At 74.4% G+C, this 51,583-nt stretch carries 42 protein-coding genes and 1 pseudogene; 14 read left to right on the top strand and 29 right to left on the bottom strand.

The annotated features are described in order from the left end of the window. Together PKA89_RS11695 and PKA89_RS11690 are read right to left on the bottom strand one after the other, a co-directional pair. The coding region (locus PKA89_RS11695; RefSeq protein ID WP_324419595.1) for an Rne/Rng family ribonuclease at positions 1–2,647 on the bottom strand (2,647 nt) is incomplete at its 3' end. Positions 2,648–2,801: 154 nt separating this feature from the next. Continuing rightward, positions 2,802–3,560, bottom strand: a complete 759-nt coding sequence (locus tag PKA89_RS11690) for a TIGR03936 family radical SAM-associated protein (protein ID WP_324419593.1) — start codon at positions 3,558–3,560, stop codon at positions 2,802–2,804. Between the two features lie 214 nt (positions 3,561–3,774). On the opposite strand from PKA89_RS11690, the gene PKA89_RS11685 reads away from it, so the two are divergent. After that, positions 3,775–5,142, top strand: a complete 1,368-nt coding sequence (locus PKA89_RS11685; RefSeq protein WP_324419592.1) for a transaminase — start codon at positions 3,775–3,777, stop codon at positions 5,140–5,142. Positions 5,143–5,196: 54 nt separating this feature from the next. On the opposite strand, the gene PKA89_RS11680 is transcribed toward PKA89_RS11685, so the two are convergent. The 11 genes from PKA89_RS11680 to PKA89_RS11630 all read right to left on the bottom strand — a co-directional run bounded on the left by PKA89_RS11680 (position 5,197) and on the right by PKA89_RS11630 (position 17,362). Further along, complete coding sequence (locus PKA89_RS11680; RefSeq protein WP_324419590.1) at positions 5,197–7,167, bottom strand: S53 family peptidase; 1,971 nt, start codon at positions 7,165–7,167, stop codon at positions 5,197–5,199. Between the two features lie 104 nt (positions 7,168–7,271). Beyond that, positions 7,272–8,234 carry a permease prefix domain 1-containing protein gene (locus tag PKA89_RS11675; RefSeq protein WP_324419588.1) on the bottom strand — a complete coding sequence of 321 codons (963 nt, stop codon included), beginning with the start codon at positions 8,232–8,234 and terminating at the stop codon, positions 7,272–7,274. Between the two features lie 21 nt (positions 8,235–8,255). Continuing rightward, the gene (locus tag PKA89_RS11670) at positions 8,256–8,588 is read right to left on the bottom strand and encodes a PadR family transcriptional regulator (RefSeq protein ID WP_324419586.1); all 333 of its coding nucleotides are present in this window, start codon (positions 8,586–8,588) and stop codon (positions 8,256–8,258) included. 78 nt (positions 8,589–8,666) lie between these two features. Next, positions 8,667–9,611, bottom strand: a complete 945-nt coding sequence (locus PKA89_RS11665) for a hotdog domain-containing protein (RefSeq protein ID WP_324419584.1) — start codon at positions 9,609–9,611, stop codon at positions 8,667–8,669. Positions 9,612–9,664: 53 nt separating this feature from the next. Continuing rightward, on the bottom strand, positions 9,665–10,129 hold the full coding sequence (locus PKA89_RS11660; protein WP_324419582.1) for a GNAT family N-acetyltransferase: 465 nt from the start codon (positions 10,127–10,129) through the stop codon (positions 9,665–9,667). A 9-nt stretch (positions 10,130–10,138) separates the two neighbouring features. After that, positions 10,139–11,227, bottom strand: a complete 1,089-nt coding sequence (locus PKA89_RS11655; protein ID WP_324419580.1) for an NAD-binding protein — start codon at positions 11,225–11,227, stop codon at positions 10,139–10,141. A 75-nt stretch (positions 11,228–11,302) separates the two neighbouring features. Next, on the bottom strand, positions 11,303–12,700 hold the full coding sequence (locus PKA89_RS11650; protein WP_324419579.1) for an ABC transporter permease: 1,398 nt from the start codon (positions 12,698–12,700) through the stop codon (positions 11,303–11,305). Further along, entirely contained in the window at positions 12,697–13,500 is an 804-nt protein-coding gene (locus PKA89_RS11645; RefSeq protein ID WP_324419577.1) for an ABC transporter ATP-binding protein, read from the bottom strand. Before PKA89_RS11645 ends, PKA89_RS11650 begins: the two co-directional genes overlap by 4 nt. A 90-nt stretch (positions 13,501–13,590) precedes the next feature. Further along, positions 13,591–14,238, bottom strand: a complete 648-nt coding sequence (locus tag PKA89_RS11640; RefSeq protein ID WP_324419575.1) for a response regulator transcription factor — start codon at positions 14,236–14,238, stop codon at positions 13,591–13,593. Then, a complete protein-coding gene (locus PKA89_RS11635; RefSeq protein ID WP_324419573.1) occupies positions 14,235–15,401 on the bottom strand; it encodes a histidine kinase in 1,167 nt (388 codons plus the stop codon). The genes PKA89_RS11640 and PKA89_RS11635 overlap by 4 nt, the downstream gene beginning before the upstream one ends. Continuing rightward, positions 15,398–17,362 (bottom strand): TIGR03960 family B12-binding radical SAM protein, encoded by a 1,965-nt coding sequence (locus PKA89_RS11630; protein WP_324419572.1) that lies wholly within the window; start codon positions 17,360–17,362, stop codon positions 15,398–15,400. Before PKA89_RS11630 ends, PKA89_RS11635 begins: the two co-directional genes overlap by 4 nt. A gap of 89 nt (positions 17,363–17,451) precedes the next feature. On the opposite strand from PKA89_RS11630, the gene PKA89_RS11625 reads away from it, so the two are divergent. Together PKA89_RS11625 and PKA89_RS11620 are read left to right on the top strand one after the other, a co-directional pair. After that, positions 17,452–18,828, top strand: a complete 1,377-nt coding sequence (locus PKA89_RS11625) for an NAD(P)/FAD-dependent oxidoreductase (protein WP_324419570.1) — start codon at positions 17,452–17,454, stop codon at positions 18,826–18,828. Between the two features lie 15 nt (positions 18,829–18,843). After that, positions 18,844–19,422, top strand: coding sequence for a protein-L-isoaspartate O-methyltransferase (locus PKA89_RS11620; RefSeq protein ID WP_324419568.1), 579 nt, complete (start codon positions 18,844–18,846; stop codon positions 19,420–19,422). 24 nt (positions 19,423–19,446) lie between these two features. Here the strand turns inward: PKA89_RS11620 and PKA89_RS11615 are convergent, their stop codons facing one another. The 5 genes from PKA89_RS11615 to rbfA all read right to left on the bottom strand — a co-directional run bounded on the left by PKA89_RS11615 (position 19,447) and on the right by rbfA (position 24,898). Next, positions 19,447–21,321, bottom strand: coding sequence for a long-chain fatty acid--CoA ligase (locus PKA89_RS11615; RefSeq protein WP_324419566.1), 1,875 nt, complete (start codon positions 21,319–21,321; stop codon positions 19,447–19,449). 87 nt (positions 21,322–21,408) lie between these two features. Continuing rightward, entirely contained in the window at positions 21,409–22,590 is a 1,182-nt protein-coding gene (locus PKA89_RS11610) for an FtsW/RodA/SpoVE family cell cycle protein (protein WP_324419564.1), read from the bottom strand. Beyond that, on the bottom strand, positions 22,554–23,516 hold the full coding sequence (locus tag PKA89_RS11605) for a bifunctional riboflavin kinase/FAD synthetase (RefSeq protein WP_324419562.1): 963 nt from the start codon (positions 23,514–23,516) through the stop codon (positions 22,554–22,556). The genes PKA89_RS11610 and PKA89_RS11605 overlap by 37 nt, the downstream gene beginning before the upstream one ends. A 10-nt stretch (positions 23,517–23,526) precedes the next feature. After that, positions 23,527–24,453: a tRNA pseudouridine(55) synthase TruB gene (gene truB, locus PKA89_RS11600; RefSeq protein ID WP_324419560.1), complete on the bottom strand. Its 927-nt coding sequence runs from the start codon at positions 24,451–24,453 to the stop codon at positions 23,527–23,529. Further along, complete coding sequence (rbfA, locus tag PKA89_RS11595) at positions 24,437–24,898, bottom strand: 30S ribosome-binding factor RbfA (protein WP_324419558.1); 462 nt, start codon at positions 24,896–24,898, stop codon at positions 24,437–24,439. Before rbfA ends, truB begins: the two co-directional genes overlap by 17 nt. Before the next feature lie 109 nt (positions 24,899–25,007). Between rbfA and PKA89_RS11590 the strand changes: the two genes are divergently transcribed. The 3 genes from PKA89_RS11590 to PKA89_RS11580 all read left to right on the top strand — a co-directional run bounded on the left by PKA89_RS11590 (position 25,008) and on the right by PKA89_RS11580 (position 27,550). Then, positions 25,008–25,595: a hypothetical protein gene (locus tag PKA89_RS11590; protein ID WP_324419556.1), complete on the top strand. Its 588-nt coding sequence runs from the start codon at positions 25,008–25,010 to the stop codon at positions 25,593–25,595. Positions 25,596–25,739: 144 nt separating this feature from the next. Next, entirely contained in the window at positions 25,740–26,318 is a 579-nt protein-coding gene (locus PKA89_RS11585; RefSeq protein ID WP_324419554.1) for a copper chaperone PCu(A)C, read from the top strand. Then, positions 26,315–27,550: a Dyp-type peroxidase gene (locus tag PKA89_RS11580; protein ID WP_324419552.1), complete on the top strand. Its 1,236-nt coding sequence runs from the start codon at positions 26,315–26,317 to the stop codon at positions 27,548–27,550. The genes PKA89_RS11585 and PKA89_RS11580 overlap by 4 nt, the downstream gene beginning before the upstream one ends. 98 nt (positions 27,551–27,648) lie before the next feature. Here PKA89_RS11580 and infB read toward each other — a convergent pair whose 3' ends face one another. From infB to rimP, 4 genes are all read right to left on the bottom strand, one after another. Next, positions 27,649–30,483, bottom strand: a complete 2,835-nt coding sequence (gene infB / locus PKA89_RS11575; protein ID WP_324419550.1) for a translation initiation factor IF-2 — start codon at positions 30,481–30,483, stop codon at positions 27,649–27,651. 93 nt (positions 30,484–30,576) lie between these two features. After that, positions 30,577–30,909, bottom strand: a complete 333-nt coding sequence (locus tag PKA89_RS11570; protein ID WP_324419548.1) for a YlxR family protein — start codon at positions 30,907–30,909, stop codon at positions 30,577–30,579. An 11-nt stretch (positions 30,910–30,920) separates the two neighbouring features. Beyond that, a complete protein-coding gene (gene nusA, locus PKA89_RS11565) occupies positions 30,921–31,985 on the bottom strand; it encodes a transcription termination factor NusA (protein ID WP_324419546.1) in 1,065 nt (354 codons plus the stop codon). Between the two features lie 3 nt (positions 31,986–31,988). After that, positions 31,989–32,507 (bottom strand): ribosome maturation factor RimP, encoded by a 519-nt coding sequence (gene rimP, locus PKA89_RS11560; protein ID WP_324419544.1) that lies wholly within the window; start codon positions 32,505–32,507, stop codon positions 31,989–31,991. Between the two features lie 102 nt (positions 32,508–32,609). On the opposite strand from rimP, the gene PKA89_RS11555 reads away from it, so the two are divergent. Genes PKA89_RS11555 through PKA89_RS11545 form a run of 3 tightly spaced genes read left to right on the top strand, consistent with a single transcriptional unit; the run spans position 32,610 to position 36,453 of the window. Continuing rightward, positions 32,610–33,539, top strand: a complete 930-nt coding sequence (locus PKA89_RS11555) for a hypothetical protein (RefSeq protein ID WP_324419542.1) — start codon at positions 32,610–32,612, stop codon at positions 33,537–33,539. Further along, positions 33,536–34,435 carry an aminoglycoside phosphotransferase family protein gene (locus PKA89_RS11550; protein ID WP_324419540.1) on the top strand — a complete coding sequence of 300 codons (900 nt, stop codon included), beginning with the start codon at positions 33,536–33,538 and terminating at the stop codon, positions 34,433–34,435. Before PKA89_RS11555 ends, PKA89_RS11550 begins: the two co-directional genes overlap by 4 nt. Before the next feature lie 26 nt (positions 34,436–34,461). Continuing rightward, positions 34,462–36,453: a thioredoxin domain-containing protein gene (locus tag PKA89_RS11545; protein ID WP_324419538.1), complete on the top strand. Its 1,992-nt coding sequence runs from the start codon at positions 34,462–34,464 to the stop codon at positions 36,451–36,453. A 518-nt stretch (positions 36,454–36,971) separates the two neighbouring features. On the opposite strand, the gene PKA89_RS11540 is transcribed toward PKA89_RS11545, so the two are convergent. The 3 genes from PKA89_RS11540 to PKA89_RS11530 are packed head-to-tail and all read right to left on the bottom strand — an operon-like array spanning position 36,972 to position 39,804. Continuing rightward, complete coding sequence (locus PKA89_RS11540; RefSeq protein ID WP_324419536.1) at positions 36,972–37,751, bottom strand: FAD:protein FMN transferase; 780 nt, start codon at positions 37,749–37,751, stop codon at positions 36,972–36,974. Further along, entirely contained in the window at positions 37,748–38,344 is a 597-nt protein-coding gene (locus PKA89_RS11535) for an FMN-binding protein (RefSeq protein ID WP_324419534.1), read from the bottom strand. Before PKA89_RS11535 ends, PKA89_RS11540 begins: the two co-directional genes overlap by 4 nt. A 29-nt stretch (positions 38,345–38,373) precedes the next feature. Continuing rightward, positions 38,374–39,804, bottom strand: a complete 1,431-nt coding sequence (locus PKA89_RS11530) for a ferredoxin reductase family protein (protein ID WP_324419532.1) — start codon at positions 39,802–39,804, stop codon at positions 38,374–38,376. Positions 39,805–39,921: 117 nt separating this feature from the next. Between PKA89_RS11530 and PKA89_RS11525 the strand changes: the two genes are divergently transcribed. Further along, positions 39,922–41,850 carry an alpha-amylase family protein gene (locus PKA89_RS11525; protein ID WP_324419530.1) on the top strand — a complete coding sequence of 643 codons (1,929 nt, stop codon included), beginning with the start codon at positions 39,922–39,924 and terminating at the stop codon, positions 41,848–41,850. Between the two features lie 42 nt (positions 41,851–41,892). Here the strand turns inward: PKA89_RS11525 and PKA89_RS11520 are convergent, their stop codons facing one another. Genes PKA89_RS11520 through PKA89_RS11510 form a run of 3 tightly spaced genes read right to left on the bottom strand, consistent with a single transcriptional unit; the run spans position 41,893 to position 45,197 of the window. Next, positions 41,893–42,672 (bottom strand): TSUP family transporter, encoded by a 780-nt coding sequence (locus PKA89_RS11520; protein ID WP_324419528.1) that lies wholly within the window; start codon positions 42,670–42,672, stop codon positions 41,893–41,895. A gap of 3 nt (positions 42,673–42,675) precedes the next feature. Further along, positions 42,676–43,431, bottom strand: a complete 756-nt coding sequence (locus PKA89_RS11515; RefSeq protein WP_324419526.1) for an HAD family hydrolase — start codon at positions 43,429–43,431, stop codon at positions 42,676–42,678. Next, complete coding sequence (locus PKA89_RS11510; protein WP_324419524.1) at positions 43,428–45,197, bottom strand: proline--tRNA ligase; 1,770 nt, start codon at positions 45,195–45,197, stop codon at positions 43,428–43,430. The genes PKA89_RS11515 and PKA89_RS11510 overlap by 4 nt, the downstream gene beginning before the upstream one ends. A gap of 212 nt (positions 45,198–45,409) precedes the next feature. On the opposite strand from PKA89_RS11510, the gene PKA89_RS11505 reads away from it, so the two are divergent. The 4 genes from PKA89_RS11505 (at position 45,410) to PKA89_RS11490 (ending at position 50,949) form a co-directional block, all read left to right on the top strand. Beyond that, positions 45,410–46,681, top strand: coding sequence for an ROK family protein (locus tag PKA89_RS11505; RefSeq protein WP_324419522.1), 1,272 nt, complete (start codon positions 45,410–45,412; stop codon positions 46,679–46,681). A 152-nt stretch (positions 46,682–46,833) separates the two neighbouring features. After that, positions 46,834–48,435: a multiple monosaccharide ABC transporter ATP-binding protein gene (gene mmsA / locus PKA89_RS11500; RefSeq protein ID WP_324419520.1), complete on the top strand. Its 1,602-nt coding sequence runs from the start codon at positions 46,834–46,836 to the stop codon at positions 48,433–48,435. A gap of 23 nt (positions 48,436–48,458) precedes the next feature. Next, positions 48,459–49,760, top strand: coding sequence for a multiple monosaccharide ABC transporter permease (gene mmsB, locus PKA89_RS11495; protein WP_324419518.1), 1,302 nt, complete (start codon positions 48,459–48,461; stop codon positions 49,758–49,760). 85 nt (positions 49,761–49,845) lie between these two features. Further along, positions 49,846–50,949 (top strand): sugar-binding protein, encoded by a 1,104-nt coding sequence (locus PKA89_RS11490; protein WP_324419516.1) that lies wholly within the window; start codon positions 49,846–49,848, stop codon positions 50,947–50,949. A gap of 90 nt (positions 50,950–51,039) precedes the next feature. Here the strand turns inward: PKA89_RS11490 and PKA89_RS11485 are convergent. Further along, positions 51,040–51,519, bottom strand: a pseudogene (locus PKA89_RS11485) (sulfite exporter TauE/SafE family protein); the annotation flags it as partial. Positions 51,520–51,583: the final 64 nt, after the last annotated feature.

Below are 51,583 nucleotides of genomic sequence, written 5' to 3'. Positions count from 1 at the left end.
GACCGGCCGGCGCGACGACCCGGCCCCGCTTGCGGCGGGGACGACGGGCCGGCTCGGGCGCCGGCGCCTCGGGCTCGGGCTCGACCACGTCGGCGGCCGGCGCGGCGACGGCGGGCTCGGCGACGACCGGCTCGGCGACGCCGTCGGCGACGACCTCGGCCCCGGCTGCGGCGGCGACCTCGGCGGCCACCTCGTCGGCGACGTCGGCCTGGTCGGTGTGCTTGAGGGCGGCGGCGTGCGCGGCGGCGGCGATCTGCGCCGCCGTCGGGCCACCGGCGGACCTCGCCGGCTCCGGCGCGGGGGCGGTCTCCTTCGGGGTGGTGGCGGAGCCGCCGCCACCACCGCCACGCCGGCCACGACCGGAGCGGCCGGAGTCGCTCCCGGAACCGCCGCCGTTGCCGCGCTCGACCGGCTCGGAGTGCACGACGATGCCGCGACCGCCGCAGTGCTCGCACGGCTCGGAGAAGACCTCGATGAGCCCGGAGCCGACGCGCTTGCGGGTCATCTGGACCAGGCCGAGCGAGGTGACCTCGGCGACCTGGTGCTTGGTCCGGTCGCGCCCGAGGCACTCGAGCAGCCGCCGCACGACGAGGTCGCGGTTGGACTCCAGGACCATGTCGATGAAGTCGATGACGATGATGCCGCCGATGTCGCGCAGCCGGAGCTGGCGGACGATCTCCTCGGCCGCCTCGAGGTTGTTCTTGGTGACCGTCTCCTCGAGGTTGCCGCCGGAGCCGACGAACTTGCCCGTGTTGACGTCGACGACCGTCATCGCCTCGGTGCGGTCGATGACGAGCGACCCGCCGGAGGGCAGCCAGACCTTGCGGTCCATCGCCTTCGCGATCTGCTCGTCGATGCGGTGCGCGGCGAAGACGTCCTCCTCGGCGGTCCACCGGCTGACCCGCTGGGCGAGGTCCGGCGCGACGTCCTCGACGTACTCGCTCACCTCGTCCCAGGCCTTGTCGCCGGAGACGACGAGCGAGGCGAAGTCCTCGGTGAAGACGTCCCGGATGACCCGGATGGTGAGGTCGGGCTCGCCGTGCAGGAGCGCGGGCGCCCCACCGCTGCCCGACTTCTTGGCCGAGGCGGAGGCGGCCTTCTTCTCGATCCGCTCCCACTGCTTCATGAGCCGCTCGACGTCGGCCTTGAGGTCGGCCTCGGAGGCACCCTCAGCCGCCGTGCGGACGATGACGCCGGCGCCGTCCGGGACGACCTCCTTGAGGATGCCCTTGAGCCGGGCGCGCTCGGTGTCGGGGAGCTTGCGGGAGATGCCGGTCATCGAGCCCTCGGGCACGTAGACGACGTAGCGGCCCGGCAGGCTGATCTGCGAGGTGAGTCGGGCGCCCTTGTGCCCGATGGGGTCCTTGGTCACCTGGACGAGGACGGTGTCCCCGCTGGTCAGCGCGTTCTCGATGCGCTTGGCCTGGTTGACCTCGAGGCCGGCAGCGTCCCAGTTGACCTCGCCGGCGTAGAGGACCGCGTTGCGGCCCTTGCCGATGTCGACGAACGCCGCCTCCATCGAGGGCAGGACGTTCTGGACCCGGCCGAGGTAGACGTTGCCGGCCATCGAGGCGGTCGTCTCGCGGGAGACGTAGTGCTCGACGAGCACGCCGTCCTCGAGGACGCCGATCTGGGTGCGGCCGTCGCGGCCCCGGACCACCATCGTCCGCTCGACGCTCTCGCGACGGGCGAGGAACTCGGCCTCGGTGATGATCGTGCGGCGGCGCCCGGCCTCGCGGCCCTCGCGGCGGCGCTGCTTCTTGGCCTCGAGGCGGGTCGAGCCCTTGACGGCGGTCGGCTCGTCGCGGTCCGCGCGGGGCTCGCGCACCTTGGTCACGGTGCCGGGCGGGTCGTCGCCCTCGCCGCCGGACCCGCTGCGCCGACGGCGACGCCGACGCCGGCTCGAGCCGGACTCCCCGTCACCGCCCTCGGTGCGGTCCTCGGGCTTCTCCTCGGCCTCGGCGCCGCCCTCGGCCTGGTCGGACGACTCCCCGCCCTGCTCGTCCTCGCCCTTGCCGCGGCCACGGCGGCCGCGACCGCCCCGTCGGCGGCGGCTGCGGGAGCCGCCCTCGCCCTCGGCCGCCTCGCCGTCCTCGGTGGCGGGGTCGGTGGGCGTGTCGTCGGAGGTCTCGGTGGCGACCTGCTCGGCCTCGCCGGCGGGGGCCTCGGCCGGCTTCTGGGCGGGCGACGTGGCCCGGCGGCGGCGCGGGACGACGGTGGGCTCGGGGGCCTGGAAGAGGACGCCGAACGCGGGACCTGCGGCCTCCGACGTCGTTTCGTCCTCGTCCTCGTCGGCCGGGGTCCCGGTGGCGGGCTCGGGCGCGACCGGCTCGGCCACCGCCGACTTCTTCTTCTTCGTCGTCTTCGCCGCGGCCCTCTTGCGGGCCGGCTTCTTCGGCGCCTCCTCGGCCCCGGTCTCCGCGGGAGCCTCGCTGTCGGCGGCGGGGTCGGTGGCCGGCTCTGCAGCCGGCTCTGCAGCCGGCTCGGCGGCGGGCGTGGCCTTCTTGCGGGTGGCGCGCTTGCGGGCCGGCTTCGTCGCGGCCGCGGTGGCGCTGGACGTGTCGTCCCCGCTGCCCGGCGCCGGCTCGACGGGGAGGGTGGCCGGTTCGGCGGCCTCGGGGGTGGTCGGGTCGTTCTCGGTGGCCATGTCGGCCCCTTTCGTCGCCCGCCGGCCGGTGCCCACACCGGGGACGCCCGGGGGCGCCTCCCGCACCGACCGCGCGGTGCGGTCGCAATCGTGTGGACCGGAGGGCCCGCACGGAAGTCGGCAGCTGCCCCGAACGGCTCGCGCGGGCGGCGCGTCACCCCTCGGGGCCGACGGCCTCCCGGTCGGCGGCCAGTGGATCGGCCACCCCGGCACGGTCCTCGCGCAGGGGGCCCTGCGCCAGTCGGGTCACCAGGGGTGGAACCGGTGGCACGAACCCCGTGACTGCGTGGAGTGCGGTCAGGATGTCGTCGGGGCGCACGGACGGTGTGGTGTGCCGTACGACCATCCGCAGTATCGCACACCCGGCCTCGTCGACCCCCGCGACCCGCAGGTCGGTCACCGCCTCGCGCGTGTCGAAGGTGCGGGGCCCGGACTTGAAGGTGCGGGTCGCCTCGGCCCGCGAGGCGGCGAGGTACCCGGCGACGACGGGGGCCAGGTCCTCGGGGGTGCTCCCCCGCAGCCGGAGCTCCCACTCGCTGGCCTCGAGCCGGTCGGCGAGGGCGCCCGGGCCGGCCTCGACGACCTCGACGACGTCGAGCCCCCGGGGCAGGGCCTCGTCGAGGGCCTCGCGCACCGCCTCGGGGTCGACCCGTTCGGTGACCCGGATCTCGAAGTACTCGGCCTCGCTCGCCGTGCCGGTCGGGGCGGCGTTCGCGTAGGAGATGAGCGGGTGCGGGTGGAAGCCGGCCGAGAAGGCCATCGGCACCCCGGCCCGGCGCAGGGCGCGCTCGAGGGCCCGGGAGAAGTCACGGGTCGAGGAGAACCGCAGCCGGCCGCGCTTGGCGTAGCGGATGCGGAGCTTCTGCACCGCCGGGGGCGGCGGGGGGCCGTCGGGGGTGCGCTGGCGGGCCATGGCGCACCAGCCTATGAGCGCGCGGACCGGGCGCCGAATCGCGGGTGGCCCACCCCGGTCCGGCCCCCGTGAGGCACGGCGTCGGGGCGATCGTCCCAGGACGCACCGACCCGGACCCGACCCACCGATCTCGCGGCTCGCGCGGTCGATGCGGGACGGATCGCGTCGCGAACGGACCCTTCCGACACTCCATCCGCAGCACTAGGGTGCGAGCATGCCGAGCACCGACCGCGACCGTCTGGCCCGCCTCCTCGCCGCCGAGCAGGAGCGCTACACCGCCGAGCACCCGCGCAGCCGGGCCTTCTTCGAGGCCGGGAGCAACCTCTTCGGCCGAGTGCCGATGACGTGGATGAACAAGTGGAGCGGCGGCTTCCCCCTCTACCTCGACCGCGCCCGCGGCAACCGGGTCACCGACGTCGACGGCCACACCTACGTCGACTTCGCCCTCGGCGACACCGGCGCGATGGCCGGCCACTCGCCGGCACCGACGACGGCCGCCGTCTCCCGGCGGATGGGCGAGCTGGGCGGCATCACGACGATGCTGCCCAGCGAGGACGCCCAGTGGGTGGGCGAGGAGCTGACCCGGCGGTTCGGGATGCCGCTGTGGAGCTTCACCCTGTCGGCGACCGACGCGAACCGGTGGGCCGTGCGGCTGGCCCGGCTGGCGACCGGCCGCTCGAAGATCCTCGTCTTCGGCTACTGCTACCACGGCTCGGTCGACGAGACCTTCGCCGTCCCCGGGCCGGACGGGACGACGCTCTCGCGCCCCGGCAACGTCGCTCCCCCGGTCCCGCTCGACCTCACCACCCGGGCGGCGACGTGGAACGACCTCGCCTCGGTCGAGCGCCAGCTGGCGCACGGCGACGTCGCCGCCATCCTCACCGAGCCGGCACTGACCAACATCGGCATCGTCCTGCCCGAGCCCGGGTTCCTCGAGGGGCTGCGCGAGCTGGCCACGCGGTACGGCGCGCTGCTGATGATCGACGAGACGCACACCTTCTCGGCCGGCTGGGGTGGCGCGACCCGCGCGTGGGGCCTGGAGCCCGACCTCTTCGTCATCGGCAAGTCGATCGGCGGCGGCATCCCGTGCGGGGCGTACGGCATCACCGCGGAGGTGGCGGCAGCCGTGACCCGGCACACCGAGACGGGCGAGGCGGACATCATCGACGTCGGCGGGGTCGGCGGGACGCTCGCCGGCAACGCGCTCTCGACGGCGGCGATGCGGGCCACCCTCGGCGAGGTGCTCACCGAGGACGCGTTCGCGCGCATGAGCTCGCTGGCCGAGGCCTTCACAGAGGGAGTGCAGGGCGTCCTCGACGAGTACGACGTGCCGTGGTCGGTCAGCCGGCTCGGCGCCCGCTCGGAGTACCGGTTCGCCCGGCCGGCGCCCCGCAGCGGCGAGGAGTCGGCCGCGGCCCACGACGACGACCTCGACGCCTACCTGCACCTGGCGATGGTGAACCGCGGCATCCTCATGACGCCGTTCCACAACATGGCGCTCATGTGCCCCGACACCACCCGCGAGGACGTCGACCGGCACACCGAGGCCTTCCGCGAGGTCGTCGGCGCGCTGTACGCCTGACGCGACGGGGCCCGGCCGCCGTGGCGGCCGGGCCCCGCGCGTGGGTGGCTCCGGTCAGAGCCGGGAGGCCGCCCACAGGTAGGCCGCCGTGGGCGTGCCGACCCCGGTGACGTCGTCCCAGCCGCGACCGGTGGTCAGGCTCGAGTCCTCGTCGAAGGTGCGGACCGTCGAGCGCAGCCCGTCGTCGGCGTTGAGGCCGTTGACGTAGTCGACGCGGATGTTGCCCGGGTCGCCCTCGGGCCGGACGTCGTGGAAGACACCGAACGCACCGAGGAGGTAGATCAGCGGGTCGGCGAAGCCGATCCGCCGCCGACCCTGCTGCGCGTCGGCCTGGACGCCGGCGAACAGCGGCGCCGCGAGGCTCGTGCCGCCGATGCGGTACTCGCCGTAGCGGGTCCCCTGGCCGAACTTCGTCGGCAGGTCGAACACCTGCGTCTCACCGACGAGCATGCCGGTCGTCGGGTCGGCGTCCATCGCGACGTCGGGCACGGCCCGCTTGTCGCACCCGGTGCGGGCGAGCCGCTGGTAGGCCGGCTTGGCGAAGATGTCGCTGCAGCCACCGCCGGCCCCGTAGAGGAAGCCGTCCGAGGTCCACGCGCCGTTCGTCAGCGAGTAGCGCTCGGTGCCCCAGCCGGTCTCGAACTGGCGCCGGCCGTGCTTGTCGACCGCGAGCGCGGTGCCACCGACGGCGGTGACCCAGGGGTCGGCCGCCGGCCAGTCGGGCGAGACCACACCGGTGTTCGCGCCCTCGTCGCCGTCGTCGCCCGAGGAGTAGTAGAACCCGATGCCCTGCACCGCGCCCTGGAGGAAGACCGACTCGTAGGCGTCGACGAGCGTCTGGTCGATCGTCGGGTAGACCGTGCCGTCGACCGTCACGTAGGTCGGCTCGCCCCAGGAGTTGGAGATCGCCGACGCGCGGTTGTCCGAGACGGCCCGCGCGAGCGAGGCGAGCAGGTCGTCGTCGTAGCAGCTGGCCGCGCCGTAGTACGCGACGCCCGCGTCGGGCGCCATCCCGTGGACGGCCTCGACGTCGAGGGACTCCTCGCCGAACCAGCCGTTGCCACCGCACTCGTCGACCTTGGCCGGGTCGTAGTTCGTGTCGTTGGACTGGGTCAGCTGGCCGCGGCGGAAGGGCCGGTCACCGTGCCCGACGGCGTAGGTGTTCGCGTCCTTCTCGATGGTCGGCGCCGCGAAGGCGTCGGTGATGGCGACCGTCTGGCCCCGCCCCGTGCGCCGCGAGGTGCTGACGCCGTAGGTGGAGCGCAGCTGCGAGGGCACGTAGCCGCAGACCGCGTACGGGAGGTGCTTCCCCTCGAACGCGGGGTCGGTCTTGTCGACCTTCTGCCCGTAGTACGAGGAGCAGGGCGTCGCGTTGACGAAGCCCGGGGGCGGGCCGAGGTCGCTCGGCGAGGTGCCGGCGTCGGCGGACGGGGTTCCCTTGTCCTTCTGGAGGTTCGGCGCGGTCCAGTGCGTCACGGTGTCGAGCCCGGTGACCGCGAGGACCTGCCCGGCGAGGCTGTCGGGCACGGTGACCGCGGTGGTCGGCGCCGTGCCGGTGTGCCCGTCGACGCTGAAGGTCTGCAGCCCGGCGGTGAACGCCTGCGACACCGCGGACGCGCTGCCGGAGACCGAGACGAAGTGGTTGTCCGCACCGACGGCGTCGATCCGCAGGCCGGCGCCCTTCGCCCACGAGCGGACCGCCGCGACGCTCGCGGCGGTCGGGGCGAAGCGGGAGCGGTACTGGGCGTCGCTGAGGTAGTGGCCGTACGACGACGAGTGCGGCGTCGAGACGGCGGTGGCGAGGGCGGTGAGCCCGGCGGTGTCGCGCGGGGTGAGCCAGATCTTGGCGTGCGCGGCGGCCGGGGCGGCCGTCCGGGCGGCGCGGGCGTGCGAGACCCATGCGGGCGCCTTGCTCACCTGGTGCCGGCCGGAGCCGTGGGGTGCTGCCACGGCCGCGGTGGCCGAGGTCGCGGCGAGCACGACGGCGCCGACCAGCGCCACCGTGCCTCGAGACGTTCCTGTCACGGAGAACCTCCTGGGGGAAACGGTCGCGGAGCGGTGGCTCCGCGAGGGAAGCCTCACCCCGGCCCGGCCCCCCGGGCCCTGACGGATGTCACGGTTTGCGCTGGTCAGCGGGCCCGCATCCGCCGGACCGTCTCCACCTGGTCCCACGCCGTGACGACCACGACGCCCAGGACGAGGGCGAGGCGCAGGTCGCGCGCGGCGGTCTCCCAGCCGCCGCCGACGAGCGCGGCGACGAACCCGGGGTCGAAGAAGCGCTCGGTCTGGAGCAGCCAGACGAGCACGCCCGCGACGGCGACGTCGAGCACCGCGCCGAGCGCGACCGTCGGCCAGGTCCAGCGGCGGGCCCGGTAGGCCACGACGACGAGGACCGCGTGCGCCGCGAGGAGGGCGAGGAGCAGGGGGATCCAGCCCGACCACAGGGCGGGGTCGAGGACGGGCACCGCCTCGCCGTCGAGCCGCACCGGCGAGCTCACCTGCTGCCAGACGAGCGCCAGCGCGAGGACGACGAGCGCGACGAGGGCCATGACCGTCTCGCCGCGGGAGACCCACCGACGGCCGTCCGGCGACTCGGGCAGCTGGTCGGGCGTCCACCCGAGGACGCCCCTCCCGGGCTGCGTGCGCTCGAGGATCGCGTACACCAGCGTGGTCCAGAAGAGGACGTGCAGTGCCGTCGTGAGGCCGGCGACCGCGGCGCCGCCGAAGGCCGGGCCCACGCCGTCGCGCGCGACGTCGTCGGTGAACAGGCGCACGACGAGCGTGCCCACCGCGGCGATGGGCGACACGATCGTCACGAGCAGGGTCACGAGGCGCCGCCACTCGGGGTAGAGGGCCGGTCCGATGAGGTGCAGGGGGCGGCCGGAGTACCCGGCGGCGAGGCGGATCGGGTCGCCGAGCTCGACGAGCACCTCGCGCTCGGCGTCCTCGCGGCTGCCGGCCGAGCCCTCGCCGAGGCGCGCCTCGACCATGTCCTCGATGGTGCCGCGCAGCTCGCGGTCGACGTCGTCGCGCTGGTCCTCCGCGAGCTCGCGGACGGTGGCGGCGACGTAGCGGTCGGTCAGGGTGGTCATGGTGGTCGTCCTCTCGGTCGGTCAGGCGAGGTCGGTGATGGCGGCGTCGAGGGAGCGCCAGTCGGTGCGCAGGGCGGCGAGCACGTCCTCCCCGGCCGTGCTGGTCCGGTAGAACTTGCGGGGCCGCGACTCGTCGGTGTTCCACTCGGCGGTGAGCAGGCCCTGCTTCTCGAGGCGCCGCAGGAGCGGGTAGAGCGTGTTGGCGTCGACCTCGAACCCCGCCCGCCCGAGGGACTCGAGCAGGGCGTAGCCGTAGCCGGGGGTCCGCAGGCTGGCCAGGGCCGCGACGACGACGGTGCCGCGGCGCAGCTCCTGGAGGTGCCCGGCGAGGACGGACTCATCGGCTGGGGTCATGCCGACACGATAGTGTGTGACACACACTATCGTCAACGGCACGACGCCGTGCGACTCACGAGAGGCTGCTGCCCCGGGTCAGTCGCCGAAGCGCTCGCGGATGGCGACGAGCTCGAGGGCGTGGGCGTCGAGGGCCCGGTCCTCCTCGCTGACCGGTGTCCACGTCGGGGTCGGGACCGCCCGTCGCGCCTCGTCGAGCCCGACGAAGACGGTGCGGCAGTATGTCGTCAGGGCGAGCTCGCCCTCCCCCGCGGCCGGGTCGCCGGAGCGCACGTGGACCCCGACGTGCATCGAGGTGCGCCCGGTGTGCAGGAGGCGGGCCTCGACCTCGACGAGGTGGCCGATCCGCAGCGGCCGGTAGAACCGCACCCCGCCGGTGAAGATGGCGACGTTGTCCGCGCTGCCGGTCCACCGGGTGGCCAGGACGTGCGCCGCCTCATCGATCCAGCGCATGACGACGCCGCCGTGCACCTTCCCGCCCCAGTTGACGTCGGTCGGCGCGGCGAGGAAGCGCATCGTCATCCGCGGGGCGGTCCCGGCGTCCGAGTACACCTGGCCGGCCATCGCCGCCTCCACCTCGGCCCGCAGCTCGGCCCGGCGCACCGCCCACCGCTGCTGGAGCTCCTCCCCCAATGTCGCCGGCACGAGCTCGGGGACGGGTGTCGAGCGTCCCTCGGCGTCGACGGCGACGAAGACGATGAGGCACCGGGTCGCGGGCTCGAGCGAGCGGGTGCGCGGCGCCCCGGACGCGACGTCGACGGTGATGTGCATCGAGGTGCGGCCGGTGTGCACGACGGTGGCCGTCACCTCGACGAGGTCGCCGACCTCGACCGGCCGGGTGAAGCGGACGTTGCCGACGTACGCGGTGACGCAGTAGGTGCCGCTCCAGCCGGCGGCGGCCGCGTACCCCGCCTTGTCGATCCACTCGAGCACCCGGCCCGCGGAGACCGAGCCGGAGTGCCCGGCGTCGGTGGGGGCGGCGAGGAAGCGGAGGGTGATCTGCGTCGGCGGGCGCGGGTCCACGGACGACATCCTCCCAGCCGCGCGGCTGCGCGGCAGCCACCGGGAGGAACGGGTCAGAGGTCGAGGCGCATCAGGTCGTCCGCCGGCCGGAAGCCGACCGACCGGTAGAGCGGGAGGGAGACCTCGCTGGGGTTGAGGACGACCCGGACCAGCCCCTGCTCGCGGCACCAGGCGAGGAGCTCGGTCATGAGCAGCCGGCCGACCCCGCGCCGACGGTGGGCCGGCGCGGTCCAGACGTTGGCGACGTACGCCCAGCGGCGGTCGGGGCGGCCCGGGCGCGGCATCCGGTCGAACACCTGGCAGTTGGCCATGCCGACCGCGCCGCCACCGGCGTCCCGCACGACCCACGCGTGCCGGACCCCGCCCTGCGCCTCCCACCAGGCACCGAGCCGGGCGGCGAACCCCTCCTCGGTGGCGTCGGACTGCTCGCCCGCCCAGGCGGCGCGCATCCCGGCGAGGTCGGCGAGGTCCCGGGAGCGTCGCGGGTCGAGGCGCTCGACGCGGTACGGCGGGGTCATCCCCGCACCCTAGGAGGCCGGGGGCCGGCGCGGTGCCGGCACCGCCCGCCCGGTGGCCACGAGCGTGCGCAGCCGGCCCACCTGCTCGGGCGTGCCGAACACGATGAGGGTGGCGCCGGCCTCGAGCACCCGGTCGGCCGGGGGCGACGGCGTGAACGGGCCCTTGCGCGGAGCGCGGACGGCGAGGAGCTGGCACCCGCAGCTGCCGGGCACGTCGGCCTCCCCGAGGGTGCGCCCGACGACGGCGTCCGACTCCGCGAGGCGCACCTGCTCGATCCGCACGTCGAGGTCGTCGTCGTGCATCACCTCGTCGAGGAACTCGGCGACGTCGGCGTGCAGGGCGAAGGAGGCCATCCGCCGGCCGCCGATGAGCTGCGGGTTGACCGCCCGCGTGGCACCGGCGAGCACGAGCTTCTCCTTGGAGCCCAGCGTGCGTGCGCGGCTGATGATCACGAGGTCGGGGCGCAGCGCGCGGGCCGAGAGGGTCGCGTACGTCGTGTCGGCGTCGGTGTCGAGCGCGCAGACGAGGGCCCGGGCCCGCTCGATCCCGGCCGCCCGCAGGACGTCGTCGTTGGCGGCGTCGCCGTGGACGAACGGCTCGGTGAGCCCGGCGAGCCGGGTCTCGTCGGTGTCGACGACGACGACCCTGTGCCCGCGGTCGTGGAGGTACCGGGTCGCCGAGCGCCCGACCCGGCCGAAGCCGCAGACGATGACGTGGTCGCGCAGCCGGTCGATGTCGTGTTCCATCCGGCGCCTCCGCAGGTGTGCTCGCAGGTGACCCTCGGTGACGGCCTCGAGGAGGACTCCGAGGTTGTAAAGGACCGTCCCCACGCCGAGGACGATGAGGACGATGGTGAAGGACTGGCCGGCCGGACCGAGGGGGCGCACCTCGCGGAAGCCGACCGTGGCCACCGTGGTGACGGTCTGGTAGAGCGCGTCGAGGACGGGGAACCCGAGGGCCGTGTAGCCGACCGTCCCGACGACCGTGACCGCGGCGAGCGCGGTGAGCGCCACCGCGATCCGGCGCAGTGCGTCGCGTCCGGAGTCCGTTCCGGCGAGCAGGGTCCGGCGGCGGCTGCTCGTGCTCGGCCTGCCCACGGGACCATCGTGGCACCGTGCCGGCGGCCCGCGCGGGAGGACGCGACCGACGCCACCTCCCGCGCGGGAGCCCCCTCAGCGCTCGACCCGCAGCGCCTCGACCGGTGCGACCGAGACGGCCCGCCGCGACGGCGGCAGCGCGGCGACGAGGACGAGACCGAGGGCGGCGGCGGCGACCGCGCCGAGCACCGGCCAGGGCAGCCCCCAGACGAAGCCGTCGGTCTGCCCGCCGACGAGCGACTGCGCGCCGAGCGACCCGAACAGCACCCCGAGGACGAGCCCGAACGCGACCGCCGTGCCGGCCAGCGCAGCCGACTCCCGCGCGACCATCGAGCGGACCTGGCGGGCGGTGAAGCCGAGCGCCCGGAGCAGGCCGATCTCGCGGCGCCGCTGGATGACGGTGAGCGACATCGTGCTGACGAAGCCGACGGCCGAGATGACCGAGGAGATGACGACGATGGCGACGAGGATGACCGTCGTCGTCGTGAGCACCGCCTCCGCCTGGGCGCGCTGCCCGGCGCCGAGGTCGCTCCACGAGTGGACCGCCGTCTGCAGCGCCCGCATCCCGGAGGCGAAGGTGGTCACGAGGGTGACGCCGATGACCAGCCCCATCGTCGAGCGGGTGGTGCGCAGCCGGTCGGCGACCGCGGTGCGGCGGGCGATGCGGCTGGGCGGCGAGCCGCCGAGGACGCGGCCGGCGGCGACCACGAGGGCGGGGATGACGAAGCGCGCGCCCACGAGCAACCCGGTACCGCCCGAGGCCGACCCGGCGAAGGCGAGCAGGAAGCCCGCCGCGCTGCCCCCCTCGGCGACGGCCGCGGAGAGCACGAGGAGGAGGGCGCCGCCCGCCCCGAGGAGCGCGGCCACGAGCAGCCGCCACCGGCCGCTCACGGTGGTGGGCGGCGCGGCCGCCTCCGCGCTCGCCATGGCCTGGGCCGGCGAGACCCGCAGCACCCCGCGCGACCCGACCCAGCCGGCCAGGAGGGCCGTCACCCCGACGACCGCGACCGGCGCGAGGACCCACACGCTGGTCACCGGGTAGGCCGCCCGCGGCAGCGTGCCGCGGGCGACGAGGACGACGCGGAACGCGTCCGTCGCGGCCACCCCGACGACCGCGCCGAGGGCCGCCCCCACGGTCCCGACGACCCCGGACGCCCGCATCACCGACCCCCTCAGGGCCCGGCCGCGAGCGCCGAGCAGGCGCAGCAGCGCGACCTGCCGCAGCCGGCCGGCGACGACGGTGTCGACCGTGTTGACGATGACGACCGCCGAGACGTAGACGGCGACGAGGACGAACACCGTCGCGACGACGGCGAGGAGCACCCCGGCCGCGCCTCCCCCGCTCGCGTCGGCGAGCGCCTGGAGGAGGCTGCTCGCCGTCACGAGGACCGCCGCGTAGGCGCCGCAGAGGCCGGCGACGAGGCCGACCGTGCCGAGGTCGCGCCAGCCGCCGAGGACGAGGTCGCGCCTCACGCCGCACCGACCTCGAGCGTGACGAGCAGGTCGGCGATCTCGGCCGGCCCGAGCCGGGCGTGGTCGGCGACGACCCGCCCGTCGGCGAGGACGAGGATGCGGTCGGCGTGCGAGGCCGCGACCGGGTCGTGGGTGACCATGAGGATGGTCTGGCCGTAGTCGTCGACGGCGGCGCGCAGCAGGGCGAGCACCTCGCGCGAGGACCGCGTGTCGAGGTTGCCGGTCGGCTCGTCGGCGATGACGACCTGCGGTTCGCTCGCGAGGGCCCGCGCGATGGCCACCCGCTGCTGCTGGCCCCCGGACAGCGCCGAGGGCAGGTGCTCCGCACGGTCGAGCAGCCCGAGGCTCGTCAGCAGCCCCTCGACCCGCTCGCGGACCTCGGGGGTCACCCGCCGGCCGGCGAGCTCGAACGGCAGCAGGACGTTCTCGCGCGCCGTGAGGGTGGGCACGAGGTTGAAGGCCTGGAAGACGAACCCGACCTGGTCGCGGCGCACGAGGGTGCGCCCGTCGTCGTCGAGGGCGTGCAGCGGCCGGCCGGCGAGCCACACCTGCCCGCCGGTCGGGTCGTCCAGCCCGGCCGCCACGTTCATGAAGGTGGACTTGCCCGAGCCGGACGGGCCCATGACGGCGGTGAACCGGCCGGGCTCGACGTCGACGGTCACGGCGTCGAGAGCGCGGACGAGCCCGGTCCCCTCCCCGTAGTCGCGGGTCACGCCCCGGAAGGCGATGACGGCGTCGGGGCGGGCGGCGAGAGGACGGTCGGGGGCGGGTGACGGGTGCTGGTGCGGCGTGGTGGGCATGCCCTCGACGCTACGGAGGACACCCGCCCCGGCGCGTCTGCCGCAGGTCGTGACCCGGGTACCTCTCGAGGGGTACGCCGGCTCCCCCGCTCAGACCAGGTCGTGCTCGTAGGCGTAGACGACGAGCTGCACGCGGTCGCGCAGGCCCAGCTTGCCGAGCACCCGGGAGACGTGCGTCTTCACGGTGCCCTCGGCGAGGTGCTCGGCCGCCGCGATCTCGGCGTTGGACAGTCCCTGCGCGGCCCGCCGCAGGATCTCCCGCTCCCGCGGCGTGAGCGACTCGTACTCCGGCCCGGGAGAGCGACGACCGCGAGACCGGAAGCGTTCGACGAGGGCCCGGGTGGCCCCGGCCGCGACGACCTGGGTGCCGGCCGCGACGGCTCGCAGCGACGCGAGGAGCAGCTCGGGGTCGGCGGACTTGAGGACGAACCCGGAGGCCCCCGCCTCGATGGCCGACAGGGCCGCCTCGTCGAGGTCGAACGTCGTGAGCACGAGGACCCGTGGTGCGTCCTCCCCGAGCGCGTCGCGGAGGGCGGCCGTCGCGGCGACGCCGTCGACCCGCGGCATCCTCACGTCCATGACGACGACGTCGGGCGAGGTGCGCTCGACGAGGTCCAGCACCTCGTCCCCGTCCTCGGCCTCGCCGACCACCTCGAGGTCGGGCTGGGACCCGATGACCATGGCGATGCCGGCGCGGAACAGGTGCTGGTCGTCGACGAGGGCGACGCGGGTGCTCATCGGGTCTCCTCCGGCTCGGGCAGCTCGACGCGGACCACCCAGGTGCGCCCGTCGTCCTCGGGTCCGGCGACCACCCGGCCGCCGGCGGCCTCGACGCGCTCGCGCAGCCCGCGCAGCCCGTGCCCGCTGCCGGGTGGCCCGGGCCGCGAGACCGCGTTGGCGACGAGCAGCCGGTAGCCCGCGCCCCGGTCCTCCGCGACGCGCACCGGCGCCGCGAGGTCACCGTGCTTCAGGGCGTTCGTCAGGGCCTCGGCGAGCGCCGCCGTCGCGACGTCCGGGCGCGGCCCGGGGTCGCCGGTGCGCTCCAGGTCGAGGGTCATCCCCGACGCGCGCATCCGCTCGAGCAGCGCCTCGGGCCGGTGCAGGTCGAGCTCGGGCGGCTCCACGACCTCGGGGGCCCGCAGGCGGGTCAGCAGGCCGCGGACGTCGTCCATCGCGGAGCGGGCGGTCTCGCCGATCACCGCGAGCGCGTCCTCCGCGCGGTCCGGGTCGCCGCGCAGGGTGTAGCGGGCGCCGTCGGCCTGGGCCGCGACGACGGCCCACGAGTGGGCGACGACGTCGTGCATGTCGGTCGCGATGCGCACCCGCTCCTGCTCGAGGGCGACGAGGTCGCGCAGCCGGCGCTCCTCGGCGGCGCGCAGGCTCGCCTCGACCCGGGCGCGCAGGCCCTCACGACGCTGCCACCGGACGTACCCGCCGAGCCAGCCCCCGAGGAGGACGACCGCGGCGGCGGTGGCCATCGCGGCCCCCGAGAGCGCGGGCGAGCCGGTGCCCGAGGTGCGGGCGGTGTGCGTCGCCGCCCAGGCCCCCGCCCCGACGACGCCGAGGACAGCGCCGGCGAGCCCGAGGCGCCGGACCTCCCGCGCCGGGTGCGTGCCGAGGACGAAGGCCACCGGGGCGTAGGCGAGGTCAGCGAGGACGTTGACGTCGCCGACGACCACCTGGACCAGCGCCGCGACCGCGGACAGCGCGACGGCGGCCCACCACCACAGCCGGCGCACGACGAGCGCGGCCCCGAGGAGGACGGCGGCCGCCATCGACCAGCCGGACTGGGCCGAGCCGATGAGGACTGCGAGCACACCGAGGACCGACCCGATGGCCAGGTCGGCGAGCACGCCGCCACGCCCGGGGACGTCCTCGACCCAGACGTCCCCCGCGCTCACGGTGTCGCCGTCATCCGCTCCCGGCCGGCGCCGAGGACGGTCAGCGGCAGGAGCGTCTTGCCCGTCGGGCCGATCTCGATCTCGGTGCCCATCTGCGGGCAGACGCCGCAGTCGAAGCACGGGGTCCAGCGGCAGTCCTCGACCTCGGTCTCGTCGAGCGCGTCGAGCCAGTCCTGCCAGAGCCACTCCTTGTCGAGGCCGGAGTCGAGGTGGTCCCAGGGCAGGACCTCCGACTCCTCGCGCTCGCGGGTCGTGTACCAGGCGAGGCCGACGCCCTGGGCGCCGAGCTCGGCCGCGGCGGCGGCCATCCAGCGCTCATACGAGAAGTGCTCGGACCAGCCGTCGAACCGGCCGCCGTCGCGCCACACGGCCTCGATGACCCGGCCGACCCGGCGGTCGCCGCGCGAGAGCAGGCCCTCGACGATGCCGGGCTTGCCGTCGTGGTAGCGGAACCCGATCGAGCGGCCGTAGCGCTTGTCCGAGCGGATGGCCTCGCGCAGCTTGTCGAGCCGGGCGTCGGTCTCGTCGGCGCCGAGCTGCGCGGCCCACTGGAACGGGGTGTGCGGCTTGGGTACGAACCCGCCGATCGAGACGGTGCAGCGGATGTCCCGGCGCCCGCTGACCTCCCGACCGGTCTCGATGACCCGCTTGGCGAGCTCGGCGATCTGGAGGACGTCCTCGTCGGTCTCGGTCGGGAGCCCGCACATGAAGTAGAGCTTCACCTGCCGCCAGCCCGCGGAGTACGCCGCGGCGACGGTGCGGATGAGGTCGTCCTCGCTGACCATCTTGTTGATGACCTTGCGGATGCGCTCGGAGCCGCCCTCGGGGGCGAAGGTCAGGCCGGACCGGCGGCCGTTGCGGGTCAGCTCGTTCGCGAGGTCGATGTTGAAGGCGTCGACGCGCGTCGAGGGCAGCGAGAGACCGGTGTTCGTGCCCTCGTAGCGGTCGGCGAGGCCCTTGGTGACGTCGGCGATCTCGGAGTGGTCGGCACTGCTCAGCGACAGCAGGCCGACCTCCTCGAAACCGGTCGCGGCGAGCCCGCGCTCGACCATCTCGCCGATGCCGGTGATCGAGCGCTCGCGGACCGGGCGGGTGATCATCCCGGCCTGGCAGAAGCGGCAGCCGCGGGTGCAGCCGCGGAAGATCTCGACCGACATCCGCTCGTGGACCGACTCGGCGAGCGGCACGAGCGGCTGCTTCGGGTACGGCCAGGCGTCGAGGTCCATGACGGTGTGCTTGCTGACCCGCCACGGCACGCCCGGCCGGTTCGGCGCGACCCGCTGGATGCGGCCGTCGGGCAGGTAGGTGACGTCGTAGAACGCCGGGACGTAGACGCCGCCGGTGCGCGCGAGCCGCAGCAGCAGCTCCTCGCGGCCGCCGGGGCGGCCCTCCCGCTTCCAGGCGCCGACGATGTCGGTGACCACGAGCACGGCCTCCTCGCCGTCGCCGATGATCGCGGCGTCGACGAAGTCGGCGACCGGCTCGGGGTTGAACGCGGCGTGGCCGCCCGCGACGACGACCGGGTGGCTGTCGTCGCGGTCGGCCGCGTGCAGCGGGATGCCGGCGAGGTCGAGGGCGGTGAGCATGTTCGTGTAGCCCAGCTCGGTCGAGAACGACAGCCCGAAGAGGTCGAAGTCACCGACCGCGCGGTGGGCGTCGACGGTGAACTGCGGGACGCCGTGCTCGCGCATCAGCGCCTCGAGGTCGGGCCACACGGCGTACGTGCGCTCGGCGAGGGCGTCGGGGCGCTCGTTGAGCACTTCGTAGAGGATCATGACGCCCTGGTTGGGCACCCCCACCTCGTAGGCGTCGGGGTACATCAGGGCCCACCGGACGGTGCCGTCGCCGCCGACCTCCCACGGCTTGACCGTCGAGTTCAGCTCGCCGCCGACGTACTGGATCGGCTTGCTCACCTGCTCGAGCAGCGGCTCGAGGGCAGGGAAGAGGGACTCACCGGACATCCCCCAAGGGTAGGTCGCGGTTCTCACGAGCCCAAAACGTCCGGGGCCGCGGGCTGTCGGTGCGGGCCGGTGGATGACAGGCTCGGCGCATGAGCGAAGAGCAGCACGTCGACCTCGTCGTCCTCGGCCTCGGGCCCGGGGGCGAGTCCGTCGCCACCGAGGCCGCCAAGGCCGGCCTCACCGTCGTCGGCGTCGACGAGCGCCTCGTCGGCGGTGAGTGCCCGTACTACGGGTGCATCCCGAGCAAGATGGTCATCCGGGCCGCCGACGCGCTCGCCGAGGCCCGGCGGGTCGCTGACCTCGCCGGCAGCGCGACGGTCGCACCCGACTTCTCCCCCGTCGCCACCCGCATCCGCGACGAGGCGACGGACGACTGGGACGACGCCGTCGCCGTCGAGCGGCTGGAGAAGGCCGGGGTCACCTTCGTCCGCGGGCACGGGCGGCTGGCCGGCGAGGGCGTCGTCGAGGTCGCCGGGACGCGCTACGTCGCACGCGTGGGGGTCGTCCTCAACACCGGTACCGCCCCGGCCGCTCCCCCGGTCGAGGGGCTCGCCGACACGCCGTTCTGGACCAACCGCGACGTGCTGCGCGCCACCGAGGCGCCCTCGTCGCTCGTCGTCGTCGGCGGCGGGGCCATCGGCGCCGAGCTCGCGCAGGCCTTCGCCCGCTTCGGCAGCCGGGTCAGCGTGCTCGAGGCGGCGCCGCGCATCCTCGCCCTCGAGGAGCCCGAGGCCTCCGAGGTCGTCGCGGCCTCGTTCGCCCGCGACGGCGTGCAGGTGCTCGCCGGCGCCTCGATCCGCTCGGTCACGTACGCCGACGGCCGGTTCACCGTCGCGTTCACCGACGCCGACAGCACCGACCTCGACCTCGACGCCGACCGGCTGCTCGTCGCCGCGGGCCGGCGCCCCAACCTGCACGACATCGGCCTCGAGACGGTCGGCCTCGACCCGTCCGCCCGCTCCCTCGAGACCGACGAGCGGATGCGCGCCGGGGAGCGGCTGTGGGCCATCGGGGACATCACGGGCAAGGGGGCCTTCACCCACATGTCGATGTACCAGGCGGGCATCGCCGTGCGCGACCTCACCGGCACCGACGGCCCGTGGGCGAGCTACCACGCCGTCCCGCGGGTCACCTTCACCGACCCCGAGGTCGGGTCGGTCGGGATGACCGAGCAGCAGGCCCGCGACGCCCGGCTCACCGTGCGGGTCGGCACGGCAGCGCTCGCCGAGAGCACCCGCGGGTGGATCCACGGCCCGGGCGGCGACGGCGTCGTCAAGGTCGTCGAGGACGCCGACGCCGGGTACCTCGTCGGCGCCACGTCGGTCGGCCCGACCGGCGGCGAGGTGCTCTCGATGCTGGCGACGGCCGTCCACGCCCGGGTCCCCACCGCGGTCCTGCGCGAGCAGGTGCTCGCCTACCCGACCTTCCACCGCGCCGTCTCCAGCGCGCTCGCCGCCCTGGCCTGACCCGGGTCCCGCGTCGTGACCCCCGAGGCGGCCCTCGACGCGGCGTTCGCCGCGCAGCCGCGCGAGCGCTTCCTCCCGCCCGGGCTGCGCTCGGCCGCCGCCACCGACGGCCCGCTCGACATCGGGCACGGCCAGACCAACAGCCAGCCGCGCACGGTCCGGGCCATGCTGAGGCTGCTCGACGTCCGGGAGGGTCAGCGCGTCCTCGACGTCGGCTCGGGGTCGGGGTGGACCACGTCCCTGCTCGCCGAGCTCGTCGGCCCGGGAGGGACCGTGCTCGGGCTGGAGCGCGTCCCCGAGCTGGTCGCGCTCGGGACGGCCCACCTGGCGACGGCCGGCGTGCCCTGGGCGGCCATCCGCGCGGCCGACCCCGAGCGGCTCGGGGCGCCCGGTGACGGCCCGTTCGACCGGGTCCTCGTCTCCGCGATGGCGACGAGGCTCCCACGGGCGCTCGTCGGGCAGCTGGCGCCCGGTGGGGTGCTCGTCGTGCCGGTCGCCGGGCTGATGACCCGGGTCGCGCGCGGCGCCGGCCCCGGCGACGTCACGGTCACCGAGCACGGCCGCTACCGGTTCGTCCCCCTCGTCGGCGGCTGAGCGCCCGGCGGGCGTCCCGACGGGTCAGGACCCGGTGTAGTGGGCGTCGAGGACGTCCTTGTACCGGTCGGCCACGACCTTCCGCTTCAGCTTGAGGCTCGGGGTCAGCTCGCCGTCCTCGACCGTCAGGTCGCTCTCGAGGATGGTGAACTTCTTGATCGTCTCCCACCGGTTGAGGCCGGCGTTCAGCTCGTCGACGTAGCCCTGCACCATCTCGCGGCAGGCGTCCGAGGTGACGACGTCGCGGTACGAGGCGCCGGCCATCCCGTGCTGCGCGGCCCAGCCGGCGATGGCGTCGGGGTCGAGGGTGATGAGCGCGGAGACGAAGTTTCGGTCGGCGCCGTGGACGACGAGCTGGCTCGCGTACGGGCACAGGCCCTTGAAGGTCGACTCGATGACCGCCGGCGCGACGTACTTGCCACCGCTGGTCTTGAAGAGGTCCTTCTTGCGGTCGGTGATCCGCAGGAAACCGCGGTCGTCGAGCTCACCGATGTCGCCGGTGTGCAGCCACCCCTCGCCGTCGATGGTCTCGGCCGTCGCGTCGGGGTTGTTGTGGTAGCCCTGCATGTTGCCGGGGCCGCGGAGCAGGACCTCACCGTCCTCGGCGATCCGCACCTCGATGCCGGGCAGCGGCCAGCCGACCGTGCCGTACCGGTAGGCCTTCGTGCGGTTGACGAACGAGGCCGCGCTGGTCTCGGTCATCCCGTAGCCCTCGGCGATGAGCATCCCCATCGCGTCGAACCACCGCGCGACGTCCTGGTTGAGCGCCGCGGAGCCGGAGATGAAGAAGCGGATGTTCCCGCCGAACCGCTCACGGATCTTGCTCGCGACGAGCTTGTCCAGGACGGCGTGCTTGCGGGCGAGCATCCCGCCCGGCGCCTTGCCCTGCTCGCGCAGGATGCTCACCTCCCGGCCGGTCTCCGACGCCGCCCTGAAGAGCTTGAGCTTGAGGCCGCCCTCGGCCGCCATCATCATCTGGATCCGCGCGTAGGCCTTCTCGAAGATGCGCGGGGCGGCGCCCATGAAGGTCGGCTTCACGACGGCGAGGTTGTCGACGATCTTGTCGATCCGCCCGTCGATGGCCGTCGCGAACCCGATCTGCAGCGGCAGGGTGAGCAGGTTCTTGCCGAAGACGTGGGCGAGCGGCAGCCAGAGGTACTGGACGTCGTCCTCGGAGAGGATGTTGATGGCGTCGGTGGCCGCGCCCTCGTAGGTCCACGCGCTGTGCAGCAGGCGCACACCCTTGGGGCGGCCGGTCGTGCCCGAGGTGTAGATGATCGTCGCGAGCCGGTCGGGACGGATCGCGTCGACCCGGACGTCGACGGCCTGCGGGTCGCCGCCGAGGTACTCGCGGCCGAGCTGGCGCAGCTGGTCGAAGGTGAGGGTCCAGTCGTCGGCGTCGGGGACGCCCTCCATGAGGACGACCCGGCCGACGGCGGGGATCCGCTCGCGGATCGCGCGCAGCTTCTCGAGCTGCTCGGTGTTCTCGGCGAAGACCACGCGCGTCCCCGAGTCGGCGAGGATGAACGCGACGTCGTCGGCGATGGTCGTCGGGTAGATGGTCGTCGTCGCGGCGCCGGCCAGCATGTTCGCGAGGTCGGCGAGCGCCCACTCGTAGCGGGTTCCGGAGGCGATGGCGACGCGGTCCTCGGGCTCGACCCCGAGCGCGATGAGGCCGGCGGCGAGCTCGCGGACGACGACGTCGAGCTCGCGCCAGGTGACGGTGACCCACTGGTCGCCCGCGTCGGAGACGACGGCGTGGAGGAACGCCGGGCGGTCGCCCGAGGCCGCGACGCGGTCGCGGAAGAGGTGCGCGACGCTCTGCGCCGGGTGGTCGAGGACGGCGTGGTCGACGGGCTCGTCGGCGGGGGTGTGGATCTGCGGGGTGACCCGGAGCATCGTGCATCGTCCTCGGCGTCGGCGGCGTGGTCGGGGAATCCTGTCACACGGGGATGCCCGGAGGGAACGGTTGCGGTGAGCCGCCGGTCACGGGCGCGTCGGCGGCCTCCGCCGCGATCCCTGGGCGGCGTCGACGAGACCGACGGCGAGCCACGAGACGAGCATCGAGGACCCGCCGTAGGACACGAACGGCAGCGGGAGACCGGTGACCGGCAGCAGGCCGAGGTTCATCCCGACGTTCTGCACGACCTGCACGGCGAGCCACGTCGCCACGCCGACCCCGACCAGACGACCGAGGGCGTCCTCCGCGCGGGCCGCGACGACGAGGATCCGCAGGACGAGCACGCCGAGGAGCACGACGAGCCCGGCCGCCCCGACGAAGCCCAGCTCCTCCCCCGCGACCGAGAAGACGAAGTCGTTGAGCTGGAAGGGGACGAAGCCGCCCTGGGTGCGTGGACCGGCCATGAACCCCTGCCCCCACAGGCCACCACCCTCGATGGCCAGCCGCACCTGCCGCACCTGGTAGCCGGCGCCCTGCGGGTCGGCCGCGGGGTCGAGGAACGTGGTGAGCCGGGCCCGCTGGTAGGCGCTGAGCAGCGGCGTCGTCCAGGCGGCGACGGCGAGGCCCGCCGCGGCCGCCGTGAGCAGCGCGACCCAGCGCAGCGGCAACCCGCCGACGACGAGGACGACCGCACCGGCCGCCGCGAGCACGAGGGCGCTGCCGAGGTCCGGCTGGAGGACCACGAGCGCCGTCGGCACCCCGACCACGACGAGCCCGAGCAGCACCTCGCGGCGGCCGGGACCGGCGCCCCGGTCGAGCCGACCCGCGAGCAGGGCGGCGAGGGCGAGGACCACCCCGGCCTTGGCGACCTCGGCGGGCTGGAGGGTGAACCCGGCACCGAGCGGCAGCCAGGAGCGCGCCCCGTTGACCGTCGTCCCCAGCGGGGTCGGCACGAGGAGCAGGAGGACGACGGCGAGCCCCCAGACCCAGGGCGCCGCCGCCCGCACCCGGTCGCGGCCGGCCCGGGCCACGAGGAGGGCGAGCGCCAGCCCGACCGCCGCCGTCACGAGGTGCCGGACGAGGTAGGCCGACCCGGCCGTGCGCACCGTCGCCGACCACACGAGGAGGGCGCCGACGACCGAGGCCCCGCCGGCTGCGACGAACAGCCCGACGTCGTGCCGGGCCAGGCCGCCGAGAGCCCCGGAGCCGGGCCGGCGGACCGGGCCCCCGCTCAGGCGGGAACGATCTTGGCGAGCAGCTCGCGGCACCGCTCGACGTCCCCGGCCATCGCGTCCTTGAGCTCCTCGACGCTCTCGAAGCGCAGCGTCGGTCGGATGTGCTCGACGAACTCGACCATGACGGTCTCGTCGTAGAGGTCGAGGTCGTCGCGGTCGAGGACGTAGGCCTCGACGGCGAGCCGGTCGTGCGTGTCGAAGGTCGGGTTGGTGCCGACGCTGATCGCGGCCGGCATCGTGCGGTCGGGCTCGCCGTCGGCGACGCCGAGGCGGGTCAGCCAGCCGGCGTAGACCCCCTCGGCCGGCACGAGGCCGAGCGACTCGGCGGCCAGGTTGGCCGTCGGGTACCCGAGGCCGCGGCCGCGGTGGTTGCCGTGGACGACGGTGCCGACGACGCGGTGCGGACGGCCGAGGATGCGGGCCGCCTCGGCCACCTCGCCGGCGCGCAGCTCGCGGCGGATCACGGTGGACGAGTAGCGCTCGCCGTCCCCGACGTCGTCGAGGGCGATCACCTCGAAGCCGAACTGCTCGCCGAGGTCGACGAGGGTGCCGACGTCGCCGGAGTTGCGGTAGCCGAAGCGGGTGTCCATCCCGACGACGACGCAGCGCGCGTCGAGGCCGCGGACGAAGACCGAGCGGACGAAGTCCTCCGGGGTCTGCTGGGCGAACTCGGCCGTGAAGTCGAGGACGAGGAGGCCGTCGATGCCGGTCTCGGCGACGAGCTCGTCACGGACCCGGCCGGGGGTGATCAGCTCGGGGGCGCGCTCGGGGTGGAGCACCGCGACCGGGTGCGGGTCGAAGGTGATGGCGACCGCCGGGAGGCCGAGCCGCGCCCCCGCCTCGACGAGGGCACCGAGGACGGCCTTGTGCCCCCGGTGCACGCCGTCGAAGTTGCCGAGCGTGAGGACGCAGGGGCGCAGGGCCTCGGGCGTCGCGGCGGGGTCGGTCCATCGGTGCACGGGTGACACTCTACGAACTCGCGGGGGCGAAGGTGACGAGGGACCGCGCGGTGTCCTGCTCCTCGTCGAGCAGCGCGACGAGCGTGCCGTCCGGGGCGAAGGCCGCGACCGGCCCCGGACGCCCCGGGCGGGCCGACGCGATGCGCTGCCCGTACCCGAGGGAACGGGCCTCGGCGACGTCGAGGGAACGCGCCGGGAAGGCCGCCCGGGCGGCGTCGGCGAGCCGGACGACCGGCATCGGTTCGCCCTGGCGCGCCTCGAGCTCGGCGAGCGGGTGGGCGACGTCGAGCCCGAACCCCCCGACCCGGGTGCGGCGCAGGGCGGTGAGGTGGCCGGCGCTGCCGAGGGCGGTGCCGAGGTCGCGGGCCAGCGCGCGCACGTAGGTGCCGGAGGAGACGGTCACCTCGACGTCGACGTCGAGGACCGGGGTGCCGTCGACCTCCACGGGACGCAGCGCGCCGATGACGAAGCGGGAGACGGTGACCGGGCGGGCGGGTAGCTGGACGTCCTCCCCGGCGCGCACCCGGTGGTAGGCCCGCTCCCCCTTGACCTTGATGGCGCTCACGGCGCTCGGGACCTGCTCGAGGTCGCCGGTCAGCCCGGCCACGGCGGCCTCCACGGCGGCGCGCTCGAGGCCGACCGCCCCGGGGGCGCTCGTCACCTCGCCCTCGGCGTCGTCGGTCAGGGTGCCCTGGCCGAGGCGCACGGTGGCGGTGTAGTCCTTGTCGGCGCCGACGAGGAAGGTGAGCAGCCGCGTGGCCCGCCCCACGCCGAGGACGAGTACGCCGGTGGCCATCGGGTCGAGGGTGCCGGCGTGGCCGACCTTGCGGGTGGCGCACAGCCGCCGGGCGCGCGCCACGACGTCGTGGCTGGTCCAGCCGCCGGGCTTGTCGACGACGAGCAGGCCGTCCGGGGTCGGCTCAGCGGCCGTCGGCACCGGGCTCCCCGGCGTCGTCCTCGTCCTCGCGCTCGTGGCGGTAGGGGTCGGGCTCACCGGCGTACCGGGCGCCGGCCGCCGAGCGGGCCACCTCGGCGTCGCGCTGGCGCGCCTCCTTGAGGAGGTCCTCGAGGTGCGCGGCGTTCTCGGGGATGGCGTCGGCGATCCACTCGAGGGTCGGGGTGAGCCGGATGCCGAGCTGCTTGCCGACGAACGAGCGCAGCCGTCCCTTGTTCGCCTCGAGGAGGCGGGCGGTGGCCTCGCGCTGCTCCTCGTCGCCGAAGACCGTGTAGAAGAGCGAGGCGTGCTGGAGGTCGCCGGTCACCCGGACGTCGGTCACGGTGACGAACCCGAGGTCGGGGTCCTTGACGATCGCCTCGAGGTTCGCGGCGGTCAGCGTCTTGATGCGGTCGGCGACCCGGCGGGCGCGTGCTTCGTCGGCCACGGCTCCTCCTCGTGCTCGGCGGGAACGGGTGCCCCTCGTCCGGGGCCACCCCACCCTAGTGACCCCGCGCGGCGGACACCGACCCGGCGGGGTGACTACCATGCTCGCCATGGACACGGCAGGGGTCCCCGGGCTTCGCGCGGTGCGCGCGGCCCTGGCCCTGCTCGCCGTCTTCGGGGTCACGGCGGCCGCGCACCAGGTCGGTGGCGGGTCCCCGCCCGGACCGCTCGCCTTCGTCGTCCTCGCCCTGATCCTCGGGCCGGTGGTCTGGGTCGTGGTCGGTCGGCGCCTCTCGGCGGGCCGGCTGCTGCTGCTCCTCGGCGGCGCCCAGGTCGCCGTGCACGCCGGGCTCGTGGCGATGGCCCCGGGCCGTGGCACCGGCGCCGCGACCCACGTCCACGGCGGCCTCCCCACCGGTCTCGGCCCCGCGTCGTCGATGCCGATGCCGATGCCGATGACCCATCTCGACGCCCGGATGCTCACCGCCCACGTCGTCGCCACCCTGGTCCTCACGCTCGTCCTCTCCCGGGCCGAGGCGGCCCTCTGGCACGTCGTGTCGGGGCTGCTGCCCCGGGTCGTCGCGCCGCTGCGGCGCGTGCTCGTGCCGCGGCTCGCGGTCCCGCTCGTCCTCCTGCGCCCGGCCGCTGCGGCCCCGCGCCCGCTCGGGGGTCGCGCACCGCCGCTCGCGCCCGCCTGAGCCACCCCGCCGCCTTCCGGCCCCGGGGCCGGCTCCGAGCCGCCCGGCACGCACCAGGTGCGCCGGCCGGCTCGTCGCAGACCTGCCCGAGCCCTCCCGGGCGGCGCACCGGCGCGCCCGGCCAGCCAGGAAGAGACAATCTCCATGCACCAGACCATCTCCGCGACCCGTCGGGTCGCCCTCACGACGGTGCTCGCCGCCGTGGCCCTCGGGGCCGGCGGCTGCGGCACCGACACCACCGACACCTCCGCGTCCGGCGGGTCCGGCACGCCCTCGTCCACCGCCCTCGTCATCGACGACGGCTGGGTCAAGTCCGTCGACGCCCCGCGGATGGGCGCCCCCTCCCCGGCGGGAGGCATGTCGATGCCGATGAGCGCCATGTCCGGCACCCTGCGCAACCCGACCCGGTCCGACATCACGGTCACCGGTGGGTCCTCGCCGGTGGCCGGGACGGTGCAGCTCCACGAGACGGTCAAGACCGCCTCCGGCGCGATGCAGATGCAGGAGAAGAAGGGCGGCTTCGTCGTCCCGGCCGGTGGCACGTTCGTCCTGCAGCCGGGCGGCAACCACGTGATGCTCATGGAGCTCACCGCGGCCCTGACGAACGGCTCCACGGTGCCGGTGACCCTCACGACGTCGGCGGGCCCGGTGACCTTCACCGTTCCGGTGCGGGCGTTCTCCGGCGGCAACGAGACGTACAACCCCTCCCCGTCGAGCTCGTGACCCGGGTGGACCAGCACCCGGACGGGACGGCGACGGCGGCGAACGGGCCTCGCCGCCGAACCGTCCTCCTCACCGGCCTCGCGGGGGCCGGCGCCGGTGTCGTCACCGGCGCCGGCGCCGCGGTGGCCCGCGAGCGCGCGACCCCCGCACCGGACCTCCGGCTCGAGCGCGCCCGGGCGAGCGCCCGGCCGTTCCGGGGAGAGCACCAGGCCGGCATCCTCGAGGCGCCACCGCCGTACGCGGCCTTCGTCGCCCTCGACCTGCACGCCGGAGCCGACCGCGACGCGGTACGCCGGCTGCTCACGGTGTGGACCGACGACATCGAGCGGTTGACCGCCGGGCGCGGGCCGCTGACCGACCTCGAACCCGAGCTCGCGGCGGTCCCGGCATCGCTGACCGTCACCGTCGGGGTCGGGCCGCGCGTGGTGGCGCTCGCCGGGGCCGAGAGGCCGGCGTGGCTCGCGCCGCTGCCCGCGTTCCCGCAGATCGACCGGCTGCTCGCGGAGTGGAGCGGCGGTGACCTGCTCCTGCAGATCTGCGCCGAGAGCCCGACGACCGTGTCTCACGCCCAGCGCCGGTTGACCGCGGGGGTCGCCGACCTCGCGGCCGTCCGGTGGGTGCAGCGGGGGTTCCGCGAGCCCTTCGAGGGTCCGGGCGTCCCGATGCGCAACCTGCTCGGGCAGGTCGACGGCACCGTGCAGCCCGACGTCACCGGCCTGGACGCCGACCTGCTCTGGGTCGGCGACGACGGGCCGGCGTGGCTGCACGGCGGGTCGTCGGTCGTCGTGCGGCGGATCGGGATGAGGCTCGACGCGTGGGACCGGGTCGACCGGCTCTCCCGCGAGAACGCCATCGGCCGCCGGCTCGACACCGGGGCGCCGGTGACCGGCGGCCGGGTCGACACCCCCGCCGACCTCGAGGCGACCGACGAGCTGGGCTTCCACGTCGTCGACGACGCCGCGCACTTGCGCCGCGCCCACGCGGCGGCACCGCACGAGCGCTTCCTCCGGCGGCCGTACTCGTACGACGACGGCGTCGGCGCCGAGACCCACGTCGGGCTGGTGTTCGTCGCCTACCAGGCCGACCCGGTGCGCCAGTTCGTACCGGTGCAGCGCCGGCTGGCCGAGATGGACCTGCTCAACCTGTGGACCGTCCCGGTCGGGTCGGCGGTGTTCGCGGTCCTGCCGGGGGCGCGGTCCGGGGAGGTGCTCGGTCAGGCGATGTTCGCCTGACCGGCCCGCCCCACCGGTCCGCCGGTCGAGAGGAGAGAACACGCCGTGTGCCCGGTCGGGCACACGGCGTGTTCTCTACTGTCGACGGGTTGCTGCGCTCAGGCGCGCGGCTTCTCGCGCATCTCGTAGGTGGTGATGAGGTCCTCGAGCTGCAGGTCGTTGAAGGACCCGAGGTTGATGCCGCACTCGAAGCCCTCGCGGACCTCGGTGACGTCGTCCTTGAACCGGCGCAGACCGGCCACCTCGATGTTCTCGGCGACGACGACGCCCTGGCGGGTGATCCGGGCGCGGGAACCGCGCTTGATCTCGCCGCTGCGGACGATGGAGCCGGCGATGTTGCCGAACTTGCTCGAGCGGAAGATCTCGCGGATCTCCGCCGAACCGAGCTCGACCTCCTCGAACTCCGGCTTGAGCATCCCCTTGAGGGCCTGCTCGATCTCCTCGATCGCCTGGTAGATGACCGGGTAGTAGCGGATCTCGACGCCCTCGCGCTCGGCGACCTCGGCGTTCTGGCCCTCGGCCCGCACGTTGAAGCCGATGATGATGGCGTTCGAGGCCATCGCGAGGTTGATGTTGTTCAGCGTGATCGCGCCGACGCCGCGGTCGATGATCCGCAGGTCGACCTCGTCGCCCACGTCGATCTGGAGCAGAGCGTCCTCGAGCGCCTCGACCGAACCCGACACGTCACCCTTGAGGATGAGGTTGAGGGTGTCGACCTTCCCCTGGGCGAGGGCCTCGTTGAGGTCCTCCAGGGAGATGCGCTTGCGGGCCTTGGCCAGGCTCGCCTGACGGTCGGCCGCTTCGCGCTTCTCGGCGATCTGCCGCGCGGTGCGGTCGTCGGGAGCGACGACGAAGGTGTCGCCGGCCCGCGGGACCGAGGAGAGCCCGAGCACCTGCACCGGTCGCGAGGGGTAGGCCTCGGTGAGGTTCTCGCCGTGCTCGTCGAGCATCGCCCGGACGCGGCCGTGGGCCGAGCCCGCGACGATCGCGTCACCGACGTGCAGCGTGCCGGACTGGATGAGGACGGTGGCCGTCGCGCCGCGACCCTTGTCGAGGTTGGCCTCGATCGCGACACCACGGGCGTCGCGGTCCGGGTTGGCCCGCAGGTCGAGCGCGGCGTCCGCGGTGAGCAGGACCGCCTCGAGCAGGGAGTCGATGTTCTGCCCCTGCTTCGCGGAGACGTCGACGAACATCGTCTCGCCGCCGTACTCCTCGGCGACGAGGTTGTACTCGGTGAGCTGCTGGCGGATCTTCGCCGGGTTCGCGCCCTCGACGTCGATCTTGTTGACCGCCACCACGATCGGCACGTCGGCCGCCTGCATGTGGTTGAGCGCCTCGATCGTCTGCGGCATGACGCCGTCGTCCGCCGCCACCACGAGGATGGCGATGTCGGTGACCTTCGCGCCACGGGCACGCATGGCGGTGAACGCCTCGTGACCCGGGGTGTCGATGAAGGTGATCGCCCGGTCGACGCCCTCGTGCTCGCGGTGGATCTGGTAGGCACCGATGTGCTGGGTGATGCCACCGGCCTCGCCGCCCGCGACGTCCTCGTTGCGGATGGCGTCGAGGAGGCGCGTCTTGCCGTGGTCGACGTGGCCGACGACGGTGACCACCGGCGGACGGGCCTCGAGGTCGTCCTCGTCCTCGGTGTCGACCCCGAACTCGAGGTCGATGTCGAAGGAGTCGTAGAGCTCGCGCTCCTCCTCCTCCGGGGAGACCATCCGGATGTCGTAGCCGAGCTCGGTGCCGAGGACCTTGAAGGTGTCCTCGTCGAGGCTCTGCGTCGCCGTGGCCATCTCACCGAGGTGGAACAGCACGGTGACCAGCGAGGCCGGGTTGGCGTTGATCTTGTCCGCGAAGTCGCTGATGCTCGCACCCTGGCGGATCTGGACGATCGTCGAACCGTCGCCGCGCGGGACGCTGACGCCGCCGATCGACGGCGCCTGCATCTGCTCGAACTCGGCGCGCTTCGCGCGCTTGGACTTGCGGGCGCGACCGGGACGGCCACCGCCGCGGCCGAAGGCACCCTGGGTGCTCCCGCGGCCACCGCGGCCACCCGGGCCCCCGGGACGGCCGGCGAAGCCGCCACCACCGGGACCGCGGCCGCCACCGCCGCCGGGACCCCCGCGGGCGCCGCCACGGGCCGGGCGCTCACCCGGACGGGCGACGGCACTGCGGTCGGGCATCATGCCCGGCGTCGGGCGCGGCCCACCGGGACGGGGACCGCCGGTGCCGGCCGCGCCGCCCGGACGGGCACCGCCGGGACGGCTCTGCGGGCGCGGCATGCCCTGGCTCGGGGCGAAGGGGTTGTTGCCCGGACGCGGGGAAGCCTCGCGGCTGCGCCCCATGCCCTGGCTGGGCGCGTACGGGTTGTTGCCGGGACGCGGGCCGGACGGCCGCGGGCCACCGGGACGCGGACCCGGGGTCGCGCCACCCTCACGGGCGGCGGGGGCCGCCGGGGTGGCCGGAGCCTGCGGGGCCGCCGACGCCGGGGTCTCCGCGGCCGGAGCCGCGGGGGCAGCCGGAGCCGGAGCCGCGGGCGCGGGGGCGGCCGGAGCCGGGGCCGCGGGGGCGGGCGCCGACGGGGCCGGGGCCGCGGGGGCGGCGGCGGCCGGTGCACTCGGAGCGGCCGGCGCGGGCGCGGCCGGAGCCTCCGCCGCCGGAGCCTGCCCTGCCGGGGCCGCCGGGGCCGCCGGGGCCGCCGGCGCGGGGGCGGCCGGGGCCGCGGCCTTCTTCGCCGGGGCCTTGCGGGCCGGCGCCTTGGGCTCGGCCTTCTCGGCCGGGAACTTCTCGTTGTAGCGCCGGACGACCGGCGCCTCGATCGTCGAGCTGGCGCTCTTGACGTACTCACCCATCGCGTTCAGGCGCTCGAGGACGACCTTGCTGGTCTCCCCGCGCTCCTTCGCGAGTGCGCTCACACGGACTTTAGACACATCTCTCCTGTCCAGGTCCGTGCCGGGGCGGCGCGGACCGTCGTTACAGCTGGGGGGTGCTCATCGCTGAGTACTCATCGGGTGCTCATCGCGTTAAACCCGCTTCCGGTCTTCGTTCTCTGACGGTGATCCCTGCGTGAGGTCCTCGACCCATCCGCGCACCGCGCTGGTGTCCGGGGCGGCCGCGGATCGCAGCGCGCGCCCGAACGCCCGGCGGCGTTCGGCGAGGTCGAGACACGAGACGCTCGGGTGCAGCCAGGCGCCGCGCCCCGGGCGACGGCGCCCGGGGTCGGGGACGACGGCGGGGCCGCTCTCCCCCTGCCCGAGTACCACTCGCAGGAGTGCCGACCGGCTATCCGTCCCACGGCACCCGATGCACGTGCGCACGGGCCCCGCTGGCCGGAGTCCAGTCCGGTCGGTCCCCACCAGTCTACCGCCTACGCGGGTCCGGGCGCGTCGCCGGTCTCGGAGGACGTGCTCGGGGCGGCCTCGGTGTCGGGTCGGATGTCGATCCGCCAGCCGGTGAGCTTGGCCGCCAGCCGGGCGTTCTGGCCCTCTCGTCCGATGGCCAGCGACAGCTGGTAGTCGGGGACGACGACCCGCGCGGCGCGCAGGGCGGGATCGACGATGTCGACCGCGCTGACCCGGGCCGGCGAGAGCGCGGCCGCGATGAACTCGGACGCGTCGGGTGACCAGTCGACGATGTCGATCTTCTCGCCCTGGAGCTCGGCCATGACCGCGCGCACCCGGCTGCCCATGGGGCCGATGCAGGCGCCCTTGGCGTTGAGCCCCGGCACGGTCGAGTGCACGGCGATCTTCGTGCGGTGCCCTGCCTCGCGGGCCAGGGCCGCGATCTCGACGCTGCCGTCGGCGATCTCGGGCACCTCGAGGGCGAAGAGCTTGCGGACGAGGTTGGGGTGGGTGCGCGACAGCCCGATCTGCGGACCGCGCAGCCCGCGCTTGACCGACACGACGAAGGTGCGCAGCCGCTGGCCGTGCTGGTAGCTCTCGCCCGGGACCTGCTCGGCGGCCGGGAGGATGCCCTCGACGGTGCCGAAGTCGACGAGCACGTGCTGCGGGTTCGGGCTCTGCTGCACGACGCCGGCGACGATGTCGCCCTCCCGGCCCTTGAAGTCGCCGAGGATGGCGTCGTCCTCGATGTCACGCATCCGCTGGACGATGACCTGGCGCGCGGTCGAGGCCGCGACCCGGCCGAAGCCGCTCGGCGTGTCGTCGAACTCGGGCCCGAGCTCGCGGCGGGGCTTGGCGGGGTTCCCCTCCTCGTCGACCTCACCCTCGGGCGCCGGCACCTCGGTCTCCTCACGGGCCCAGATGACGACGTGGCCGGTGCTGCGGTCGAGCTCGGCCCGGGCGTTGCGGTAGTGGCCGTCGGTGCGCTGGTACGCGAGGAGGAGGGCCTGCTCGATCGCCGGCACGATGACGTCGAGCGAGATGCCGCGCTCACGCTCCAGCGCACGCAGGGCGGCGAGGTCGATGTCCACGGGTCAGCTCTCCTTGGGGTCGTCGTGGCGGGCGAACTCGACCTCCACGGTGGCGCGGTCGACGTCGGCGTAGGCCAGCTCGACCGTGCGGGCGGGGGTCTTGGCGGTGCCGGTGACCTGCACGGTCGCGGTGGTGCGCGTGGCCGCGACGAGCCGGCCGGTCGTCTCGCCGTCGGCGGTGCGCGCGGTGACGAGCCGGCCGACGTTGCGCTGCCAGTGGCGCGGGAGGGTCAGCGCGCGGCCCACCCCCGGTGAGGAGACCTCGAGGGTGTACGGCTGCTCGCCCATGACGTCGCCGGCGTCGAGGGCGTCGCCGACGGCGCGGGTGGCGTCGGCCACCTCGTCGAGGGAGAGGGGCTCGGTGGGGACGTCGACGCGGTCGACGGCACCGAGGTCGCGGTCGAGGAGGACCCGGACCACCCGGCGCTTCCCCGCAGGGGTCACGGTGACGTCCTCGAGGACGAGACCGGTGCCCTCGAGGCCGTCCTCGAGGACGGGACGGACGCGGTCCGCGGTGGCCATGACGCCGGGCTCCTCTCCCTGTGCAGTTCTCGTGCCGGCACGAGCCGGGCCACCCACTCTAGGGCCCGCCGGGGCGCTCGTGCACCGTGGCATGATGGCGCGGTGCCGGACCAGGACCCCCGGCGCCCGGGGCGGCGCCTGCTGCTCGCCGGGGTCGGGTCGGCGCTCCTGCTCCCCGTCGCGGGCTGCGGCATCCGGCTCGAGGACGACGCCCCGCGGCTGCCGCTCGTCCCCACCCGTCGGCCGGTGCCCGCGGAGGCGCTGCTCGTCGCCCTGACCCGCGAGTGCGACCGCCTCGCCGCGTCGGCCGCCCGCGCCACGGACCCCACGGCGGCCGCCCTGGCTCCGCTCCACGCGCGCCAGCACACCGTCCTGCGCGCCACGCTGCTCGGCCAGGGCGTTCCGGCGTCGGGCCTCGACGAGCCCCGGCCCACCGCGTCCCCCGTGGTGACCGTGTCGCCGGTCCCGGTCACCTCTGCGGCCCTCGCGCGACTCGAGGCGCAGTCCGCCGCCGCGGCGACCCGCTTCGCCGACGTCGAGACGTCCCTGCTGCCGACGGTGGCCGCCCTCCACGCCCAGCGCTACGCGGCGGCGGTGGTGCTCGGCGTCCCGGTCTCGGTGACCGGCCCGCAGGTGTCGGGCACGGCCGTCGACCGGCTCGCCGCGGCCACGGACGGCGCCCGGTACCTCGTCCAGGTCGCGGCAGCGCGGTCCGCCGGGTCCCGCCGGTCACGGGCAGTGGCCACGCTCGGCGCCCTCGACGACCTCGCCGGCGACCTCGTGCGGCCGGACCAGCCCGCCCCCGCCCTCGGCCGGCCGCTGCCGTACCCCGTCCGCACCGCGGCCGACGTGGACCGCCTCGTCACCGAGGTCCTCGGCGACCTGCGGGCCACGCTCGGGGCCGAGCTGGCCGGGCTCACCGCCACGGACGCCGCCGGCGGCCTCGCCGCCGCCTCCCGCTGGCTCGGCACCGTGGAGGTCGAGGCGCACCGGTGGGGCCTCCTGCTCTCCCCCTTCCCCGGCCTCCGGTGACGCCCGTCGATCTGCCGCCCGGCTGGGTCGAGCGGGTGTCGGCCTACCCCGCGGACGGCGGACCGTCCGGCGCGGAGTGGGTGCGCACCGTTCCCCGGCTGGTCGACGAGGCGCTCGAACGCTGGGACCTCGCGCCCGACGGGCCGCCCCGCACCGGGTGGACCGCGCTCGTCCTTCCCGTGCGCCGGGGCGACGAACCGCTGGCCCTCAAGGTCGTGTGGCCCCACCCCGAGGCGGTCCACGAGGCGCTCGCGCTGCGCACCTGGGACGGGGCCGGCGCGGTCCGGCTCGTCGCGGCGCGGCCGTCCGGGGGCCAGCTGCTCCTCGAGCGACTGGACGCCGACGCGGACCTCACCGGCGGGTGGGACGAGGAGGCCTGCGCCGTCATCGGCGGGCTGCTCCGGCGGCTCCACGTGCCGGCGCCGCCCCGCCTGCCCCGGCTGGCGGAGTACCTCGCCCCCCACCTCGAGCGGATGGCGAGCCGGCCCGCGGTCCCCCGCCGTGTCGTCGACCGCACCCGGGGCCTGGCCCGCGACCTGCTCGAGGGCGCGGTCCCCGAGGCGCTGCTCCACACGGACCTGCACTACGAGAACGTCCTGCGCCGGGCGGACGGCGCCTGGACGGCCATCGACCCCAAGCCGGTGGCCGGGCACCCCGGCTTCGACCTCTGGCCGGCGCTGCGCAACCGCCTCCCCGAGATGGGCACCGGCGCCGCCCTGCGCTGGTCGGTACGCCGCCGCCTCACGGTCCTCGCCGAGGCGGCTGGGCTCGACGAGGACGAGGCCCGGGCCTGGACCCTGCTGCGCGCCGGCGTCGAGGTGAGCTGGGCGAGCGTCGTGGAGGGCGAGGACGGCCTCACCGCCTGCGTCGCCCTCCACAAGGCCCTCGACGGCTGAGCCGGCCGGGCGCCTACGGTGGGTGGATGGCGAACCGGCTCGCGGCCTCCCTGTCCCCCTACCTGCTCCAGCACGCCGACAACCCCGTCGACTGGTGGGAGTGGGGCGACGAGGCGTTCGCGGAGGCGCGCCGGCGCGACGTGCCGGTGTTCCTCTCGGTGGGGTACGCCGCCTGCCACTGGTGTCACGTCATGGCCCACGAGTCCTTCGAGGACGAGGAGGTGGCCCGGGTCGTCAACGCCGCGTTCCTGCCCGTCAAGGTCGACCGGGAGGAGCGCCCCGACGTCGACGCGGTGTACATGGCGGCCACCACGGCGCTGACCGGCCACGGTGGCTGGCCGATGACCTGCCTGCTCACCCCGGCCGGCGACCCGTTCTTCGCCGGGACCTACCTCCCGCGCGAGCAGCTGCTCGGGCTCCTGGAGAACGCCTCGCGGGTGTGGCGCGAGCAGCGCGACCAGGTACTCGAGTCCGGAGCCCACGTCGCGCAGCGGCTGCGCGAGGTGACCGGTCCCCCGGCGGCGTCGCCGGTGCCCGCCTCGGTCCTAGACCGCGCCGTGACCCGGCTGCGCACCGACCACGACGACGCCCGCGGGGGCTTCGGCGGCGCCCCGAAGTTCCCGCCGTCGATGGTCCTCGAGTTCCTCCTGCGCCACCACGCGCGCACCGGCTCGCCCGACGCCCTCGCGATGGTGCGCTCGACGGCCGCCGCCATGGCCCGGGGCGGGATGTACGACCAGCTCGCGGGTGGCTTCGCGCGCTACTCCGTGGATGCCGGCTGGGTGGTGCCGCACTTCGAGAAGATGCTCTACGACAACGCCCTCCTGCTCCGGGTGTACGCCCACCTGTGGCGGGCGACCGGCGACCCCCTCGCGCGTCGGGTCGCCGAGGAGACCGCCGCGTTCCTCGTGCGCGACCTGCGCACCGGCGAGGGGGCGTTCGCGTCCGCGCTCGACGCGGACACCGTCGTCGACGGGCACTCGCACGAGGGCCTGACCTACGCCTGGACGCCGGCCCAGCTCGCCGACGCGCTCGGCGCGGACGACGGCGCGCGGGCGGCGGCCCTCCTCTCGGTCACCGCGGACGGCACCTTCGAGGCCGGCAGCTCGACCCTCCAGCTGCGTGAGGACCCGGAGGACGCCGCGTGGTGGGCACGGACCCGCGAGCGGCTCCTCGCGGCTCGGGACGCCCGCCCCCAGCCCGCCCGCGACGACAAGGTCGTCACCGCGTGGAACGGGCTGGCCGTGGCCGCGCTCGCCGAGGCCGGCGCCCTCCTCGACCGGCCCGACCTCGTCGAGGCGGCGACCGGGGCCGCGGCGTTCGTCCTCGCCACCCACGACGTCGACGGGGTGCTGCGCCGCACGTCGCGGGCCGGGCAGGTCTCGTCCGCGTCCGCGGTCCTCGACGACCACGCGGACCTCGCCGAGGGACTGCTCGCCCTCCACCAGGCGAGCGGGGAGGCCCGGTGGCTCACCGCCGCCCAGGACCTGCTCGACCGTGCCCTGGCCCGGTTCGTCGACGCCGCCGGCACCCTGCACGACACCGCCCACGACGCGCCGGCGCTGTTCGCCCGGCCGGCGAACCGCAGTGACAACGCGGAGCCGTCCGGGGCCTCGGCCCTCGCCGGCGCGCTGACGACGCTGGCGGCGCTCACCGGGTCGACGCGGCACCGGGAGGCGGCCGAGCGGGCCCTCGAGGCGTGCGGGAGCGTCGCGGCCGCCGAGCCCCGCTTCGCCGGCTGGGCACTCGCGGTGGCCGAGGCGCTGCACGCGGGGCCGCTCCAGGTGGCGGTCGTCGGCGACGGCCCGCAGGCCCGCGCCCTCCTCGGGCAGGTGCGCCGGTCGACCTCGCCCGGGCTCGTGCACGTGGCGGGTGCACCGGACTCCCCCGGCATCCCGCTGCTCGCGGACCGGCCGCTCGTCGGCGGGTCGCCCGCGGCCTACGTGTGCCGGGGTTTCGTCTGCGACCGACCGGTGACCGACGCCGACGCCCTCGCGGTCCTGCTCACCGGCGCCTGAGGGGCGGCCGCCGCCCCACGGGAGGGTGCGGCCTCACCGTGGGGCGGCCCCCGCGGACACCGGGAGGCACAGAGGAAAGGCGACCGGCGGCCGTGCACCGGCCACCGCCGTCCCGGCATCCGCCGACCCGTCCGGCCACCACGAGGGCGACCGGAGCGGATCGAACGGGCCCGCCCCCGGAGGGACGTGACCCGCTGGGTCGGTCCGGCGTGGGGTGCCCCGGGGGAGACCGGGACTCGGCGCAGGGCACGCCGGGAGGTGGAGAGAGGCGCGGGGCAGCTCACGACGCCGGATGGTGCGTCGTGGCCCTGCGCCGTGGTGGCATGCGTGACCACCCGGGTACAGCTGAGGTGCTGACATGACCCAGCCTGGTGCTCGAGCCGGGATCCCCTGCTGAAACCCGACGGAACATCCCGAATCTAGCAGCCGGGGACCCCTGTGCGGCAGGGCCTTCGGGGGTCGACTTTGGGGGTCGGGCGGCACCGGTTCGCGGCGGCCGCGCGCGGGGAGGGGCCCGCTCAGAGCGTGACGAGCCGGTAGGCCGGGTCACGCTCCGCCAGCAGCTCGCGGACGCGGTCCGGGTCGACCCAGGCCGCCGTCGCCCAGACGTCGGCCCAGGTGAGGTCGGGGCCGACGACCGTGCACGACCCGGTGCGCGTGACCGGCCGGCCGGTGCGGGGGTCGAGGACGTGCCCACCCCGGGCGGCCGCGCCGGAGGTGGCGACCGCGCCGCGCCGCACCGTCACGACGTCGGCGACCCGGCCGGCGCGGTGCGGGTCCTCGAGGCCGATCCGCCACGAGGGCGCCGCCGCCGACGGACCCGGGCCGACACCGACGACGACGTCACCGCCCGCGCCGATGCTGTAGGCGACCTCCGGGACCACCGCGAGGTGCTCCGCGGCGTTCCCGACGGCCCAGCCCTTGACCAGCCCGGTCGGGTCGAACACGGTGCGCCCGCGCTCGCGGGCCCGCCAGGCCCGGAACAGGCCGTCGGTCCGCTCCTCGGCCTCGAGGCACAGCTCCGCGACGTCGGCGACCCACGCGTGGACGTCGTCGGCCTCGCCGTGCTGGAGGCGGAGCAGGTCGCTGTCCGCTCGCCACGTCGAGAGGACGGCGTCGACCTTGCGCAGGTGCGCGAACACCCGTCCCACGGCGGCCTCGATGTCCGGCCGGGTCGGCTCGACGGCCCGGACGTGGACGCTCACCGCGGTGCCCATCACGTGCTCAACCCAGGCCCGCCGGGCGAGGACGGGCGGTGCCGGCGCGGCCGGGGTCACCGGGATCTCGGCGGTGATCACGCGTGGGCCTGGTCGATCGCGGACTGCAACGACTGGATGTAGCCGTCGGAGGTGTACGTCGCCCCGGACACCATGTCGATGTTCGCGGACTGCGCCTGGACGACCTCGCCGTTGAGGACGGGCACCGCGTAGGAGTTGATCTCCTGGTCGCGGCGGTCGTTCCACGGCACCTGCGTGACGACCGACTTCGTCACCTGGCCGCCGGAGACGGTGATCTCGACCTGCACCGGACCGAACTGCGTCTGGACGGCGTCACCGGTGAAGGTCCCGTCGGCGAGGCCGCTCGAGGAGGAGCCGCCGGACGACGTGCCGGGCGTCGCGCCGGAGCCGCTCGACCCGGAGCCGCTCGACCCGGAGCCGCTCGAGCCGGAGCCGCTCGACGGGGTCGGGGTGGGCGTCTCCGTCGCACCTCCCCCCGCCGCGCCGCCGGAGCCGCTCGAGCCGCCGTGCCCCGAGGAGCCGCCGTTCAGGGGGTTGGTGGCACCCCCGGCGACGATGCTGGTCCCGGCGCCCGAGCTGGTCGAGGTGTGGTAGCTGAACATCAGCACCAGCGCCGAGACGGTGCCGAGCAGCCAGGTGGTGATCCGTCGCATCGTGGGTCCTCAGAGGGGGGTCGGTCGGGTCAGTAGGAGAAGCGCTCGAGGTGGACCGCGTCCGGGCGGACCCCGGCCTCGAGGGCGGCGGTGCGCACGGCGCTCATCCATCCGTCGCTCCCGCAGACGTAGACGTCGTGGGCGGCGATGTCCGGGACGATCTCGCGCAGCGCCTGGACGTCGGAGAGGTGGGCGGCCTGTCGGGGCAGCCAGCTCTCGCGGCCACGGATCCGGTGTCCCTCGACCTGGAGGTAGCGGGCGCCACGGGCCGCGGCGAGCGCCCGCAGCTCGTCGGCGAGGACGGCCTCGCGCTTGCTGCGCACGCGGTGGACGACCGTCACGTCACCGGGTCGCTGCGGGAGCTCCTCGAGGAGGGCACGCATCGGGGTGATGCCGATGCCCGAGCCCATGAGCAGCACCTTGCGGTGCTCGCGCACGCCGGCGTGCATCCGGCCGTAGGGCCCCTCGAGGAGGACGCGGGTCCCGGGCCGCAGCCGGGCGAGCCGGGTCGAGCCGTCGCCGGCGTGGGCGGCGGTGAACCGGAGCGTGCGACCGTCGGGTGCGGCCGAGACCGAGTACGGGTTGGCGCGGCTCCAGCCGGGCCCGTCGAGGAAGCGCCACTGGAGGAACTGTCCGGCCCGGACCGGGAGGTGCCGCACGCCGTCGCCGCCGACCGTGACCGTCGTGACGCCCTTGCCCTCCCGACGCACCTCGAGCACCCGGATCGGCGAGCGGAGCGAGCGCCACAGCGGCAGGCCGACCCGGAAGACGAGGACGGCGGCCGCGGTGGCCGACCACAGGGTCCACCAGTAGACCGTCGCCGACGTGGAGGTCAGGAAGTCGGCCCCCGTCCACAGCTGGTGGGGCAGGACGAGCCCCGCACCGAGGTAGCCGTAGAGGTGGAGCAGGTGCCACGACTCGTAGCGCAGCCGCCGGCGGGCCCTCTTCACCGAGGTGACGACGACCATGACGAGCGCGACGGTGCCGCCCCACGCGAGCAGCATCCCCGGGTAGCTGACGATGAAGTCCCAGGTCGTCCCCCAGAGCCCGAGCGGGCCGGCCGCGGCGTAACCGAGCGTGATGAGGACGATGTGGACGGCGAGCAGGGTGAAGGACGTGAAGCCGACGAGCCGGTGGGTGCGGGCCAGCTCGTCCTGGCCCCAGGCCTGCTCGACCCACGGCACGCGCGCCATGAGGACGACCTGCACGAGCAGGAGTGCGGAGGCGACCAGCCCGGTGAGCCGGCCGGTCGAGGTGAGGAAGCCCGAGGTGCTCGCGAGCGCCTGCACCCCGCCGTCCTGCACCCAGAGCGCCACCACCCCGAGGAGGACGGCCCAGCCGAGCGCGCCGGTGGCGTCCCGCCACCACCGGGGCACGCGGCGCAGGGCCCGACGGGGGCGCAGTCGCTGCGGCGCGGCGGCGGAGAACGCCTCGTCGGGCGTGGCCGTGCTCGTCGTCATGGGCCGAACTCTCACGGCCCTGCCTATGCGTCACCTGTGAGCGTCGTCGGTGCCGACCGTGAGTCCGGGCCGCCACCTTCGGTCAACCCGTGGAAACGCTTGCACGGTTCCGGCAGGATGCGCCTCGTGAGCGCACCGGTGCCCCCGCCCCCGCCCCTGCCGACCGCCGGGCTGGGCGAGGAGCGCGCCGAGATGCTGCAGGCCCGGCTCGAGCGCTGGTGGCCCGACCTCCACGCCGGGCTCGCCGCCGTCTACGGACCCGACCGCGCCGAGCGCACCGGCGCCGAGCTGGTCACCCTCGCCGCCCGGGCCTTCGCCCGCCGCCCGGACCGGCTGCACCGCCGCGACCTCGACCGGATGCTGCGGCCGGACTGGCTCCAGGAGCCCTCCGTCATCGGGTACGCGGCCTACACCGAGCGCTTCGCCGACGACCTGCGCGGGGTCGGCGAGCGGCTCGGCTACCTCGAGGAGCTCGGGGTGCGGTACCTGCACCTCATGCCCCTGCTGCTCCCCCGCGACGGCGACAACGACGGTGGGTACGCGGTGGCCGACTACCGCCGGGTCCGCCCCGACCTCGGGACGATGGACGACCTCGCCGCGCTCGCCGACGCGCTCCACGACCGCGGGATGAGCCTCGTCCTCGACCTCGTCCTCAACCACGTCGCCCGCGAGCACGAGTGGGCGCGGCGGGCGCGGGAGGGTGTGCTGCGCTACCGGTCCTACTTCCACGTCTTCCCCGACCGGCGGCTGCCCGACGCCTACGAGCGCACCCTGCCCGAGGTGTTCCCGGACTTCGCGCCCGGCAACTTCACGTGGGACGAGGACCTGCGCGGCTGGGTCTGGACGACGTTCAACGCGTGGCAGTGGGACGTGAACTGGGGCAACCCGGACGTCCTCGTCGAGTACGCCCAGATCGTCCTCGACCTCGCGAACCGCGGTGTCGACGTCCTGCGCCTCGACGCCATCGCGTTCATGTGGAAGCGGCTCGGCACCGACTGCCAGGGCCAGCCGGAGGTGCACGCGCTGACGCAGGTGCTCCGCGCCGTCACCCGGATCGCTTGTCCCGCAGTCGCGTTCAAGGCCGAGGCGATCGTCGCCCCCACGAAGCTGCTCGCCTACCTCGGCGAGCGTGAGCACACCGGCAAGGTGAGCGACCTCGCCTACCACAACAGCCTCATGGTGCAGGTGTGGTCGATGCTGGCCTCCCGCGACGTGCGGCTGGCGGCGCACGCCCTCGGGTCGCTCCCCCCGAAGCCGACGACGGCCACCTGGCTCACCTACCTGCGCTGCCACGACGACATCGGCTGGGCGATCATGGACGAGGACGCCGCGGCCGTCGGCCTCACCGGTCCGGGGCACCGGCACTTCCTCGCCGACTGGTACACCGGCGACTTCTGGGGCTCGCCGGCACGCGGTCTCGTCTTCCAGTTCAACCCCGACACGGGTGACCGGCGCACCTCGGGCACCGCCGCGTCGCTCGTCGGCATCGAGGCGGCCGAGACGCCGGAGGAGCTCGACACCGCGCTGGCGGCGCTGCGGATGGCCAACGCCGTCGTCCTCGGGTGGGGCGGCATCCCGGTGATCTGGAGCGGCGACGAGCTGGGCCAGGTCGACGACCCGCACTGGGCGGAGGAGCCCGGGCACGCGGACGACAACCGCTGGGCGCACCGGCCGCGACTGGACTGGGTGGCGGCCGAGCGGCGGCACGACCCCTCCACCGTCGCCGGACGGGTCTTCGGCGACCTCGTCGCCCTCGTCCGGGCCCGGGCCGGCCTGCCGCACCTGCACGCCTCGGTCGAGACCGCCGTCGGGCCGGTCGACGACCCCGGGGTCCTCGTGACGCTGCGCGACCACCCGCTCGGACGTTTCGCCGGCGTCTACAACGTGACGCCCGAGGACCGGGTCTGGCCCGGGTGGCGGGTGCACGAGCTGGGGCTCGCCGACGCCGTCGACGCGCTGACCGGCTCGGCGCTGCCGTGGGGCGACGACGGCGACGTCCACCTCCCGCCCTACGCCGCCCTCTGGCTCACTCACGAACGTGTGTGAAGAACGTCGGTGTGCCGCCCTCTGGCTCACACACGTTCGCGACTACCAGAGGCCGGCGAGGTCGCCGGCGATCCGGAGGGTGAAGGCGCCGACGACGACGATGAACACGACCCGGACGAACCGGCTGCCCCGGGCGACCGCGGTCCGGGCGCCGACGTACCCACCGGCGAGGTTCGCCACGGCCATGACGACGCCGACCCCGAGCACGACGTGCCCGCCGGGGGCGAAGACGGTGAGCGCCCCGAGGTTGGTCGCGAGGTTGGTGATCTTCGCCTTGGCGCTCGCCTCGAGGAAGGCGTACCCGAGCAGCCCGACGAGCGCGAAGACGAGGAAGCTCCCGGTGCCGGGCCCGAGCGCCCCGTCGTAGACGCCGATGACGAACCCGGTGAGCACGGCGGCCGTCGTGTGCCGGGCCCCGCTCCACCGCAGCCGGGTCAGCTCCCCCACGGACGGCTTGAGCAGCGTGTAGGCCCCCACGACGACGAGCATGACCAGGATGACCGGGTTGAAGAGCGACTTCGGGATGTGCAGCCCGAGCAGCGCGCCGCCGATCGCCCCGACGTAGGCGACGGCGGCCATCGGCAGCGCCGTCCGCAGGTCGGGTCGCACCCGCCGGTAGTACGTGACGGAGGCCGTCGCGGTTCCCCACACCGAGCCGAACTTGTTCGTCGCGAGCACCTGCGCGGGTGTCGCCCCGGGCAGTCCGAGGAGGAGCGCCGGCAGCTGGACCAGCCCTCCCCCGCCGACGACGGCGTCGACCCACCCCGCGAGGAAGCCCGCGAGGCCGAGCAGCGCGACGACGTGCGGCGCGACGTCACCCACGGGTCACGCGGCGTTCCACCCGTCGACGACGGCCAGGACGTCGAGCAGCTGGTGCGCCCGTGCGTCGGGCACCGCGGTGACGTCGACCTTCTGGTTGTCCGGCAGGACCGAGTGCGGCACCCAGATGGCGCGCATCCCGACCTGCTGCGGGCCGTGCACGTCCTCGAACATCCGGTCGCCGACGTACACCGCCGCGGCCGGCTCCACCCCGACCGCCCGGCAGGCCGCGAGGAACACCTCCGGGTGCGGCTTGACGTGGTCGAGCTCGCTCGAGTAGAGGTCGGCGTCGAGCAGGTCGAGCACGCCGTCGCGCTCGAAGATCTCGCGGTGGTAGGCCCGCGACCAGATCGTGTTGGACAGCACGCCGACGCGGATACCCCTCTCGCGCAGCCCTTCCCACACAGGGCGGACCTGCGGGTCGGTGTACGTGTGGGGCTCCCAGAATCGACGGTAGGCCGCAAGCGCGAGGTGGTGCCGGTCGTGCTCCGCGTCGACCCCGGCGGCGTCGAGGATCTCGGCGAGGGACGCCGAGGAGTGATCGTCGCGGCCCCGCCGCCACGCCGCGGCTTCGACCTCGTGGATCCGGTCGGCGAGCCGGTGCGCCTCGTCGAGGTCCTCCTGCGGCACCTCGGACGACCCGACCGGGATGCCGTGGACCTCCCGGGCGAACACCCGCCACTGCTCGGGCAGGTCGACGTCGTGCCAGGGCGTCAGCGTGCCGCCCCAGTCGAAGACCACGGCCTCGACGCGCCGGCTCACGCGCGACCGACCTCCGCCAGCACCTCGCGCACGGCATCGGCCACCGCGACCTCGCGACGCTCGCCCGAGCGTCGGTCCTTCACCTCGATGCGCCCCTCGGCCAGGCCGCGCCCGACGACGACGATGGTTGGGACGCCGATCAGCTCGGCGTCCTTGAACTTGACTCCGGGAGAAGCCTGTCGGCGGTCGTCGAACAGCACCTCGAGACCCTCGGCCTCCAGCGCGCGGGTGAGCTCCTCGCCGTAGCGGAAGACCTCGTCGTCCTTGCCGGTGGCGACGAGGTGGACGTCGGCCGGCGCCAGCTCGCGCGGCCACACGAGCCCCAGCTCGTCGTGGTTGCCCTCGGCCACGCAGGCGACGGCCCGCGACACCCCGACGCCGTAGGACCCCATGATGACGGTGCGCAGCTTGCCGTGCTCGTCGAGCACCTTGAGGTCGAGGGCCTCGGCGTACTTGGTGCCGAGCTGGAAGATGTGGCCCATCTCGATGCCACGGGCCGACTCGAGGCCGTGGCCGCAGGACGGGCAGGCGTCGCCGTCGCGGACCTCGGCCGCCTCGATCGTCCCGTCGGCGGTGAAGTCGCGACCGGCGACGAGGTCGAGGACGTGCTTCCCGCTCTCGTCCGCGCCGGTCACCCACACCGTGCCGTCGACGACGCGCGGGTCGAGCAGGTAGCGGATGCCGGAGCTCTGCGCCAGCCCGAGCGCGCCCGGCCCGATGTACCCCTTGGCCAGCGTCGGGTAGCGGGCGAAGTCCTTCTCCTCGAAGGCTTCCACCGACGCCGGCTCGACCTGGGCCCCGAGCCGCTTCTCGTCGACCTCGCGGTCGCCGGGGACCCCGATCGCGAGGGGCTCACGGGTGCCGTCGGGGTGGACGAGCATGACGACGACGTTCTTCAGCGTGTCGGCCGCCGTCCACGACCGCCCGTCGGCGCGGGGGAAGGCCGCCTCGAGGTGGGCGACGAGGGTGTCGATGGTCGGGGTGTCCGGCGTGTCCTCGGCGTGCGCGGCCGGGACGCCGGTCGCGTCGAGGGGGTCCGGGACGGGCACCTGCACCGCCTCCACGTTCGCCGCGTACCCGCAGTGCGGGCAGCGCACGTAGGTGTCCTCGCCGTTCTCGGCGGTCGCGAGGAACTCCTCGGACTTCGAGCCACCCATCGCGCCGGCCATCGCCTGGACGATGACGTAGTGGAAGCCGAGCCGGTCGAATATCCGCACGTAGGCGTCGCGGTGCAGCTGGTAGCTCTTGTCGAGCCCGGCCTCGTCGAGGTCGAAGGAGTAGCTGTCCTTCATGACGAACTCACGCCCGCGCAGCAGGCCGGCCCGCGGCCGCGCCTCGTCGCGGTACTTCGTCTGGATCTGGTAGATCGACAGGGGCAGGTCCTTGTACGAGGAGTACAGGTCCTTGACGGCGAGGGTGAACATCTCCTCGTGCGTCGGCCCGAGCAGGTAGTCGGCGTCCTTGCGGTCCTTGAGCCGGAAGACGTTCTCCCCGTACTCGTCCCACCGCCCGCTGGCCTCGTACGGCTCGCGGGGCAGCAGGGCCGGGAAGAGCAGCTCCTGGGAGCCGATGGCGTCCATCTCGGCACGCACGACCGCCTCGACGCGGCGCAGCACGCGCAGCCCGAGCGGCAGCCACGTGTAGATGCCGGGGCTGACCCGTCGGATGTAGCCGGCCCGCACGAGCAGCTGGTGGCTCGGGACCTCCGCGTCCGCCGGGTTCTCGCGAAGCGTTCGCAGGAACAGGGACGACATGCGCATGGCCACGGGTGGGCTCCTCGGGTGGGTGGGAGGACAACCCGGCAAGGATAACGACGGGCGCCACCGTGTCGCCGCGCGGTTTGTGCGGCCGTCGACCCCATCGCCCGCGACCCGTCCGGCCGCGCCCGGTCCGCGGCCCGCTCCCCGCAGCGCCGGCGCTGCCCCACCATTTGTTCTCTGGTCGAATGAAAGCCACCGACAGGGCTATGGTGACGCCCATGTCGACGTCGACGAGCCGTCGGGGCTCCGGTCCCGCCCTCCCCCGGGGGGACGGGCGCGCGGCCGCGCGGCAGTCCACGCTCCGTGAGCACAACCTCGCCGTGGTGCTCCAGCGGATCGTTGCCGCGCACGCCGCCGGCTCGCCACTCTCCCGGGCGGCGATCGCCGGCGAGGTCGGGCTGGCCCGGGCCACCGTCTCCGACCTCGTCGACCGGCTCATCCAGGCCCGCCTCGTCACCGAGCTCGAGCCGCTCACGGCGTCGCGGGCCGGACGCCCGGCGGTCCCGCTGGCACCGGCCTCCCGCTCGGTCGTCGGGCTCGGCCTCTCGGTCGGCATCGACCACCTCTCGGCCCTCGTCCTCGACCTCACCGGCCTCACAGTCTCCGAGCGGGTCGTCGAGGTCGACCTGCGCGGGTGCGACCCCGAGCGCACCTTCGCCCGGCTCGCCGACCTCGCCGCCGAGACCGTCCGGGCGGTCACCCTCGAGGGGATGCACGTGGCCGGTGCGTGCGTCGCCCTCCCGGGACTCGTCAGCCGCGAGTCGGCGATGCTCCGCTACGCCCCGAACCTCGACTGGCGCGACATCGCCGTCGACGAGGCGCTGACCGGCCACCCCGGCCTGGCCACCCTGCGGGTCGCGGCGGCCAACGACGCCGACCTCTCGGCCAGGACCGAGGTCGAGGAGCGCCGCCGCCGCGACGGCCGGCCGGCCGAGTCGCAGAACTTCCTCTTCGCCTACGGCGCGGTCGGCATCGGCTCGGCCGTCGTGCTCGGCGGACGCGTCTTCGAGGGGATGCACGGGTGGAGCGGCGAGATCGGGCACGTCGTCGTCGACCCCGAGGGTCGCCCCTGCCACTGCGGCGCCCGCGGCTGCCTCGAGCCGTACGCCGGGCGCGACGCGATGGTCGCCGCGGCCGGCCTGCCGCCCTCGACGACGACGACCCGGCTCGCCGACGCGGCCGGCGTCCCCGGCCCGGCCGCGGACGCCGTCGCACAGGCCGCGCGGGCGCTGGGGCAGGCGGCCGCCACGGTCGTCAACGTCGTCGACGTCGACGAGGTGGTCCTCGGGGGGGCGTACGCGACCCTCCACGACCGGCTGGCCCCCGGTGTCCTCGCCGAGCTCGAGCGCCGCGCGGTCATCGCCCGCTGGGCCGAGGTGCGGGTCTCCCGCGCGCTCGGCGGCCCCAGCTCCCCGGCGCTCGGGGCCGCCCTCACCGTGCTCGACGACGTCATCGCCGACCCGTCCGCGTGGCTCGGGGCCGCCACGTGAACGGCGAGTTACCCGATCGTTACCGGAGGGCTTCGACGCGGGTCTTGCCAGACAACGGTGTCTGCAATATGTTCGGCCATACAACAATTAGTGGCTGAGGCGGCCGCCACCACACGCCTCCACGCCACTGCCCCTCAACGCCGAGGACGGGAATGAGCAACGACGCACCGGTGGGCGCCGCGAGCGCCCCTGCGGCCGGCCTTCACGAGGTCATCCTCGAGATGCGCCACATCACGAAGGAGTTCCCGGGCGTCAAGGCCCTCTCCGACGTCGACATGACCGTCCGCCGCGGCGAGATCCACGCGATCTGCGGCGAGAACGGTGCCGGCAAGTCCACCCTGATGAAGGTGCTCTCCGGCGTGCACCCGCACGGCAGCTACACCGGCGAGATCCTGTGGAACGGCCACCCCGCCCAGTTCTCGACGATCCGCGACAGCGAGCACGCCGGCATCGTCATCATCCACCAAGAGCTCGCCCTCATCCCCGAGCTGTCGATCGCGGAGAACATCTTCCTGGGCAACGAGCAGACCCGGCGCGGCGCCATCGACTGGGTGCTCACCCAGCGCAGGGCCGCCGAGCTGCTCGAGCGGGTCGGCCTCTTCGAGGACCCCATGACCAAGGTCAAGGACATCGGGGTCGGCAAGCAGCAGCTCGTCGAGATCGCCAAGGCCCTCTCCAAGGACGTCCAGCTGCTCATCCTCGACGAGCCGACCGCGGCCCTCAACGAGTCCGACTCCCAGCACCTGCTGCAGATCATGGACGGCCTGCGCGGCCGCGGCGTCACCTGCATCATGATCAGCCACAAGCTCAACGAGATCGAGCAGATCTCGGACGCCATCACCATCATCCGCGACGGCCGCTCGATCGAGACCCTCCGCGTCCGCGAGGACGGTGTCGACGAGAACCGCATCATCCGCGGGATGGTCGGCCGCGACCTCGAGTCCCGCTTCCCCGACCACACCCCGCACATCGGCGAGGTGTTCTTCGAGGTCGAGAACTGGCGGGTCCAGCACCCGGTGCGGGCCGACCGTCTCGTCGTCAAGGACGCCAGCTTCTTCGTCCGGCACGGCGAGATCGTCGGGTTCGCGGGCCTCATGGGCGCCGGCCGCACCGAGCTGATGCGCAGCCTCTTCGGCCGCTCCTACGGCATCGTGCTCGGCGGCCGCATCGTCAAGGACGGCAAGGAGCTGCACCTCAAGCACGTCCGCGACGCCATCGAGGCCGGCCTCGCGTACGTCACCGAGGACCGCAAGACCCTCGGGCTCAACCTGCTCGACGACATCAAGCGCACCACCGTCTCGGCCAAGCTCTCCCGGATCACCGACGGCCTCGTCATCAACGAGTCGGAGGAGTTCCGGTTCGCCGAGCAGTACCGCAAGGAGCTGCGCACCAAGACACCGACCGTCGAGGAGGGCGTCTCCAAGCTCTCGGGCGGCAACCAGCAGAAGGTCGTCCTCGCCAAGTGGCTCTTCACCGAGCCCGACCTGCTCATCCTCGACGAGCCGACCCGGGGCATCGACGTGGGCGCCAAGTACGAGATCTACGGGATCATCCAGCGCCTCGCCGACCAGGGCAAGGGCGTCGTCGTCGTCTCCTCCGAGCTCCCCGAGCTGCTCGGGCTGGCCGACCGCATCTACACGATCGCGGAGGGCCGGATCACCGGCTGCCTCGACAAGGGCGAGGCCGACCAGGAGTCGCTGATGCGGCTCATGACGAAGAACACCACCCGCACCCAGGCGAACGCCGTCTCCTGACCCCCCGACGCGAGGACCTCCCCATGAACATCGTCCGCAAGATCTTCGGTGGCGACATCCGCCAGCTCGGCATGGTCGCCGCGCTCGTCGTGCTCATCGTGTACTTCCAGATCAAGACCGGCGGCCTGACCCTCGACCCGAACAACGTCAACAACATCATCCAGGGCAACGCCTACATCCTCGTCCTCGCCATCGGCATGGTGCTCGTCATCATCGCCGGGCACATCGACCTCTCGGTCGGCTCTGTCTCGGCGTTCGTCGGCATCGTCGTGGCGATCGCCATCCGCGACTGGAGCCTCCCCTGGCCGCTCGGCATCCTCCTCGGCCTCGCCCTCGGCGCGCTGGTCGGTGTGTGGCAGGGCTTCTGGGTCGCGCGGGTCGGCATCCCGGCGTTCATCGTCACCCTGGCCGGGATGCTCTTCTTCCGCGGCGCCAACCAGTACGTCGGCAAGTCGAACACCGTGCCGGTGCCGGACGCGTTCCAGGTCATCGGCTCGGGTTCGCTCCCCGAGGTCGGGCCGAACACCGGCTACAACAACCTCACGGTGCTCCTCGGCATCCTCGGCTGCGTCGCCATCGTCTACGGCGCCCTCCGCAGCCGGGCCCGGCTCAAGAAGATCGGCGCCCAGGTCGAGGAGTCCTGGGCCATGTGGACCCGCCTCGCGCTCATCTGCGTCGCCATCCTCGGGGCCATGTTCCTCATCGCCTCGGGTCGCAAGGGCTTCCCCGTCTCCGGGCTCATCCTCGTCGTGCTCGTCCTCGTCTACGGCTTCGTCACGAGCAAGACGATCCTCGGCCGGCACATCTACGCCGTCGGCGGCAACCGCCACGCGGCCGAGCTGTCCGGGGTCAAGAGCCGGCAGATCAACTTCTTCGTCATGGCCAACATGGCCGTCCTCGCGGCCCTGGCCGGGATGATGTTCGTCGCCCGTTCCACCGCGTCCGGCCCGTTCGACGGCGTCGGCTGGGAGCTCGACGCCATCGCCGCCGTCTTCATCGGTGGCGCGGCCGTCACCGGCGGCGTCGGCACGGTCGTCGGGTCGATCGTCGGTGGCCTCGTCATGGCCGTCCTCAACAACGGCCTCCAGCTCGAGGGCGTCGGGGCCGACGCCACCCAGATGATCAAGGGCCTCGTGCTCCTCATCGCCGTGGCCTTCGACGTCTACAACAAGAGCCAGGGCCGCCCCTCGATCATCGGCCTCTTCCTGCGCAACCGGGACCGCAACCGGGCCGACGGGCCGGGTGAGCAGACGGCCATCGCCGAGGAGAACCCGGCGGAGTCCGAGGTCCGCTCCACCTCCAGCACCATCCGCTCCGACGGCTGAGCCGTCCCCCGACCACCGGTCGGCACCCCGCCGCCCGGCCACCGACCCCGCGTCCGCAGGGACGCGCGAGTAGAAAGAAGCACACATGCGTCACCTCACCAAGGCGCTCGCGGTCACGGCGATCGCCGGCCTCGCCCTCACCGGCTGTGGCCGGTCGGCCTCGGACGACACCGCGGCCACCTCCGGCAGCGGAAGCTCTTCCGCGGCCGGCTTCGCCGCCGACTCGGTCATCGGCATCTCCCTCCCCCAGAAGACCTCCGAGAACTGGGTGCTCGCCGAGCAGCTGTTCAAGGACGGCCTCTCGCAGGCCGGCTTCAAGGGCGACGTCCAGTTCGCCAACGGCGGTGTCTCCGAGCAGCAGAACCAGATCCAGGCCATGGTCACCAAGGGCGCCAAGGTCATCGTCGTCGGGGCCATCGACGGCTCGCAGCTGGGCACCCAGCTCAAGGCGGCCAAGGACTCCGGCGCGACGGTCATCGCCTACGACCGCCTGCTGACCAACACCCCGGACGTCGACTACTACGTCGCGTTCGACAACTTCAAGGTCGGTGTCCTCCAGGGCCAGGCGCTCCTCGAGGGCATGGCCAAGAAGAAGCCGAACGGGCCGTACAACATCGAGCTGTTCGCCGGCTCGCCGGACGACAACAACGCCAAGGTCTTCTTCGACGGCGCGATGAGCGTCCTCCAGCCGAAGATCGACGACGGCACCCTCAAGGTCGTCTCCGGGCAGACCAAGTTCGAGCAGGCCGTCACCCAGGGCTGGAAGGCCGAGAACGCCCAGAAGCGGATGGACACCCTCCTCGCCGGCTCGTACTCGAGCGCGACGATCGACGGCGTCCTCTCGCCGAACGACACCCTGGCCCGCGCGATCATCACCTCGTGCAAGCAGGCCGGCAAGCCGATCCCGGTCGTCACGGGTCAGGACTCCGAGGTCGAGTCGGTCAAGTCGATCATGGCCGGTGAGCAGTACTCGACCATCAACAAGGACACCCGCAAGCTCGTGGCCGAGACCATCGCGATGGTCCAGTCGCTCCAGAAGGGCGAGAAGCCGACGGTCAACGACGACAAGTCCTACAACAACGGCGTCAAGGTCGTCCCGGCCAACCTCCTCGCCCCGGTCATCGTGACCAAGGAGAACGCCGCCGAGGCCTACGCCAACGACCCGACCCTCGGCCCGCTGACCAAGTGAGCCGCGTGCCCTGAGCACACCGGTCGACCGGAGGGCCCGTCCGCAGCCGCGGACGGGCCCTTCCGGCGTCCGGGCGCGGGCTCCCGGAGCTCAGGCGGACAGGAGGCTCTGGCCGAGGACGAGGGCACCCATCGCGAGGACGAACCACCCGAACGCGCGGCGCAGCGACTCCTGGCGCACGCGCCCGGAGAGCAGGCCGCCGAGGACGCTGCCGACGACGGCCACCGCCGTCACGGGGAGGGCGAGGCCCCAGTCGAGCCGCACCGTGTGCAGGTGCCCGGCGAGACCGGCGCCGCTGTTCATCGCGATGACGAGCAGCGAGGTGGCGACGGCGACCGGCATCTCGAGGCCGCCGAGGAGGACGAGGACGGGGACGACGAGGAAGCCCCCGCCCGCCCCGACGGTGCCGGTGACCAGCCCGATGCCGACGCCCTGGGCGACCGACCGCCCCAGGCCGACCCGCTCCCCCGCTGGCGGCGTCCGGCGGCCACGGATCATCGACGCGGCGGTGACGATCATCATCACCGCGAACAGCGCCAGCAGGACCGGGCCGGGGGTGAATCCGGAGAGCCGGCCACCGGCCTAGGCGCCCGCCATCGCCGACAGGCCCAGCACGAGGCCGCCCCGCCAGCGG

It is taken from the genome of Phycicoccus sp. (assembly GCF_035325325.1).
In the GTDB taxonomy this organism is placed as follows: domain Bacteria; phylum Actinomycetota; class Actinomycetes; order Actinomycetales; family Dermatophilaceae; genus Phycicoccus.
The sequence above is the reverse complement of the archived record's forward strand: the minus strand, read 5'-3'. Positions and strand labels throughout refer to the sequence as shown.

What these genes read in the sequence shown, in the direction of transcription:
- PKA89_RS11690 (WP_324419593.1), bottom strand. Translation starts at nt 3,560, where the DNA reads ATGGCCCGCCAGCGCACCCCCGACGGCCCCCCGCCGCCCCCGGCGGTG.
- PKA89_RS11685 (WP_324419592.1), top strand. Translation starts at nt 3,775, where the DNA reads ATGCCGAGCACCGACCGCGACCGTCTGGCCCGCCTCCTCGCCGCCGAG.
- PKA89_RS11675 (WP_324419588.1), bottom strand. Translation starts at nt 8,234, where the DNA reads ATGACCACCCTGACCGACCGCTACGTCGCCGCCACCGTCCGCGAGCTC.
- PKA89_RS11670 (WP_324419586.1), bottom strand. Translation starts at nt 8,588, where the DNA reads ATGACCCCAGCCGATGAGTCCGTCCTCGCCGGGCACCTCCAGGAGCTG.
- PKA89_RS11660 (WP_324419582.1), bottom strand. Translation starts at nt 10,129, where the DNA reads ATGACCCCGCCGTACCGCGTCGAGCGCCTCGACCCGCGACGCTCCCGG.
- PKA89_RS11645 (WP_324419577.1), bottom strand. Translation starts at nt 13,500, where the DNA reads ATGCCCACCACGCCGCACCAGCACCCGTCACCCGCCCCCGACCGTCCT.
- PKA89_RS11640 (WP_324419575.1), bottom strand. Translation starts at nt 14,238, where the DNA reads ATGAGCACCCGCGTCGCCCTCGTCGACGACCAGCACCTGTTCCGCGCC.
- PKA89_RS11630 (WP_324419572.1), bottom strand. Translation starts at nt 17,362, where the DNA reads ATGTCCGGTGAGTCCCTCTTCCCTGCCCTCGAGCCGCTGCTCGAGCAG.
- PKA89_RS11625 (WP_324419570.1), top strand. Translation starts at nt 17,452, where the DNA reads ATGAGCGAAGAGCAGCACGTCGACCTCGTCGTCCTCGGCCTCGGGCCC.
- PKA89_RS11615 (WP_324419566.1), bottom strand. Translation starts at nt 21,321, where the DNA reads ATGCTCCGGGTCACCCCGCAGATCCACACCCCCGCCGACGAGCCCGTC.
- PKA89_RS11590 (WP_324419556.1), top strand. Translation starts at nt 25,008, where the DNA reads ATGGACACGGCAGGGGTCCCCGGGCTTCGCGCGGTGCGCGCGGCCCTG.
- PKA89_RS11585 (WP_324419554.1), top strand. Translation starts at nt 25,740, where the DNA reads ATGCACCAGACCATCTCCGCGACCCGTCGGGTCGCCCTCACGACGGTG.
- rimP (WP_324419544.1), bottom strand. Translation starts at nt 32,507, where the DNA reads ATGGCCACCGCGGACCGCGTCCGTCCCGTCCTCGAGGACGGCCTCGAG.
- PKA89_RS11545 (WP_324419538.1), top strand. Translation starts at nt 34,462, where the DNA reads ATGGCGAACCGGCTCGCGGCCTCCCTGTCCCCCTACCTGCTCCAGCAC.
- PKA89_RS11535 (WP_324419534.1), bottom strand. Translation starts at nt 38,344, where the DNA reads ATGCGACGGATCACCACCTGGCTGCTCGGCACCGTCTCGGCGCTGGTG.
- PKA89_RS11530 (WP_324419532.1), bottom strand. Translation starts at nt 39,804, where the DNA reads ATGACGACGAGCACGGCCACGCCCGACGAGGCGTTCTCCGCCGCCGCG.
- PKA89_RS11525 (WP_324419530.1), top strand. Translation starts at nt 39,922, where the DNA reads ATGCGCCTCGTGAGCGCACCGGTGCCCCCGCCCCCGCCCCTGCCGACC.
- PKA89_RS11505 (WP_324419522.1), top strand. Translation starts at nt 45,410, where the DNA reads ATGTCGACGTCGACGAGCCGTCGGGGCTCCGGTCCCGCCCTCCCCCGG.
- mmsA (WP_324419520.1), top strand. Translation starts at nt 46,834, where the DNA reads ATGAGCAACGACGCACCGGTGGGCGCCGCGAGCGCCCCTGCGGCCGGC.
- mmsB (WP_324419518.1), top strand. Translation starts at nt 48,459, where the DNA reads ATGAACATCGTCCGCAAGATCTTCGGTGGCGACATCCGCCAGCTCGGC.
- PKA89_RS11490 (WP_324419516.1), top strand. Translation starts at nt 49,846, where the DNA reads ATGCGTCACCTCACCAAGGCGCTCGCGGTCACGGCGATCGCCGGCCTC.